This is a genomic window from Rhizobium sp. 01T437 (assembly GCF_056398505.1).
Map to the genome: position 1 here is coordinate 447501 of NZ_JBFTPM010000004.1, position 44316 is coordinate 491816.

A 44316-nucleotide genomic window follows, 5' to 3' on the forward strand; every position below is an offset into this window, starting at 1 on the left:
CTTTCGAAAGGCGACGTCCTGCGCATCGGTATCATTCAGAAGGGCGAGCAGGCGAAGATCATCCGCGCCAGCATCTATCGCGGTGCACGGCATCTGATTACCGTCGCCCTCGACGACAAGGGCCGTTTCGTGGCCGGCAGCGAACCGCCGATGCTGGATGCGGTCGCCACCGCCTTTGAGGACAATTCCTTCGCTCCGCCCGCCGGCCAGAATCTGCCGCGCGTTTACGATGGAATTTACCGCGCATCTCTTTCCTATGGCATGACCAAGGACATGACGGCGCTGATCATCAAGCTGCTCGCGGCCAATGTCGACTTCCAGGCGCAGTTGAAGCCGACGGATTATCTTGAAGCCTTCTTCTCCGTCACCGACAGCAACGGCCAGGCGACCGAGGATTCCGATCTTCTCTACGTCAACGCCCGCTTTGGCGATACGTTGACGCGCTTCTATCGCTTCCAAGACCCGGAAGATGGCACGATCGATTACTTCGATCAGGACGGTAAGAGCATCCGCCAGTTCCTGCTGCGCAATCCTGTCCCGAACGGCATCTTCAAGTCCGGCTTCGGCATGCGCCGCCACCCGATCCTCGGCTTCGCGCGCATGCATACTGGCGTCGACTGGGCGGCCCCTCGCGGCACGGCGATCATTGCTGCCGGCAACGGTACGGTTGAAAAGGCCGGCTGGGATTCCGGCGGCTACGGCAACCAGACCATCGTCCGCCACGCCAATGGCTATGAATCCTCCTATAACCACCAGAGCGCTATCGCCAAGGGCATCGTGCCTGGCGCCAAGGTGCGACAGGGCCAGGTCATCGGCTGGGTGGGTACCACGGGTGAATCCACCGGCCCGCACCTGCACTACGAATTGATCGTCAACGGCACCAAGGTCGACCCGCTGCGCATCCGCCTGCCGGGCGGCAAATCGCTCCAGGGCGATGCGCTGGCCAAGTTCGAGGACGAGCGCAAGCGCATCGACACGCTGCTGAACAACCAGCCCGCCACGGATCAGGTCGCAAGCAAATAACTCTCCCCTTCTGCAGAAACAAAAATGGCGGCCCGAGGGCCGCCAATTTCTATTCTCGTCTGCGCAGCCTTACGCCGCTTCGCTGACCGACTGTTTCGACCGGAATAGCAACCGGTCCGAGCCGCTGGTGATCGTCACCGTCGATCCGTCCGGTACCTGACCCGAGAGGATCTGCTCGGCGAGCGGATCCTGGACGAACTTCTGGATCACCCTTTTCAGCGGACGGGCACCGTAGACTGGATCGTATCCCTTGTTCGCCAGCCAATTGCGGGCATCCTCGTCGAGATCGAGTGTGATCTTGCGCTCGGACAGCAGCGAGATCAGCCGCTTCAGCTGGATATCGACGATCGCGCCCATCTCCTCACGCTTCAGGCGGTGGAAGAGGATGATCTCATCGATACGGTTCAGGAACTCCGGCCGGAAATGACCGCGAACGACATCCATCACCTGCTCGCGAACTGTCTCGCTGTCCTCACCCTCACGCAACTGCGTGAGGTATTCGGCACCGAGGTTCGAGGTCATGATGATCATCGTGTTGCGGAAGTCGACCGTCCGGCCCTGACCATCGGTCAGGCGACCATCGTCCAGCACCTGCAGCAGGATGTTGAAGACATCAGGATGCGCCTTCTCGATCTCGTCGAACAAAACGACCTGATAGGGCCGGCGACGGACAGCTTCCGTCAACGCACCACCTTCATCATAGCCGACATAGCCGGGAGGGGCACCGATCAGCCGGGCCACGGAGTGCTTCTCCATGTACTCGGACATATCCATGCGCACCATCGCCGTCTCGTCGTCGAAGAGGAAACGGGCGAGCGCCTTGGTGAGCTCCGTCTTGCCGACGCCGGTCGGGCCGAGGAAGATGAACGAGCCGATCGGCCGGTTCGGATCCTGAAGGCCTGCGCGGGCACGGCGCACGGCGCGGGATACGGCCTGAACCGCATCACCCTGGCCGATCACCGACTTCGCCAGCTCGTCTTCCATCCGGAGCAGCTTGTCGCGTTCGCCCTCCAACATCTTGTCAACAGGAATGCCGGTCCAGCGGGAAACGACATGGGCGATATTGTCAGGGATCACGACCTCCTGCACCATCGCGTTGCGACTGTTGTCTTCCTTGCTTTCAGCCTCGGTCAGCTGCTTTTCGAGATCGGGGATCACGCCATAGGCGAGCTCGCCGGCGCGCTGGAATTCACCCTTGCGCTGGGCGATTGCCAGTTCATTGCGGGCATCATCGAGCTGCTTCTTAAGGTCAGCGGCAAGGCCGAGTTTCTGCTTTTCCGCTTGCCAGCGGGCCGTCAGCGCGTYGGCTTCTTCCTCGAGAGAAACGAGCTCGCCTTCCAGCCGCTTCAGCCGGTCGGCGGAAGCCACGTCGGTTTCCTTCTTGAGCGCCTCGCGCTCGATCTTCAGCTGGATGATGCGACGGTCGAGTTCATCGAGTTCCTCCGGCTTGGAATCCACCTGCATGCGCAGGCGGGCAGCCGCCTCGTCCATCAAATCGATCGCCTTGTCCGGCAGGAACCGGTCGGTGATATAACGGTTCGAAAGCGTTGCAGCAGCAACCAGCGCAGCATCGGCGATGCGCACCTTGTGATGCTGCTCATACTTTTCCTTCAGGCCGCGCAGGATCGAAATCGTATCCTCGACCGTCGGCTCTTCGACCATGACCGGCTGGAAACGGCGGGCAAGGGCCGGATCCTTCTCGACATGCTTGCGGTATTCATCGAGCGTGGTTGCGCCAACGCAGTGCAGATCGCCGCGGGCAAGAGCAGGCTTCAGCAGGTTGGAGGCATCCATTGCCCCATCCGCCTTGCCGGCACCAACAAGCGTGTGCATTTCATCGATGAAGAGGATGATCTCGCCGTTCTCCGACTGAACCTCGTTCAGCACGGCCTTCAGGCGCTCTTCGAATTCGCCGCGAAATTTCGCACCGGCAATCAGGGCACCCATGTCGAGCGCCATCAGCTTCTTGTCCTTCAGGCTTTCCGGCACGTCACCATTGACGATGCGCAGCGCAAGGCCTTCAACGATCGCCGTCTTACCGACGCCCGGCTCACCGATCAGGACAGGATTGTTCTTGGTGCGACGCGAGAGAACCTGAATCGTACGGCGAATTTCGTCGTCGCGGCCGATAACCGGGTCGAGCTTGCCTTCGCGGGCATCGCTCGTCAGATCGCGCGCATATTTCTTCAGGCTGTCGAAACCCTGCTCAGCACTCGCCGTATCGGCGGTGCGGCCCTTGCGGATTTCGTTGATGACCTGGTTGAGCGCCTGTGCGGTCACCCCGGCATTCTTCAGCGACTGATAGGTCGAGGCAGAAGTTTCGATCGCCAGTGCCTGCAGCAAACGCTCGACCGTTACGAAGCTGTCGCCGGCTTTCTTCGCGGCCTCTTCCGCAGTGGAGAAGACCTTGGCGAGCGGCTGGGCAAGATAGATGTTGCCGTTGCCGCCGGAAACTTTCGGCAGTTTGGCAAGTGCGGCATCATTGGCGAGCCGCGCAGCCTTTGCATCGCCGCCGGCGCGCTCGATCAGCGAAGCGGCCATGCCCTGATCGTCATCGAGCAGGACTTTGAGCACATGTTCTGCGGTGAATTGCTGGTGCCCTTGCGCCAGCGCATAGGTCTGGGCGGACTGAACGAAACCGCGCACCCGCTCGGAGTATTTTTCGATATTCATATGTTACCTCCATGAATCGCCCTGCCCTTCATAAGGCACAGACCGATGATTGAGATTGAGCTCCCTCAAAAGGCAAGCCCCTGTTTGTCGCCATTGGGATTTGCGGCAAACAACCTGGGCAGGATATGGTGGAGAATCCCAATAGTTTAAAGGGGTAGGGCAAGGGAAAACCAGCAATTCAAAGCGGCCCCCCTGCAGCCATGTCTTCCTTGCTCCCCGTCGGTTTCTCCCGAAGGATCAGCCGATGACGTCTTTAAGTGTTCCGTGCCGTCATCCAATTTGACGTTCCATCGAATGGCCCGGCGGCAGCTCTCGAAACGCCATGAGAATGCCAATGAAATAGAGGAGGATGAAAAGAGCCTGTCCGATCAGCCAGATATTTTTCCCTTTAGAGATTGGCGAATAGTAGAAGCTCGGCCAGATGGCATCGAAGACGAAATAGCCGGCATAACCGACGCCGAAAACGCCGAGCAGACCCACCACACATAGAAGAAGCGGCAAGCCGGATGCTGGAAGCTGTAGGGATGCACGCTCCATCACCGCCATGGTCAGCCCGACCGCGGCCATGCCAAGGCCACCGGCCTGGACCGCCGCGACCGACAATGTCCACGGGCATGCCCACCAAAGCGTAATATTCTGCATGAACAATTCGCCGGTCGGCCATCGCGCCCCCACGCAGTAATGAGCGATGACGCCGAAGCTCAGAAAGACCCCGAACAGGAAGAGCCCAATCCCCCATCTCGCGAAACGTAGTCCGTTATTCATCGGCCTATCTCCAGGTAGCTTTGATTGCCCGGCTTGCGAGAGCAGATTGCCTCTCAGCCTTACTTGCTCATCAGCGTGACATCCGGCAGCACCCACTTCTTGTCAAAGAAGTCCTTGGTTGGACCATAAGCGCGGAACATCAGCTCAAACTTCCGCTTCGGGTCCGTCGGCACCCAATTGGCCTCCTTGCCTCTCGGCGCACTTGGTCCGAAATAGAGGTCGATGGAACCGTCCTCGTTCTTGACGAGCTCAGAAATCTGCGATGAGCGGCTCGCGCGCGAAACATTCTTGATCAGCGCATGCGTCTGCCGGTCATAAGCCGTTACCGACCAGTACTGCTCGACGGGCACATTTGGGGGAACGTTGAGGCGATAGGTCTTGCCACCGTCAAAATCATTCCCGTCCTTGTCGCGGATCGAGATCGAATAGAATTGGCCTGCGCCCAGCCGCTTGATGCCGATATAGGCATAGCTGTAGGCAACACCACGATAATCGACGGGATAGGCATCGGGCTCATCGAAGTTGAACTGCGAAGCCTTGATGAGATCGGGGTAGGCTGGGAAGGTCCAGCGGCTTTTCTCGGTGAAAAATGGGGGAAGCCCGGCATCGTATTTTGCCTCCAGAAGCGCCCGTGCTTCCTTGATGCCTTTGCTCAGAAAGGACTGCACATGCCGGTCCGGCTTGAAGGGTCTGCCCTTTTCGATACCGATCGATTTCAACTGATCGATCATCACGCGGTCACGAACAATCCACGGCTCCTCCTGAATGACGCGGTTCAGATTGTCGAAGAAGCTCTCATCCCATTTGATGGTGGAATCAAAGAGGATGTTTTTGACGTCGGCGAAAATGGTCTCCGGCGGATTGCCGGCAGCGGAGAGAGGGTAGATCTTCAGCTTCTTGCCATAGTCGATCGAAGCCTGCACGTCTGCGTCGCTGTGGCTCTTCAGGTTTGAACGGAAGAGCATGTAGCCGCCGTAGACCTCCGACTGCAGCGGAATGAAACCATCCGGCAGCTTGTCTTTATAGTCCGGCGGCAGGATTACGAATTTTCCACCCTTGCCTTTATCGATTCCGAGCAAGCCGGCGTCCTCGAGCGGCAGTTGCCAGGCATTGACGATGTTGCCGTTGAAAGAGGCGCCGCTCTCTGCGGCCGGCAGATCGAGAACAACGGGACCATCCCTCGTGGTGAAGAAAACCATGAAATAGAGAGCATCGGGATTGGGCGTCAGCGTCTGGTTCTTCCAGTCCAGTGGCCGGCCCCAATAGATGACCTGCCCAACCTTGCCCGGCGTCTTGGTCAGCATCTCCTGGCGCATCAGGTCATAATTGACGACAGGAATTCCCCATACGACAGCCTGGACGGCCTTCCGCTCGATCTCATTGTCGAAGACTTGCTGTGCTGCCTTCTCCGCGCCATGGGCGGAGGCTGCGACCAGCAGCATGCACAAGAACACAAGATACTTCATGATGGCGTTCCTCCGGTCCCGACAGGTGTCCTGGAGTGAATGCCTCGAAGGCTGAATGCGGAAGTACGTTACTGTAAATTCGCGTGTAAACGCACCCTCGCAATAGTCGCAGCAACCGAAAGCAGCAGGCGCCCGCAAAAGAAAAGGCCGCCCGGAAAGGCGGCCTTTCAAATTCTACGATTGAAGCAAGCTTATTCGGAAGCAGCTTCAGCTAGAACAGGGGCTTCTGCGGAAGCGCCTTCCTCACCGGCGGCCTCACCTTCAGCACCGCGACGCGGACGGCGCGGGCGGCTGCCGGTATTGCGACGGCGGGGCTGGCGCTCGCGCTGCGGCGCAGCAGAGCCTTCGTCTTCCATTACCACTTCGGCGGGAATACCGTCGATTTCCGGCTGAGGGCCGGTTCCGTCAATCGCTTCCGCCTGCTGCACCGGCGCCGCTACCGGAGCAGCCTGCTGCTGTTCGCGCTGCTGGTGAGGCGGCTGAACGATGACGACGTCGTCATTGTCACCCGCATCCATATCGTCGCCATCACGGTCCGCACCGTCCCGATCATTGTAATCCTGGCGGTCGTCGCGCTGGAAGCGTTCCTGCATCTGCGCCTGGGCGGCGGCAATGATGCGGTTATAGTGTTCGGCGTGCTGCAGATAGTTTTCAGCGATGACGCGGTCGCCGGAGCTCTGGGCGTCACGGGCGAGCTGCGCATATTTTTCAGCTATGTGCTGGGCAGTGCCGCGGATTTTCACATCGGGGCCGGAGCTGTCGTAGGTCCGGGTCAGCGGGTTCCCACCCTTACGGTTGAAATTATTATTGTTGTTATTTCCACCGCCGCCATTGTTATTGTTGTTGTTATTGCCACGCCCTCGACCGCGCTTGTTCTGCTGTCCTGGCCTCATCGATCGCTCACCTGAATTCTCTGTTTGTGATTGGATACATGGCACAAACTGCCAAGACCGGTCCATCCGGATCAGGGCCTTCGTGCCGCAAGCATAGTGCGCCTTCGCGCCGACCTGCCGCTTGTCTTCAAGTCAGTTTGACTGATTCACGCATTGGGTCGTGTTCAACCTTTGAAACTCTCGTTTAAAAGAGCAGACCCCCGAGGCTGAGCAAGTACCGAACGAATCTCGTTCATTCCTATGCGCCCAACGCGTGAGGGCAACCTATATTGCTTCCTCAGGAAATCCAAGCCTTTTCTTCGCAATAGCAATAATGTCCAGTTAGATGCTGCAATTTGTCGCCGGTCATGCCAGCGAGAACACGAGCACTCTGTCATTCTGGCCATAATCTTTCACGGATTTGAGCCACTTGAAGCCTTCCGCTTCGAAGATCGCCGTCACATCGCTTCGTTGATCATAGCCTATTTCCAGTCCGACGATTCCATTTGGCCGTACGAACCTTCCCGCATCCTTTGCTATGGCTTTGTAGGCGTCAAGCCCATCCAAGCCGCCGTCCAGAGCTGCAGCCGGATCAAATTTCGTCACTTCGGGAGCGAGATCGTGAATGACACTGGAAGCAATATAGGGCGGATTTGAGACAATCGCATGAAACGTCCCGTGGATGTTCTCGAACCAGTTCGATCGAATCGTCGTGAATCGGTCCCGTAATCCGTTTCTTTCTGCGTTTGATCTTGCCGTCTCAAGTGCATCGGTCGAAATGTCGCTGCCGATGCCTGATGCTTCCGGACATTCATTGAGGAGCGCAAGGCAAATCGCTCCAGTCCCGGTTCCTATGTCGAGGATATGGATATTGCTTTCCGTCTTTGCAAGATCGTGCAGATAAGGAATGATCGTATCGACGAGGATTTCCGTATCGGGCCGCGGCTCCAGTGTGCCTGCGGACAGCGAAAGCGGCAGGCCGTAGAATTCCCGCTCTCCGAGAATGCGATGCACCGGCTCGTGCTTCAGCCGCCTTTCGATAGCGCGGACGATACTGCCCGCCTGCTCCTCCGAAACCGGCTCGCGACCCGCCGTCAGCATCTCGGTCGGCGAAAGCTTCAGCAGTCCCGAAATCAGCAACCGCGCATCGGTCTGTGGATCGGCAATGCCGGCTTCCGTGAAGCGGCGCCGGGCCTCGGCAAGCATCTCGGAAACCGTCGGCCCCGATGTGGTCATTGCTGTTCGCCAAGCTGCGCGAGCTGACTCGCCTGGTAATCGGCAAGCAATGCATCCACCACTTCGTCGATCTCGCCGATCATCATCCGGTCGAGTTTGTAGAGCGTCAGGTTGATGCGATGGTCGGTCACGCGCCCCTGCGGAAAATTGTAGGTGCGGATGCGCTCCGAGCGGTCGCCCGAACCGACCTGGCTTTTGCGGTCGGCCGAACGTTCGCTATCGGCCCTCTGCCGCTCGGCATCGTAAAGACGCGAGCGAAGCACCTGCATGGCCTTGGCGCGGTTTTGGTGCTGCGATTTTTCCGAGCTGGTCACAACGATACCCGTCGGCAGGTGGGTGATACGCACCGCCGAGTCCGTTGTATTGACGTGCTGGCCGCCCGCACCCGAGGAGCGCATCGTATCGATGCGGATATCTTCCGGCCGGATTTCGATATCGATCTCCTCCGCTTCGGGAAGAACGGCAACCGTCGCAGCCGAGGTGTGAATGCGCCCTCCTGCTTCCGTCTCCGGTACGCGCTGCACGCGATGCACGCCGGATTCGAATTTCAGCTTGGCAAAGACCCCCTTGCCGGTGATCGTCGCGATGATTTCCTTGTAGCCACCGGCTTCACCTTCGCTCGACGACAACACTTCCACCTTCCATCCGTGCGTTGACGCATAGCGCTCATACATGCGGAAGAGATCGCCAGCGAAAAGGGCCGCCTCATTGCCGCCGGTGCCGGCGCGGATTTCCAGGATCGCGCTCTTTTCGTCGGCCGCATCCTTCGGCAGCAACAGGACCTGGATTTCGTTCTCCAGCACCTCGATCCGCTCTTTCACGTCAGGCAGCTCGAGTTCAGCAAGCTCACGCATGTCGCGGTCGACGGACTTGTCCTCAAGCAGCACCTCCAGATCGGCAAGCTCGCCGACGGCCTTCTGATAGGCACGGATCTTGGTGACGACGGGCTGCAGTTCTGAATATTCAGACGCGAGTTTTACATAGACGTCGGCCGAAGGGCCGGCCGACATGCGCGCTTCGATCTCGCCGAAGCGGCGCTCAAGCTCGCGCATCTTTTCAATGGGAAGCTTCGCCACCCCTTACTCCAGTTCTTCTTATATATGTCTAAAGGGGAATATTGTGGCTCTCGGCGAAGCGGGCAAGCACCTCGCGCATAGGCACGGTCGCATTCCGGTCGTCCAGCGCCTCATTGACAGCCTTCGTCAGAGCCTCGGCATCGAGGCCGAGCAACATCGCCTTGACCGGTCCGATCGAAGCCGGCGACATGGAGATGGAGCGGAACCCGACACCGAGCAACGCCATGGCCGAAAGCGGCTTGCCCGCCAGTTCGCCGCAAAGTGTCAACGGCGTCTTGTTGCGATCCGCACCGCGCACGATATCGCGCAGGAGACGCAGGAACGGCCGTTCCAGCGGATCGAAGCGCTCGGAAACCCGTGCATTACCGCGATCAACAGCCATAGCGAACTGAAAGAGATCGTTGGAACCGACCGAGACGAAATCGACCGCATCCATCAGCTCATCGAGCTGCCAGAGCAGCGCCGGTACTTCCAGCATCGCGCCAAACTGCAGCTTGCGCGGCAAACCGTGGCCGAAACGCGAAAGATGCTGCACTTCCTTTTGCAGGAGTTCGCGCACCTGCCTGAGCTCAGAAACCTCAGTCACCATCGGCACCATCAGCTTCAGCTCGGCGCCCGCCGCAGCCTTCAGCATGGCGCGCAGCTGCGTGCGCAACAATCCCGGCCGATCGAGCGACAGACGGATTGCCCGCCAACCGAGCGCCGGATTCTCTTCCTCATGGCCGCGGAAATAGGGAACAACCTTGTCGCCGCCGATATCGAGCGTGCGGAAGGTCACGACACGGCCGCCTGCCTGCTTCAGTACATTGCGGTAGAACATTTCCTGCTCTTCCGCCTTCGGCATGGTCGATGCGATCATGAATTGCAGCTCGGTGCGGAAGAGGCCGATACCCTCTGCTCCAGATTCCGCCAGCTGCGGCAGGTCGACCAGCAGGCCGGCATTCATCAGAAGCTGGATGCGCTGCCCGTCCCGGGTGACCGGCTCGACGGAGCGCAGCGCCCGGAACTGCTCCTGCCGCCTGGCACGGAAGCGGACCTTTTCTTCATAGGAGCGCTGATGGTCCGGCATCGGCCGGATATGCACATGCCCTTCGTCGCCGTCGATAATGACGGCATCACCATTTTCGGCAAGCGCCACGACACCCGCCGCCTGGCCGATAACCGGAATGCCCATGGCACGCGCGACGATCACCACATGGCTCGTCACCGCGCCTTCTTCCAGCACCAGCCCGCGCACATTGGCGCGCGGATAATCGAGGAGCTCCGCCGCACCCATCGCCCGCGCCAGAATGATTGCGTCAGTCGGAAAACCCTCGGCCGTCGTGCGGCCGGTATAGCCCGTCAGCACACGCAGCAGCCGGTTCGCCAGATCCTCGAAATCATGCATGCGCTCGCGCAGATAGGGATCGGTCAGGCGCATCATACGCGCCTTGGTGTCGCTCTGGACCTTCTCGACCGCTGCTTCCGCCGTCAAGCCGTTTCGGATCGCCTCTTCCAGCTTGCGCACCCAGCCCTGGTCGTGGGCGAACATGCGATAGGTTTCGAGCACCTCGCGGTGCTCACCTTCCATCGACACATCGCGGCGCGACAGCATGTCGTCGATGGAGATCCGGAGCGAACCCATGGCATCAGCCAGCCGCCGGATTTCCTTCTCCGCATCTTCGTTGAGCAGATTGGTGACCACGATGCGCGGCTCGTGGAGCACGACGTAACCAAGGCCGATGCCGTCATTATAGGTATCGCCATCGACCGTGACCGAACGGGTAAGATCGAGTTCCAGGCCCGGCTTGGTGATCTTCTTGAGTTCGCCGGTCGCGATCATCTCGGCGAGAACCATCGCCGTCGTCTCGAGCGCTTCCAGCTCCTCATCGCGATAATTGCGGCTCGCCTTGTTCTGCACAACGAGAACGCCGAGCGAGCGTCCCGTACGCAGGATCGGCACGCCGAGGAAGGAATGGTAGATCTCTTCGCCCGTTTCCGGCAGGTAGCGAAAGGCCGGATGCGACTGCGCGTCGGAAAGATTGAGCGGCTGGGCCGATGCGGCGATCGTGCCGACGAGGCCCTGTCCCATCTTCAGCTGCGAGAGGTGGACGGCTTCCTTATTGAGACCTTCGGTAGCATAAAGCTCGAGAACGCCGTCGGCGCGCAGCACGTAAACGGAGCAAACCTCCGCCACCATGTTGCTGGCGATCTGGCGCACGATCCGGTCGAGTCGCTCCTGCGGCTCCAGCGGTTCCGCCATCAATTCGCGCAGCCGCTTGAGCAGCACGCGCGGACCGCCGGAAAGGTCTCTCATTGCGTCTCAAGCTCCCCGAAACAAACGCTTAATGCGGCTAGAAGAACCGGCCGCATCTTCAACCTGAAGGGGCAGGCCGCCCGCTGGGAATCAATTCTTATCCAGACCGTAGCAGGAATGCAAAGTTCTGACAGCGAGTTCTGCATAAGGACCATCGATCAGGATCGAAATCTTGATCTCTGAGGTTGTAATTGCCTTGATGTTGATGCCTTTTTCGGCAAGTGCCCGGAAGGCAGTCGCTGCAACGCCCGCATGACTGCGCATGCCGATGCCGATGACCGAGACCTTTACCAGACCCGATTCGCTCTGCGCGACGTCGTAGCCGATCTTGTCCTTGTTGTCGGAGAGAACCTTGATGGCCTTCTCCACATCACCCGAGGGCACGGTGAAGGTCATGTCGGTCTTCGAACCGTCTTCGGAAATGTTCTGGACAATCATGTCGACGTTGATGTGGCTTTCAGCAAGCGGCCCGAAGATCGCGGCGGAAACACCCGGCCGGTCGGCAAGACGGCGAAGCGAGATCTGAGCCTCATCCTTGGCATAGGCGATGCCGGTGACTACTTCCTGTTCCACGATTTCATCCTCGTCACAAATCAGCGTTCCGGGCGGGTTCAAGAGGTCGCCCATGCCCGGAGCATCGGGATCCTCGAAAGACGAACGCACGAAGGTGCGTACCTTGTGCACCATGGCAAGCTCGACCGAGCGCACCTGAAGAACCTTGGCGCCGAGCGACGCCATTTCCAGCATTTCTTCGAAAGCGATCTTCTTCAGGCGCCGTGCCTTGGGCTCGATGCGCGGGTCGGTCGTGTAAACGCCGTCGACATCGGTATAGATGTCGCAACGATCGGCCTTCACGGCGGCCGCAATCGCGACTGCCGACGTGTCCGATCCGCCGCGCCCGAGCGTTGAGATACGGTTATCAGGACCGAGTCCCTGGAAGCCGGCGACGACGGCGACTTGACCCTCGCCCATGCGCTTGATGATATCGGCCCCGTCGATTTCCATGATGCGCGCCGCGCCATGTGCGTTGTCGGTGCGGATCGGGATCTGCCAGCCCTGCCAGGAACGGGCGTTGATGCCCATGCTCTGCAGCGCAATTGCTAAAAGGCCTGACGTAACCTGCTCGCCGGAAGCGACAATGGTGTCGTATTCGCGCGCATCGTAGAAGGGCGAGTTGGCGCCGATCACCTTCGGCGTATTCTGAACCCAGCCGACCAGTTCGTTGGTCTTGCCGGACATGGCGGAAACGACGACCGCCACCTCATGGCCGGCATCGACTTCACGTTTCACATGGCGGGCAACGTTCTTGATGCGATCCAGATCAGCGACGGAGGTTCCGCCGAATTTCATAACGATGCGTGCCATAAGCCTCTACCACGACCCGCGCGCGATTGCCGGAAAACGGGATTTGCTTCCCCGGCACGCCACGCGCCATTCACAAACCGCCGGGAGACGCATTGCCCTCCCGGACATCAGAAAACCCCAGCTGTCAAATGGCCGAAGAGCCCGGAAATACTGGTTTCTGGAACGCTTCTAAAGCCCCGCCAACCAAGGACGAAAGTTGGCGCGTCTCTTAGCGAGTTTGACAGGGGGTGGCAAGGGCGGGCAAAGGGTGAAGTGGAAGTGGCAGGATTTCCTCAGAAATGGTCCCTGCGACTGCTGCAAAGCGCCCTATTTACCCTGTCGATAAAGCGAAGGCGTGGAGGCGGTTGAACTTAATGGCCCCAAATGCGTTTAAATCGCAATAGATGTGTCATGAAAGCTGGTGAGTAGAATGAGAAGATTAGCGATAATTGCATTGTCAATAGCGACCGCATTCTCCGGAATGCCTGCCTGGGCAGGGCCGGCGTATACGTCAAACCCGATCCAGTCGGCAGCGCAACCCCAAACCGCCGGCGACCAAGCCGAGCTTCTTCAGGTGGGCTGCAACAACTTCACGAAATGCCCTCGTTATAACCAAGGTTGGGGCCGCGATTACCGCTATTCGGACCGTTATCGCTATGATCGCGGATGGGACAGGGACCGCCGCTATTATGGCGACCGCTATTATGGAGACCGCTACTACCGCGACCGCTATTATCGCCGCCATGACAATACTGGCGCCATTATCGGTGGCTTGGCCGCCGGCGCGATCATCGGTGGTATCATAGCCTCGCAGCCGCGCGTGAGTGCGGGCAGTTCGCATGCCGAATACTGCTACAGCCGTTATCGCTCTTACCGCGCATACGATAACACGTACCAGCCCACGTACGGCCCGCGCCGTCAGTGCCGCTAAATCGGCATCACCTAGGATCCGAAACCCCGCGAAGAAGCGGGGTTTTTTACTGCCTTCAGACTTGCTCTATTTTTACGGTCCTTGCCAAGCCTCCGGTGCGACCTGAGCGCCCTTGACTTATCGCCTCGATCGTCCGACTTCACTGATAGGACATTAAGGAGTGGCAGATGAACGAAGCGGCAAAGACCACCATCGACCAGAGCGAAGTCGATCGCTTTTCCGCCATGGCAGCCGAGTGGTGGAGCCCGACAGGCAAGTTCAAGCCGCTGCACAAGTTCAATCCTGTTCGCCTGGCCTATATTCGCGACAAGGCAGCAGAGAATTTTTCGCGCAGTCCGAAGAGTGCCAAGCCGCTTGAAGGCCTGCGCGTGCTCGATATCGGCTGCGGCGGCGGCCTCTTGTCCGAGCCGGTCGCCCGTATGGGCGCTGAAGTCGTTGGCGCCGATCCGTCGGAAAAGAATATCGGCATCGCCTCCACCCACGCCAAGGCATCCGGTGTTGCGGTCGACTATCGCGCCGTCACCGCCGAGCAGCTTGCCGAGGCAGGCGAGACCTTCGATATCGTGCTCAACATGGAAGTGGTGGAGCATGTGGCCGATGTCGAGCTTTTCATGAATACCTGCGCCAGCATGGTCAGGCCAGGCGGCCTGATGTTCGTCGCCACGATCAACCGTACCATGAAGGCGGCCGCACTTGCCATTTTCGCGGCCGAAACCGTCCTGCGCTGGCTGCCGCGCGGCACGCATCAGTATGAGAAGCTGGTACGCCCGGAAGAACTGGAAAAGCCGCTTGCCGCAAGCGGTCTCGAGATTGTCGACCGCACGGGCGTCTTCTTCAATCCGCTGGCAAATCAGTGGAACCTGTCGAAGGACATGGATGTGAATTACGTGCTGCTGGCAAAACGGCCAGCCTGATCACGCCACAGGCCAAAATTATAAAAGACCGGCCGCCCGCATATCAGTTCACGTCTTCGGGCAAGACCGGCAGGGCAGCGATCTCGATGCCTTCTTCCACCAGCGCCTCAGCTTCGTCGGGCGTTGCCTGGCCGATGATACCGCGGGCATCCGCCTCACCGTAATGGATTTTGCGAGCTTCCTCGGGAAATCGGGTTCCGACATCCTCGGAATTCGCCTTGATCGCGGCGACAGCTTCCTTGAGCTTCAGGAAGGCTTCGCGGCGGGCCGTATCCATCGCGACCGTCTGCATCTCTTCCTTCTTGCGCGCGGTCGAGACGGAGGGAGCCATGAGTGACTTGGAGATGGAAGCGGAATTGCAGACGGGGCAGGTCAGAAAGCCGCTTGCGACCTGCCGGTCAAAATCGGCGCCTTCAGAAAACCAGCCTTCGAATTCGTGGGCATTCTCACAAATAAGGGAATAGCGGATCAAGCTGCTACGCCTCCTGTAATTTCCCCCGCAATCCTCTCGATGGAAAACTCCCGACCGTTCTTAAGGTTCGGAATCTTGTCATGGGCGGCTTTCACAGCCGCCGGATCGATCTCCGCCAGAATGACCGCCTCGCCGGTCGGACCGGCTGATGCCAGGACCTTGCCCCAGGGATCGATGATCATCGAATGACCGAATGTCTCGCGTCCGTCTTCATGCAGGCCGGCCTGCGCTGCGGCGATGACGAAGACACCATTTTCAATGGCGCGCGCCCGCAGCAGGATTTCCCAATGCGCCTCGCCTGTCTGCTTCGTGAAAGCGGCCGGAACGGTCATCACTTCGGCACCGGCAACCGCCTGCGCTCGGAAAAGCTGCGGGAAACGCACGTCGTAACAGATGGTGAACCCCATCTCGGCAAACGGTAACGACAGAACGCGCGCTTCCGAACCCGGCCTGTAAGCTGCACTTTCGCGCCAGCTCTCGCCATTGTCGAGATCGACATCGAACATGTGGATCTTGTCGTAACGGTTCAGGATCTTGCCGTCAGGTCCGAAGAGGAAACCGCGATTGGCCATCTTACCATCGTCGAGCGCAATCGCCGTCGAGCCAACATGCATGAAGATACCGAGTTCGGCAGCAAGCGCCGAGCCGGTTTTAACGATGATGTCATTGCTCTCGTCGCACAGCACTTCCTTTGCCGCAGCGCGGTTACGCTGGAGCATGCCAGTCATTTCAGGCGTCTGCACGTAAGTTGCGCCCTTTGCAGCAACCTCTCGGACGAGGCGCGCCATCGAAGCCGCATTTCGCTCTGGATCGACACCGGAACACATCTGGATGGCGGCGGCTGTGAAGCTCATCGCTCTTCCTCACGGTGCCAGCAGCGGATCGAGCTTGCCTGCCCGATCGAGCGCGTAGAGATCGTCGCAACCGCCGACATGCGTGCTGCCGATGAAAATCTGTGGAAAGGTGGTGCGGCCGTTCGACTTGCCAAGCATTTCCTGGCGAAGCTCGGGCGAGAAGGTTGCGTCATGTTCGACATAGTCGACGCCCTTCCCTTCAAGAAGAGATTTGGCGCGTGCACAATAGCCGCAGAATTGACGCGTGTAGATGGCAACCGGTACCATGAAGGTCTCCAGACAGTGCTGTTTTCTTTCTGTCATATAGTTTCTGCAATAGCCCTTGCAAAGGTCAAAACCGTTATATCGGCAGCCCCCGCCTTGCGCAGCGCACGCGTTGCCGCACCAACTGTCGCCCCTGTCGTAAAGACGTCGTCGACAAGCACGATGCGTTTGCCGAAGACATCGCTTTCCCTGCCCGCGGCGACCGCAAAAGCGCCACGGACATTGTCCTCGCGCGCCCGTATACCAAGACCAACCTGCTGGCTGGTACGCTTCACACGCAGAAGCGTTTCGGGCAACAGCGGTTTTCCTGCAAGCCCCGCCAAATGTCGGGCAAGCTCCGCGGCCTGGTTGAATTTGCGCGAGACCATGCGGGTGCGATGAAGCGGAACCGGAATGACGGCATCGCAGCGTTCGACCATGCCGTCCGACGCGCGCAGCATCCAGCCGGCCATCATCGGCGCGAGATCGGTTCGATCCCGGTATTTGAGGCCGTGTACAAGAGTGCGAACGGCATGATCAAGGGTGGCTGCTGAACGCAGCCGATCGAAGGGCGGCGGATTGGCGATCGCCTCGGCGCTCAGGATGCCGGCCCCGAGATCATGGGAAAAGGGAAGGCCGAGCACCTCGCAATAGGGCCGCTCGATGAAGCGGACCTCGGACCAGCATTTGGCACAGAGCCCGCGATGACCGCCTGTCGAAATACCGCAAGCCGCACAGGACGGCGGATAGACAAGATCGGCAAGCATGGAAACGGGCCGCAGAAGCTGCGCGAATATCCGCCCCGTCTCACTTTTCATCTCGATCGTCCCCATATGAGGCAGACTAAAGCATGTCGTGCAAAACTGTGTAGCGGTTTTGCGATAACGACATGCGTAAAAAATGAAGACCTGAAGCGTGGCAAGCGGATCTCAAAGATCGCGACGCGCTAGCGTCTCGCGCGCCAAAGGAAAATCGCCTTGCCGCCTGCCGGATGGCGGAATATGGAAATCGCCATGGATATCATCTTCGACAAGGCGCAGATTGCCGCGAACCGTCGGCGCGCGCTCGCAAATAACGACCCGAAAGCGGGCTTCCTGCTCGATATCGCCGCCGAGGAACTGGCAGAGCGCCTGGCCGTCGTGGAGCGCAGCTTCGAACATGCGGTGGAACTGCACGGCACCACGGGCGCGGCCGCCCGTGCAGCGATCGCGACCGGCAAGGTCGGCAGCCTCACCCGCGTGGAAAGCGACTTTCACTATGTCGCGCCGGGCGAACCTTTTCTCGAAGCACCTCTCGAAGACGTGCCGCTCGCCCCCCAATCGGCCAATCTGGTAATTGCACCGCTCAACCTGCACCTGACCAACGACACACCCGGCGTCTTCATCCAGATCCGCCGCGCGTTGAAGCCGGACGGCCTGTTCCTGGCCGCCATTCCGGGCGCCGGTACGCTGCAGGAACTGCGCGAGGTGCTGCTCGCGACCGAGATCGAGATGACCGGCGGTGCAAGCCCGCGCGTCATCCCCTTCGCCGATGTCCGCGATGTGGGCGGTCTGCTGCAGCGCGCAGGCTTTGCGCTGCCCGTCATCGACGCGGAGAATTATACGGTACGCTATGATTCAATTTTTCCGCTGATGCGCGACCTGAGAGCGATGGGCATGGCCAATCCGCTGGTGGCCCGCAGCCGCAAGCCACTGTCGCGCGCCTTCTTCCTGCGCGCCGCTGAAATCTATACCGAGCGCTATTCGGACCCCGACGGCCGCATCCGTGCGACATTTTCAGTGATCTACGTGTCGGGATGGGCACCGCATGAAAGCCAGCAGCAGCCGCTGAAGCCAGGAACGGCCAAGGCGCGGCTTGCTGACGCACTGAAGGTGGAAGAGCAGAAGCTCAAGCAGTGAGGCCTAACGCATAGCTCAGTTGATCGTCAGGTTATTCTCGACGGTGTTGAACACGCCGCGCAGGCCATTGGTAAACACACCCAGGCCCCCAATGAGGGCAACCGCCATCAGCGCTGCAATCAATCCATATTCGATCGCCGTCGCACCGCTTCTGTCTGCCAGAAATTTCTTCAGCAAATTCATCAACCCAACCCTTCTGCGCGCAAAACAGCAATGAAATTCATGGCCCCCTGGGACGGGAGCTTCATTTCCTCAGCAGCCGGCGCCGACGCCGTAGCCCTGGACGACACAGACCGAACCAGGCGTATCCTGGAGCACGCTGCGGCGGATTGTATAGCGCTTGCCGTTCTCGCTCTTCGGGCCATTCTCGGTCTTCGGGATGGAGCCGGTGGTGATCGTGTCGAAATCCGCCGGCGCGCTGGCGAGCACGCTCTTCTTGGAAGAATCCGCCAGCATTGGCGTCAGGATAAGGGTCAGCGCCACTACGGCCGTACCGAAGAGAAGGGCAATATTGAGCGCCCCCGTCCTGCGTGAAGCAGACGAAGAAGCACGTTCCTTTTCGCGCACAGCTTTCCAGAAATCGTCGTCCATGACGTCAAGCCCTTAAATACACACACGCCAGTTGCTTGAGTGAGGCCGATCATTGCCAGAAGGTGCTAAATGATCGATTAATATCCACAGGCGAAATCAACGTTTCGCCTCAATAATCAGCAAAGGCTAAAGTAGATCCTGCAGTACAGGGATGAGCGGCTCGTCGGCCGGCGGCATCGGATAATCGCGCAGCGCCTGCGGGCGCACCCATTTGATTGCCTGGCCTTCACGGCCATGCGGAATGCCTTCATAGCGGCGGCAGACATAAAGCGGCATCAGCAGGTGGAACGTATCATAGCTGTGGCTGGCGAAGGTCAGCGGCGCAAGACACGCCACCTTCGTCGAAATACCGAGCTCTTCGTTCAGCTCACGCACCAGCGTTTCCTCCGGCGTCTCGCCGGGTTCGACCTTACCGCCGGGGAATTCCCACAGGCCGGCAAGAGACTTGCCTTCCGGCCTCTGTGCCAGAAGGATACGCCCGTCCGCATCGATCAGCGCACAGGCTGCGACCAGGAGCAGCTTCCTTCCGGCTTCGCTCATTCGCAGCGCTCCTGCCAATAGCAATAGTGATAGGCATCACGGAAGCCGAGACGCTCATAAAGAGCAATCGCCGGTGCGTTGGAGAGCTTCACCTGCAGCCAGGCGGTACGGGCGCTGCGCATCCGCGCCCAGCGCAGTGCCGAAGTCAGGATCTCGATGCCGAGCCCCTTGCGGCGATGGCTGTCAGCGACCGAAAGCGACATGATGCCCGCAAGATCGTTGTCCTGCACGCAAAGGACCGTTGCCAGCGAGCCGTGGACGGTATCCTCGATCATGAAAAGGCCGGATGGCGGCTTGATTGCCGAGATGATCTCGGCAAGCGCCGGTTTCAGAGAAAGCTGCGCCTGATCGACGGTGAGATTGGCATCGACGAACCGGCCGACATCGTGGGTCGGAAGATGATCGAGCGTATCGGGCAGATCGGCCTGCGAGAGATCGCAGACCATGACGGCCGTCTCATCGAAACGCTTCCATCCCTGTTCCCTGATCAGGTCGATCAGAACAGGCGAGGCAAGCGGCGTCTCACGCACGACGGCAGGACGGCCATAGGCCTCGAATTTGCGGCTTGCCTTCTCCAGCCTGATCTCGACATCGCGATGGTCGGAGGGATCGAGCGGCACAATGGAGTTCAGGCGGTTGGAGGGATGGCCCGCCGTCAGGCGAACCTGCCAGCTTCCGTCATATTGTACGGACGCGGCCGGCCAGGCGCGAAAGCCCACGGCTTCCAGCCGCCGGACCAGCGGCAGGTTCTGCTTCGGAAGGGATGCCTGCATCAACGAACGATCAGCTCCGGTAGTCGCCATTGATCGCAACATATTCCTTGGTGAGGTCGCAGGTCCAGACCGTAGCCTTGCCGGAGCCGAGGCCAATATCAACTTTGACAGGAATATCCTGCTTCTTCATCACGGCGGAGGCCGCATCCTCGGAATAGGAAGGATCGCGCTCGCCATTGACGGCAACGCGCACATCGCCGAACCAGATGGCGAGCCGGTCGCGATCGGCCATTTCACCGGCCTTGCCGACGGCCATGACAATACGGCCCCAATTGGCATCCTCGCCTGCGGCCGCCGTCTTGACCAGCGGCGAATTGGCGATGGAAAGGGCGATCGTCTTGGCAGCGGCATCGCTCTCGGCACCGGTCACGGTGATTTCGAGCATCTTCGTGGCGCCCTCGCCGTCGCGGGCGACCTGGATCGCCAGATCCTTGAGGAGTTCGTTGAGGGCTGCGCGGAATGCGCCGAGCTGCGGATCGTCCGCACTCGTGATGCGAGCCTGTCTGTCGGTTGCTGCGGCACCTGTCGCAAACAGCATCAGCGTATCCGAGGTCGAGGTGTCGCTGTCGACGGTCATGGAGTTGAAGCTCGGCTCGACACCGGCAGACAGCAGAGACTGCAGGGCGGAAGACGCGATATCGGCATCCGTGACGACGAAGGAAAGCATGGTCGCCATATCGGGCGCGATCATGCCGGCCCCCTTGGCGATTCCGTTGATCGTCACCTTCACGCCACCGATTTCGGCATTGCGGGTAGCAACCTTCGGATAGGTGTCGGTGGTCATGATGGCCTTGGCAGCTTCGAACCAGAAATCGCCTGTCGCATCGGCATGCATCTTGTCGAGCACACCGGCAAATTTGGTGGCGTCGAGCGGTTCGCCGATGACGCCGGTCGACGCAAGGAAGATTTCATTTTCGCCGCAGCCGACGGCAGCGGCGGCCGACTTTGCGGTGAGCTCGGTCGCAGCGCGGCCCTTCAGGCCGGTGAAGGCATTGGCATTGCCGGAATTGACGACGACGGCGCGTGCCGTGCCGTGCGGCAGGTTGGTCCGGCAAAAATCGACGGGTGCCGAGGGGCACTTCGACTTGGTGAAGACGCCGGCAACGGCAGCCGGGGCGTCGAATACCATCATCAGCACGTCCGTCCGGTTCTTGTACTTGATGCCCGCGGAAGCGGTCGCCATGCGCACGCCGCGAAGTGCGGGCAGCGAAGCAAAGGTTTTCGGGGCAAGCGGAGAAACGGTAGCGGACATGGAATTTGACCTGCCAATGAGCACTTCCAGCGAAATGGTAAACGGCTCGCCCTGTGGAAATGCGACAACAAACGATGATAGTGAAGGGCCCGGAAAAACCGGGCCCCAATGCTGATGATTACTGCTGCGGCGCAGGCGCCGGCGCGGCGCCCGGGTCAGGCTGCTTGTTGGCGTCTTCGTAACCCTTGCGGAGCGTTTCGTCCGTGATCTCGACCTTGGACGAAGCCTTCGCCTGGTTCAGCAGCGCAAGATATTTGTCGCGCATGACGAGCTGACGAACCTGATCCTTGACCTGGTCGAACGGCGGCGGCGGCGCGTCGCGCTTATCTTCGACCAAAATAACGTGATAACCGAAATCGGTCTTTACCGGGGTCTTGGAATAGGTACCCTTGTCGAGCGCGAAGGCTGCATCCTCGAATTCCTTGACCATGCGGCCACGGCTGAAATAGCCGAGGTCGCCGCCGTCATCCTTGTTCGGATCGGTGGACTTTTCCTTGGCGAGCGCAGCAAAGTCCTTGCCGGCGTCGAGCTGCTTGATGACGTCCTTGGCTTCGTCCTCGGTCTTGACGAGGATGTGGCGGGCGTGAACCTCTTCCTGCTTCGGCAGGGCAGAGACTTCCTTGTCGTAGCGAGCCTTTACATCGGCATCCGTAACAGTATCGACCACATGCTTCTTGAAGTAGGCGTTATGAAGCTCGCGGTCGGTGAGGTACTGCATGCGCTTCTTGAAGTCGTCCGACTGGTCGAGCTTCTCGGCGGTGGCATCGGCAGCAAGCAGCTTCACATCGATGGCGGCAGAGAGGGCGGCTACCTTCTTCTGGTCGTCAGGGAGCTGCGCAAGCTGCGGGTCGAGATTGGCCACAGCCAGATCGAGTTCCGACTGGTGGATTTCCAGATTGCCGACCTTGGCGACGACGGCATCATCGGCATAGGCCGGAGCCTGGAAGGCGACGAAGGCCGTAAACGCCAGCGCAGCAAGTTTGTTGGTGCTCAACATCAAATAACCCTTCACAATTATACCCGCCGGCTTCAGCTTTCGTGAATCCAGCCCGAAAACAGCCTTCAACACCGGAATGTGGCCTTTCTATATCAGCCAAATCCGTTGACATCATTTGCCCCCCCTCTTATCTGTCACGCAACCTCGCGTCCAGAACAGTTTCCTGGCGTTTTCAAGCGTGCGCCTGTTTTTCGGCTGGGCAGCGAATAAGAAACGTCGGGGAAGAATATTCAGAAAGGACCAGTCATATGGTCAGCTTTGGCGGTATTGCCCGCAAGTTATTTGGCTCAGCCAACGATCGCCGCGTGCGGTCCTTCCAGCCGAACGTCGCCGCAATCAACTCTATTGAAGAGAAGACCAAGGCGCTGACGGACGAGCAGCTTGCCGCGAAGACGGTGGAGTTCCGCGCGCTCCTCGCAGAAGGCAAAACGCTGGACGATATCCTGATCCCGGCCTTCGCGGTCGTGCGCGAAGCCTCCCGCCGCGTCCTCGGCATGCGACCTTTTGACGTACAGCTCGTCGGCGGCATGATCCTGCATTCCAACGCCATCGCCGAAATGAAGACCGGCGAAGGCAAGACGCTGGTCGCGACCCTGCCGGTCTATCTGAACGCGCTTGCCGGCAAGGGCGTGCATGTCGTCACCGTCAACGACTACCTCGCTCAGCGTGACGCGGCGACCATGGGCCGTCTTTACGGCTTCCTCGGCCTGACCACGGGCGTCATCGTCCACGGCCTTTCCGACGAGGAGCGCCGCGACGCCTATGCCTGCGACATCACCTACGCGACCAACAACGAACTCGGCTTCGATTATCTGCGCGATAATATGAAGTACGAGACGAACCAGATGGTCCAGCGCGGCCACAATTTCGCGATTGTCGACGAAGTGGACTCGATCCTCGTCGATGAAGCCCGCACGCCGCTCATCATCTCCGGCCCGCTCGACGACCGCTCCGACCTTTACAACACCATCGACACCTACATTCCGCTGCTGACGCCGGAAGATTACGAGATCGATGAAAAGCAACGTTCGGCGAACTTCTCCGAAATCGGCACCGAGAAGCTGGAAAACCTGCTGAAGCAGGCTGACCTCTTGAAGGGCGCATCGCTCTATGACATCGAGAATGTCGCAATCGTTCACCACATCAATAACGCGCTGAAGGCCCACAAGCTGTTCCAGCGCGACAAGGACTACATCGTCCGCAACGGCGAAATCGTCATCATCGACGAATTCACCGGCCGCATGATGCCAGGCCGCCGCTACTCGGAAGGTCAGCACCAGGCGCTGGAAGCCAAGGAAAAGGTGCAGATCCAGCCGGAAAACCAGACGCTGGCCTCGATCACCTTCCAGAACTACTTCCGTATGTACAACAAGCTTGCCGGCATGACCGGCACGGCCCAGACGGAAGCGGAAGAATTCGGCAACATCTACAATCTCGACGTTCTCGAGGTGCCGACCAACCTGCCGATCCTGCGTATCGACGAAGACGACGAGGTCTACCGGACCGTCGAGGAGAAGTACAAGGCGATCATCACCGAGATCCTGGACGCCCACAAGCGCGGCCAGCCGGTGCTCGTCGGCACGACCTCGATCGAGAAGTCGGAGTCTCTGGCCGAGCTGATGCGCAAGCAGGGCTTCTCCAACTTCCAGGTTCTGAACGCCCGCTATCACGAGCAGGAAGCCTATATCGTTTCCCAGGCTGGTGTGCCGGGCGCCGTGACGATCGCCACCAACATGGCCGGCCGCGGTACCGACATCCAGCTCGGCGGCAACCTCGACATGCGCATCGACCATGAGCTTGCCGAAGTCGAGCCAGGCCCGGAGCGCGACGCAAAGGTCGCGGCGATCCGCGAAGAAATCAGGGCGCTCAAGGAAARGGCGCTTGCGGCAGGCGGTCTCTACGTTGTCGCCACTGAGCGCCATGAAAGCCGCCGCATCGACAACCAGCTGCGCGGCCGTTCCGGCCGTCAGGGTGACCCCGGCCGCTCCAAGTTCTACCTGTCGCTTCAGGACGACCTGATGCGCATCTTCGGCTCCGACCGCATGGACAGCATGCTGCAGAAGCTGGGCCTCAAGGAGGGCGAGGCGATCGTCCATCCCTGGATCAACAAGGCTCTGGAACGCGCGCAGAAGAAGGTCGAAGCTCGCAACTTCGACATCCGCAAGAACCTTCTGAAGTACGACGACGTTCTGAACGACCAGCGCAAAGTCATCTTCGAACAGCGCGTCGAGATGATGGAAGCGCCGAACATTTCCGAGACCGTATCGGACATGCGTCGCGAAGTGGTCGACGATCTGGTCACGACCCACATTCCGGAACGCGCTTACGCCGAGCAGTGGGATGCCGTCGGCCTGAAGACACAGGCCGCCAACATCCTCAACCTTGATCTACCGATCGAGGACTGGGTGAAGGAGGAAGGCATTGGCGAAGACGATATCCGCGAACGCCTGACGGAAGCCACCAACGCCGCCTTCAACGAGAAGGTCGAGCGCTTCGGCCCCGATATCATGCACTATGTCGAGCGCCAGGTCGTCATGCAGACGCTCGATCATCTGTGGCGCGAGCACATCGTCAACCTCGACCATCTGCGTTCCGTCATCGGCTTCCGCGGTTACGCCCAGCGTGATCCGCTGCAGGAATACAAGTCGGAAGCCTTCGAACTCTTCCAGGCATTGCTCAACAATCTGCGCCAGGCCGTCACCGCACAGCTGATGCGCGTTGAACTCGTCCAGCAGGCTCCGCCGCAGCCGGAGCCGCCGATCATGCAGGCCCATCACCTCGACCCGACGACCGGCGAGGATGAATTTACGAACACGACCTATCAGGCGCTTGAAGTCACCGTCCCGCCGGAAAACCGCAACCCCGACGATCCTGCGACCTGGGGCAAGGTCGGCCGCAACGAGGCCTGCCCCTGCGGCTCGGGCAAGAAATACAAGCACTGCCACGGTGCTTTCGAACAGGTCTGAGAATGGCGCCTTCGGGCGCCATTTTTCTTGGTATTTCCGCCCAATTATGGATCACCGTGGCAGGCAATGCCGCCTCGTTGGGCATACCGTTTCTTAACTCTGATCTGGCAAGACTTGCCGGTGCGAATGCCCTGCCCCTAGAGTTTTGCGTGTTAAAATGGCGGTCATAGAAACAGCGGAAAAAATGCTGCCCGCGGGGCTGCGGCCGATCGCCGGCCGCGTGCTGCGCATGCTCGCCGCCGTGCTGACCGAACGGGGCGACAAGGCAGCCGCACAGCGCATGGCGTTGATCGCTTTTTCGATCCGCATCCTGAGCGCCGCTCTCGCCTTCCTGTCGCAGATCGTGCTCGCCCGGCTGATGGGCGAATATGAATACGGCATCTTCGTTTTCGTCTGGGTGCTGGTCGTCCTCTGCGGCGATCTTTCCTGCCTCGGTTTCCACACCGCGATCGTCCGCTTCCTGCCGCAGTATCGCGCTGCCGGCGCCTTCGCCGAAATCCGCGGCCTGACCGGCACCGCGCGCGTTTTCGCGCTGCTCTCGGGCACGACCGTTCTCATCGCCGGCATGTTCGGCCTGCATTTCCTCGGCGACAGGATCGAGAGCTATTATCTGGTGCCGATCTTCCTCGGCCTCATGGCCATGCCGATGATCGCGCTCGGCGACATCCTTGAAGGCACGTCGCGGGCCAATCATTGGCCCGTCATGGCGCTCAGCCCGGTCTATATTGTCAGGCCGATCCTCATCATCCTTTTCATGCTGACTGCGATCTTCTTCGGCGCACCGCACACGGCGGTCACCGCCATGCAGGCGGCGCTCGCGGCAACCTTCGTCACAGCACTCGGCCAATATGCCGCCACCCTCTATCGGATGCGCAAGCACTACGATGTCGGCCCCCGCAAGGTGGATTTCGTGGAGTGGCTGAGCGTTGCCTTCCCGATCTTCCTGATCGAGGGCGTGAGCTTCCTGCTGACCAATTCCGATGTCGTGATCGTCGGCATCTTCCTGGAGCCGCATGACGTCGCGATCTACTTTGCAGCGGCCAAGACCATGGCTCTGGTGCATTTCATCAATTTCTCGGTGAAAGCCGCCTCCGGCCCGCGCTTCTCCTCGATTATTGCCGAAGGCAACCGCGCTGATCTCGCGGCTGCGGCTATCGATGCTGCCCGCTGGACCTTCTGGCCTGCCCTCGCCGTCGGTCTCGCGGTCCTGGCGGCCGGGCATCTACTGCTGTCGCTTTTCGGCGACGCATTCACGGCCGGTTATATGCTGATGGCGATCCTGCTGGCCGGTATCCTCACCAAGGCGCTGGTCGGTCCCGCCGAGACGCTGCTGATGATGGCAGGCAAGCAGAACCTCTGCGTCGCCCTTTATGCTGGAGCGCTCGCCGCCAATGTCGGCCTCAATATCCTGCTGATCCCGCACTACGGCATCGTCGGCACGGCGATCGCCACGGCCTCCGCCATGGCCGTGGAAGCGATCCTGCTGCATGTCTTCGTGCGCCGAGCACTCGGCTTTACGCTTTTCGCCTTCGCAACCCCTTCCGCTGCAACGCCAGAAATGAGAGCCCGATAGATGGTGCGCATACCACCCATCACCGAGAGCACCGACAGCAACGCGAACCGCATGGTTCACGATCTTGCCGCGCTCAAGTTCGAAGCCCCGCAGGCTGAAGCACGGATCGAAATCGGCCGGCTGGGGCGCGAGCTCTGCCTTTACCCCGGTAAGCTGGGTTACGATCTGCAGGAAGAATTGGACTTCCTCTCCAACCGCGCGATGGAGCCGAATGTCTTCTTCAGCGGCCGTTTCCTGGCGCCTGCTATGCCGCGGCTGGAAGACCGGCAGGTCAATTTCGCGATCATCCGCGACGAGAATGAACATCGCAGCCGCATGCGCCTGCTCATGCCCTTCTCTGTCGACAAACCGGGTTTCGCCGTCGGCCCGTCGATCATCCGCGGCTGGGCAAACAGCTTCGGTCCGCTCGGCACCCCCTTGGTCGACGCCGAGGATGCGGCGGAGACGCTGGACAACCTCTTCGAAGGCCTGATCACGCCGGACCTCGGCTTGCCGGGTACGCTGGTGCTGCCGGACGTTCGGCTGAACGGCATCTTCGTGCGCATGGCAAAGGCCGTGGCGCTCAGCCGCAATCTGCCGCTGACCGTCGCCAATCCCTATGAGCGGCCGATGCTGCAGAGCGATGACGACGCCATGGTCTATCTCGGCCGGACCGTATCCTCCTCTCACCAGCGCGAGATGCGCCGCCAGTGGCGGCTGCTCGATGAGCTTGGCACGGTCGTTCACACCGTTGCCCGCCAACCGCGGGAGATTCACATGCGCTTCGAGGAATTCCTGGCGTTGGAGGCCGGCGGCTGGAAAGGCAAGCGCCGCAGCGCGCTGGTGACCGACCGCTATCACACCGCCTTCGCCCGCGAGGCCGTCTCCAATCTGGCGGAAGTCGATGCCGTGCGCATCCACACGATCGACATTAACGGCAAGGCGATCGCCGCCGTGGTCGTGCTGATGATGGGCGGCGAGGCCTACACCTGGAAGACCGCTTATGACGAAAACTACTCCCGCTATTCGCCGGGCAAGCTGTTGATGAGCGAATTGACCGAATGGCATCTCGACGATGCCAATGTCCTGCGCTCGGATTCCTGCGCCGTCTCCGATCATCCGATCATGAGCCGCTTCTGGCAGGAACGCGAGGAGATGGGCACGTTGGTGATCGGCCTCACCCAGAACGGCGACCGCGACATGCGACAGGTCGCGGCCCAGCTTCACATGTACCGCAGTACCCGCAACATGGCGAAGATGCTCCGTGAGAAGATCATGTCGCTTGCCGGCCGGGGTTAGTTTTCAGCTTCCGCCGCAGCCTTCTCCCGCAACAGCCGGCGGATGACCTTGCCTGTGGTTGTCAGCGGCAGCGCATCGACGAATTCCACCTCGCGCGGATATTCGTGCATCGAAAGCCGGGTTTTCACCCAGTCCCGGATTTCCGCTGCCAGCTCCGCACTCGGGCTGTAGCCCGGCGAAAGCACGATATAGGCCTTGACGATCTCCGTACGCAGCGCATCGGGCTTGCCGACGGCAGCGGCAAGCTGGACGGCCGGATGGCCTATGAGACAGTCCTCGATCTCCGCCGGCCCTATGCGGTAGCCGGACGAGGTGATCACGTCGTCGTCACGACCGGCAAAGGTAACGTAGCCCTCCGCATCCTGCCGGCCGATATCACCAGTCAGCATCCATCCCTTGGCGTACTTCCTGCTGGTCGCCTCGGGGTCGTTCCAGTAGCCGAGGAACATTACCGGATCGGGGCTGGCGATAGCGATCTGCCCCTGCTCGCCGACCGGCAGCTCGTCGCCCTCATCGCTGATGATCGCCACCCTGTGGCCGGGCGAAGCGCGCCCGATTGCACCGGCCTTCGTCACCCCGAAGGCAGCGCTCGAAGACAGCACGAAATTGCACTCCGTCTGCCCGTAAAATTCATTGACGGTAATGCCGAGCGTACGGCGCACCCACTCGTAGGTTTCGCGCCCTAGGGATTCACCTGCCGAACCGATGGTGCGCAGCACGAGATCGTATTTCGAGCGCGGCTCCTCGACGGATTTCAGGAGCCGGAGCGCCGTCGGCGGAATGAAGGCATTACGCACCCTCATCTCGGCCATGATGCGATAGGCCATGTCCGCATCGAATTTCTGTGCTGGCGAGGAAACAACAGGCACGCCGAGCAGCAGGCTCGGCAGCAGCGCATTGAGCAGCCCGCCGGCCCATGCCCAGTCGGACGGCGTCCAGACCTTGTCTCCCGCCTGCGGGAAACCCTCATGGGCAAACTGCATGCCGGGAATATGACCGGCGAGAACCCGGTGGCCATGCAGCGCGCCCTTCGGCGGCCCCGTCGTGCCCGACGTGAAGATCATCAGCGCTGGCTCGTCCGGGCCTGACTGCGCAATTTCGAAAGTGGAAGAATGTGCGGAAACCAGATCGGCAAAGCCGAGCGTGCTTGCGGAGGCCCCATCGACGCTGATGACATGTTTGACGTCAGGCAGTCGGTCGCGGATCTGGTTGATGCGCGCAAGCCCGAAACCATTGGTGACGACAGCCGTCGCACCCGCAGTCTTCAGCCGGTACTCCAGCGCCTCGACCCCGAAAAGCAACGCGAGCGGCAGCGCGACCGCGCCCATCTTGTAGATCGCCACATGCGAAATGACCGTCTCGAAGGATTGCGGCAGGAGCAGCGCCACACGATCGCCCTTACCGATACCAAGTGCTGAAAGCGCATTGGCGAAGGATGAGGAGCGGGCGGCAAGCTCGCCATAGGTCAACGACAGATGGTGGCTGTCGGGACTGAAATGTTCGAGACAGACGCGATCAGGATCACGCGCGGCCCAATCGTCGCAGACGGCGCGGCCGATATTGAAATCCTCTGATATCTGCCAGGAGAAATCGCGGTAGAGCGTGTCATATCGATCGCCGGGCGGCAGTTTCATGGGCATGATCCGGTAAAATGCTGCACCAGCTAACACCTTGCTCCGCGGATGCGCAAGCGGTGTAAGCCCCAATGATGAGGCGACAGTCCCGGCACGCATCACGCATTATTGCGCTGACTGCAGAACACATTCTCCGTTAGGCTTGCGGAGACTTCGGTGATTTCCGCGCTACATCATATGTATGCGCCCGGGGAGTCGCTGAAATTCATCACGGAGCACTTTCATGGAATATGTAAAACTCGGGAAGACCGGTCTCGAAGTCTCGAAGATTTGCCTTGGCTGCATGACATATGGCGATCCCAACCGCGGAAATCACGCCTGGAGCCTGCCGGAAGAGGAAAGCCGCGCGCTCCTCAAACAGGCGATCGATCTCGGCATCAATTTCCTCGATACGGCCAACACCTATTCCAATGGTTCCTCCGAGGAGATCGTCGGCCGCGCCATCAAGGATTTCACCAAGCGCGAGGATATCGTACTCGCGACCAAGGTCTTCAACCGCATGCGGCCCGGGCCGAATGGCGCCGGCCTGTCGCGCAAGGCGATCTTCGACGAAATAGACAACAGCCTGCGCCGCCTCGGCACTGATTACGTCGACCTCTACCAGATCCACCGCTGGGACTATACGACACCGATCGAGGAAACGCTGGAAGCTCTCCATGATGTCGTGAAATCAGGCAAGGCGCGTTATATCGGCGCTTCCTCCATGTATTCCTGGCAATTCGCCAAGGCGCTCTACACCTCGCGCCTCAATGGCTGGACGGAATTCGTCAGCATGCAGGACCACGTAAACCTGCTCTACCGCGAGGAAGAGCGCGAAATGCTGCCTTTCTGCGAGGACCAGAAGATCGCCGTCATTCCCTGGAGCCCGCTTGCCCGCGGCCGCCTGACCCGTGACTGGGATGAGAAGACCAACCGCAGTGAGACCGATGAATTCGGTAAGACGCTTTATAAGCAGGCCGAAGATGCCGATCGCAAGATCGTCGAGAAGGTTGCCGAAATCGCCAAGGCCCATGGCGTTTCCCGTGCGCAGGTCGCCACCGCCTGGATCCTGCAGAAGAGCGCCGTTACTGCCCCGATCATCGGCGCTTCCAAGGCGCAACACCTGACGGACGCCGTCGGCGCGCTGACGGTGAAACTCAGCGCCGATGATATCGCCGCACTCGAAGCACCCTACATCCCGCACAACGTCGCCGGCTTCAAATAAGCCGCTGAGTGACAGCCTCCCTCCGCCAATGTGGAGGGGCGCCCATTCCTTTCCCGATATCAGGACTTCCAGGCGGGTGCCCGCTGTGTGAGTTCGGCCGCGACCTATTGAAGCAGATCATGCCGCTCTGGCGCTGGGTGGCCGAAAACGTCGCCTCTTTCGAGGCCGCGCATGCGCGATCCAAGAAACCATCACAAGCCGGTCACAGTCGAGCCTTAGCGGTTTGCGGCAAACAGAGGACCGTTCGCATGACTATCGTTCCTTTCGAAGCTCGCCGCTTTCGTACCACTGCCGTCTACTACAACCGCTTCCGTGTCCCCTATCCGGACAGGCTGATCGAACGCGTCGCCGAACGCACCGGCCTGAAAGCCGGCGATCGTGTGCTCGATCTCGGCTGCGGACCAGGACCGCTCGGCGTCGCCTTCGCACGCCTCGCCGGCGCCGATGTGATCGGGGTCGATCCCGAGCCGGAAATGCTGGATGCCGCGCGCGAAAATGCAGCCGAAGCCGCCGTGAACATAAGGCTCATCCAGGGCTCCTCTTACGATCTCAACCCGGATCTGGCGCCGCTGAAACTTGCTGTCCTAGGCCGCTCCTTCCATTGGATGGACCGCCCGGCGACGCTTGCGGCACTCGACAAGCTCGTCGATCCCGGCGGAGCTGTCGTTCTCTTCTCCGACAGGCATATCGCAGCGACACCGGATTGGCGTGACGTGCTGCATCAGCTGTCGGAGACCTATTCGCCGGAAAAAAGCGCCGAGCGTAAACTACGCCGCGCGCAGGAATTCGGACCGCATGAGGCGGTTCTGCTGCGCTCCCCCTTCCGCAGCCTCGAACGCATCGGCATCGTCAACGAACGGGTAATCGGGACGGAGGATATCATCGGCCGCGCCTTTTCCATGTCCGTCACCTCTCCACAGGCGCTAGGCGACAAGACAGAGGAATTCGAGGCAGCCTTCCGCAGCGAGCTCACCGCTCTGTCGCCGGACGGCACCTTCACCGAAATCGTCGAAGGCCATGCGATGATCGCCTTCCGAGACTAAAGCAGTTCCAGTAAAAGCCCGTAGCGGTTTTGCATGCGTGAATGCTTTGGGATTACTGCGCCGGGTCGAGCTTGCGGCGCATCGTGACCAGAAACTGCTCGGCAAGCGCCCGATCCTCGACCGCACGGGCAAGAATGACGGCCCCCATCATCGATGAAAGCGTCGTCGTCGCATTGGCGCGGCGCTCTTCCTCCGTCGCACCCGACACCACCTCCTTCAGTACATCGACCAGCGTGGACAACCCCTCGCTGAAGGTTGCACGAACCGCACCTTCGCTGCGACTGACTTCCTGGATCAACGAGGCGAACACGCAGCTTCCACCGGGATCGTCGACGGTGCGCCAATGGATGTAATGATCGAGCAGCGCCTGAAGCGGCTTGTCTGGTTCAGCGGCGATCAGCTCACGCCAACGTTCTTCCACACGCTCGATCAGCTTGCGGCTGACCTCCAGAGCAAGGTCGTCCTTCGATTCGAAATGGCCGTAAAAACCGCCATGCGTAAGGCCTGCAGCCTTCATGATGTCGGCGACGCCGACGCCGTCGAACCCATTCTCGCGGAAGAGCACGCTGGCCGCCGTCAGAATCTTCTCGCGGTTTTCTGCAAATTTCTCGCGGCTGACCCGCATTTTTTGTCTCCGGAAATGGTCGCTTGACAATTTATATGATGTCCATCATCAATACGCAACAAATATGATGGCCGTCATGTAAAGCGGTCTTGTATATGGTCCTCACGTCACAAACGGAATTTGCCCATGGTCTCTGCAGTCCTTGCATCATCCCTTGCCCGGCGAAACATTCACTATGGATGGGTGGTCGTCGCCGCCACCTTCCTGACGATGCTGGTGACCGCCGGCGCAATGGGCGCGCCGGGCGTGCTCATCAAGCCGCTGCAGGATGAGTTCGGGTGGGAAACCTCGCAGATCTCCTCCGCCCTTGCCATCCGCCTGATCCTCTTTGGCCTGATGGGTCCCTTCGCAGCCGCCTTCATGAACTATTTCGGCGTCCGCAAGGTCATCGTCTTTGCACTGGCCCTGATCGGCGCGGGCTTCATCGGCTCGCTATTCATGACCAAGCTTTGGCATCTGCTGGCGCTCTGGGGCATCGTCGTCGGCTTCGGCACCGGGCTCACGGCCATGGTGCTGGCAGCCACGGTTTCCACACGCTGGTTCGTCAAGCATCGCGGCCTTGTCGTCGGCATGCTTTCGGCAAGCTCGGCAACCGGCCAGCTCGTTTTCCTGCCGCTGATGGCGGAATTGACCGAACGCTACGGCTGGCGCGCCACCGTCTTCTTCGTCTGCGCCATGATCATGGTCGCCGCTCTTCTCGTGCTGCTCTTCATGCGTGACCGCCCCTCGGACGTAAACCTGCCCTCGGTCGGCGAAACCCAGGTTGCGCCGGCCCCGGCCCGAGGCACGCTCGCCGCAGCACTTGCAACGCCGATCACGGTTCTCAGGGACATTTCGACGACCTCGACCTTCTGGATCCTGTTTGCCACCTTCTTCATCTGCGGGCTCAGCACCAACGGCCTTATCCAGACGCATTTCGTCACACTCTGCGGCGATTTCGGCATCATGCCTGTCGCAGCCGCCAGCGTTCTCGCCGTCATGGGCATCTTCGATTTCTTCGGCACGATCGGCTCCGGCTGGCTTTCCGACCGCTTCGACAATCGCTGGCTGCTCTTCTGGTATTATGGCCTGCGCGGCCTCTCGCTGCTCTTCCTGCCTTTCAGCGATTTCAGCTTCTACGGCCTGTCCATCTTCGCCGTCTTCTACGGCTTGGACTGGATCGCCACCGTACCACCGACCGTCAAGATCGCCGCCGACCGCTTCGGCCGTGAAAAAGCCGGCCTCGTCTTCGGCTGGGTCTTCGCCGGGCACCAGCTTGGTGCTGCTACCGCGGCTTACGGCGCAGGCCTGTCGCGCACGGCGCTGGAAAGCTACCTGCCGGCCTTCTTCATTGCCGGCGCCTTCTGCCTGCTGGCCTCGGTCCTGGCGATTACGCTGAAGAAATCCAGCCTCACCGCCCCGAGTGAGGCAGTTGCCCACTAAACCTCGATTTCTAAACGCCAAAACTTCGCCCGCCGTCTTGCACGCGCGGGCGAACGCATGTTAGACAGCCGCCTCGTATTTCGCTGCCCCATTGGCGGAATTGGTAGACGCGCTCGACTCAAAATCGAGTTTCGAAAGAAGTGCTGGTTCGACCCCGGCATGGGGCACCAAATATCTCTGAATAAATGGATTTTAGACTTCGCCCACGCCCCTAAGGGCGAGGGCATGAGCCTCGGCGGCTGAAGTCCCGGCGGAGTGGAGTACCGGCCTCTCAGCCTGCTGTTCAATCACACCGTCTGACCGTTTTTGTGACAGTGCCTTCATCGGTCTGACGGGTCACGCTGCGGGTGACGCAGCGGTCACGGTCCCGATCGCGCCAGCGATCCCGTTCGCGCACCGCGCCGAACGAAATGCCACGATCACTGATGGTAACGCCGGGCCGGTCACGGTCATAGCGGTCATAAGCGTCATGGGCACGCTCGCGTGTGACCGTCACGCTGCCTGCCAATGCAGGCGCTGCAGCCGAGCCCTGGGCAAGGGGCAAGGGGCAAGGGGCAAGGGGCAAGGGCAGCGACTGCACAGTTGATGATGATCTTCCGCATATCTCTTCTCCTTGTCGTCATGTATAGACAACGACACGGGAGCTTGGTGGTCCCGCTCAAAAAGCCGGCCATTTAGGTCTAATCCATCCAAATCGACTCTTTAACTTTGCCGGCGCTTCATCCTAAAGTGCCGGCCGCAGGCATTTTGAGAGGGCTGATGCATCAGGAAGCGGGACTCATTGCGACAGTAGCCATAAGCTTCGTCTTTGCGGCGGTTCTTGGCTATTGCGCCGACAGGCTGCGACTGCCGCCACTGGTCGGCTATCTCTTCGCCGGCATTCTCATGGGACCGTTCACACCGGGCTTTGTGGCCGACACGGAGCTTGCAAGCCAGCTTGCCGAAATGGGCGTGATCCTCCTGATGTTCGGCGTCGGGCTACACTTCTCCGCATCCGATCTCTTGGCCGTGCGCGGCATCGCCGTGCCGGGCGCGATCGGCCAGATCCTGTTTGCCACCCTGCTCGGCGTCGGCCTCGGCGAACTCTGGGGCTGGAGCCTCGGCGCCGGCATCGTCTTCGGCCTCAGCCTTTCGGTTGCCAGCACGGTCGTGCTCCTGAAAGCGCTGGAAGAGCGCAACCTCGTCAATACTGCCGGCGGGCGCGTGGCCGTCGGCTGGTTGATTGTCGAGGATCTCGCGATGGTTCTGGCGCTCGTGCTGCTGCCGGCCCTCGCCGAACTTCTGGGCGGCCATGCGAGCGACGTCGGCTCGCATGGTCTCGACCTGCCGCTTTCGGTCACCATCGCACTCACCTTGCTGAAAGTCGCAGCCTTTGCCGCCATGGCGATCTTCCTTGGGCCGCGCATCGTGCCCTGGCTTTTGACGCTGATTGCCCGCACCGGCTCGCGTGAACTCTTCACGCTCACCGTGCTCGCCATCGCGCTCGGCATCGCCTTCGGCTCGGCGGCAATCTTTGGCGTTTCCTTTGCGCTCGGCGCCTTCTTCGCTGGCGTGGTCATGAGCGAATCTCATCTCAGCCATCGCGCCGCCGCCGATTCCCTGCCGCTGCAGAATGCCTTCTCGGTGCTGTTTTTCGTTTCCGTCGGCATGCTCTTCGATCCGTCGATCATTGTGCAGCATCCTCTGGCTGTGATCAGTGCTTTGGCACTGATCATTGTCGGTAAGGCAATCATCTCTTTTGGCATTGTCGTCCTGTTGCGCTATCCGATCGGCATGGGCCTGACGGCCGCCGGCGGCCTTGCCCAGATCGGCGAATTCTCCTTCATCCTTGCCGGCCTTGGCGTTTCGCTCGGGCTCCTGCCGCATGAAGGACAGGATCTGATTCTTGCCGCCGCAATCCTTTCCATCACGCTGAACCCGCTCGTCATCTTCGTGGCGGAGAAGCTGAACCGCAAGATCAGGGTGAAATGGCCGCGCCTACATGAAAGCTACGGCCGGAAAAACCAGGACGCCCTGGCACGGGAATTGGAAAAGATCAGGGCGCTCGGCGAGGAGCGCGCACGCCAGCATCATCTGCGGATCCAGCAACTGGTCGAGACCTTCCCGCTTTTCTCCGAAGTTGGCGAGGATGCGCTTGAGGAACTGCTCTTGCTGTTCAACCCCAAACTCGCCTCGCCCGGCGAACGCGTCATCCGCCGCGGCGACCGCGGCGACAGCATGTATTTCATCTCCTCCGGCGCAGTGGAGGTGCGCTTGGCAAGCGGCGCGGTGCGGCTTGAGCCCGGTGCCTTCTTCGGCGAAATGGCGCTGCTCAGCGGCGGACGCCGTACGGCCGATGTCACCGCCGTCGATTTCTGCCAGTTCGAAGTGCTGGAACGGCGTGACTTCAACATGTTCATGTCTCGCCACCCGAACCTTCGCGCCATCGTCAGCGAAATGGCGCAGAAGCGCACCGAAATGAACGTCATGCGCCAGCAGTGGGAAAAATCCATGGACCTGTCGTAAGCGGTCGGAGCGCAAACCCGATCACGCCGTCGCAGTTTCATCCAGCTTCGGCCAGTAAAGATCAGAACGAAAATCGGCCGGGATGGGATCGAGCCGGCAGATGGCATCTGCAGCGAACCCGATCTGCATGGCGAAATATTGGAACGCCGGCGGCATCGGCACGCCGGCTGCTTCCATAATGCGGGAACGGTGATAGCCGCTGGCGCTCAAACGACGAGCCGCCTCGCGCCTGATATCCTCGCGCTCCGGCCCACGACCGCTCGCTTGCCTATCCCGCTCTCCTGCGGAACTCAGCCCGCCCTCTATGACCCTGAATTTCATGACATGCCCGGATTCGTCGAACGACAACCCAGCCTGACGTAGTTTGGCGCTTTTGCCATCCCGCAAGATCTTGGGAGGGAATGCCTGCATCAGATCACGAAAATTTTCAGCGCGAATGCCGGGAAGCCACAGCCCGAGCATTTACAGCGTCATGATCGCCCCCTAATGCTTTGTGCGTCGCAACAGAGAAAGGGAACGGATGCTCCGCAGACTTTACGACTGGACCATGTCTCTGGCCTCGAAGAAATCAGCCGAAGTCTGGCTCGCCGTCATCGCCTTCGTCGAAAGCTCCGTCTTTCTGGTTCCTGCTGACGTGCTCTTCCTGCCGATGGCGCTTGCCAAGCCCGAACGCTCCTATCGCTATGCGCTCGTCGCCACTGTCGCATCGGTGCTGGGCGGCATCGCCGGCTGGGCGCTTGGCTATTTTGCCTACGAAACCGTGGCACGCCCGGTTCTGGAATTCTATGGAAAGCTCGATCAATTCGAGCAGATGAAATCCTACGTCACTTACGAGACGATCCTGCTGCTGCTCGTCACCTCGGGTCTCGCGCATCTGCCACCGATCAAGATCGTCACGATTCTATCAGGCGTCATCCATGTTAGCCTGCCGCTCTTCATCGTTTCGGCGATCATCGCCCGCGGTGCCCGCTTCCTGTTCCTTGCCTGGCTGCTGCGTCGTTACGGCGAGCCGATCCGCCACTTCATCGAGAAGCGCCTCGGCCAGATCGTCGGTATCGGCGCGGCGGTCGTGATCGTGCTATATATCGCCTACCGATACTTTGCCCACTGAGCCAACTTCGCGGAGTTCCGCCATGAATGCCACCACCTCGCCGCTTGCCCGCCCGGGCTTCACCCTCTCGTTGCTGCTTGCCGTTGCCATGGCAGTGGTCGTCGGAACGGCTCTCGGCTTCCAGTATATCGGCGGCTATATTCCCTGTGCGCTCTGCCTGCTGCAGCGCCAGCCCTATTATTATGGGATTCCGATCGCGATCGTCGGCGCGGTGGCCGCCCTCATCGGCCTGCCGAACTGGATGACGCGCGCCATCATTCTTGCCGTTGGCATCCTCATGCTCGTCGGCGCCGGCATGGGCGTCTATCACGCAGGTGTGGAATGGCACTTCTGGGCAGGTCCGGCCACCTGCTCGACCACCGCAAGCAGCATGACTACCAATGCCGGCGATCTCCTGGGCGAGCTGAACACGATCAAGGGGCCGTCCTGCACGGACGCAGCACTGCGCGTTCTCGGCCTATCCTTTGCGGGCTGGAATGTGATCGCAAGCCTGATCCTCGCAGCCTTCGCCTTCTGGAGCGTGAAGAAGACTGCTTAAGCGCTTAAAGCATGTCGCCAGAACTGCGCAGCTAACGACTGCGTAAACCAAGGACTTCGAACCAACGCATCACGGCTGTAGCTCGGTATCCCAGTAGAGGTAGTCGAGCCAGCTGTCATGCAGATAGTTCGGCGGGAAGAGCCGGCCGTTATTGTGCAGATCCTGCACGGTCGGCTGGTACGGCTTCTGCGCCGGGAACATGCTTGCCTGCTTCGGAAGCTTGCTGCCCTTGCGCAGATTGCAGGGCGAACAGGCCGCCACGACATTCTCCCAGGTCGTCTCGCCGCCATGAGCGCGCGGGATGACGTGGTCGAAAGTCAGATCGTCGTGAGCGCCGCAATACTGGCACTCGAACCTGTCGCGCAGGAAGACGTTGAAGCGGGTGAAGGCGGGGTTGCGGGACGGTTGAACGTAAGTTTTTAGGCACACGACACTCGGCAGCCGCATCGAGAAGCTCGGTGAGGAAACCTCATGCTCATATTCCGCGATAATGTTCACACGGTCGAGAAATACCGCCTTGATCGCGTCCTGCCAGGACCAGAGCGACAAGGGGTAATAACTCAGTGGCCGGTAGTCAGCGTTCAGGACGAGCGCTGGCAGGGCCTGTGGTGAGACTGCAATCGTCAAGGAGCCCTCCTGGATCGATTCGGCATCTGCACCTGTATATTAGGCCGGTTGTTACAGGATTGTGAAGTCCAATAAATTCAGGGGATAAAGGCAAATTGAGGGAAGGTGTCCATTAGCCGATCGGCAGCACGTCGCGACGCATTTTTGCGGCGTAATAAGCCCAGAAAAGCCGGGCTGCGACGGAGCGCCAGGGTGACCAGATTTCCGCAAGCCCTGTAAGTACTTTGGCTTGCGGGCGTTCAGCGAGACCGAATGCCGCAGCGACCGCTGCCTGAAGCGCCACGTCACCCGCCGGAAATACGTCCACATGGCCGCCGCAGAACATCAGATAGACCTCTGCCGTCCATGGCCCGATTCCCTTCTGAGCCGTCAGTTCTGCGAGCGCTTCGCCAGCCGGTTTCTGGACCAGGGTCTGCAAATTGATTCGTCCGGATGCGACCGCCTGCGCAATCCGCGTCAACGTATCGGCCTTGGCGCGCGATAGCCCAAACTCGCGCCAGGCATCGGGATGAAGCAATATGTAAGATTCCGCGCTTAGCAGTCCGCTCGCCGGCTGCATCCGCCGCCAGATCGCCTCGGCGCTGGCGCGCGACACCATCTGCGAAACGATGATATGAGCAAGGCCGGCAAAGCCCGGCTCGCGCAGCCTCAGCGGGACAGGGCCGGCCTCACTGGCAATCGGCACGAGCCGTGGATCGAGAACAAGAAGAGCGGCCAGCCCCTCGTCAATATCCTTTTCATTGCTGATGATCCGCACCTTGCCTCGCGATCGCTTCAAATCCGTGCCAGAAGAAAGCATGATCACGACCCCGCGTCAAAAACCCGTCTTCCGTTTCGCCCCGAGCCCCAATGGGCCTCTGCATCTCGGTCACGCGCTGTCGGCTTTCCTGAACGACGACATGGCCAGGGCCGCAGACGGACGGCTGCTGCTGCGTATCGAAGACATCGATCTGACGCGCTGCACACCCGAATTCGAGGCCGGCATCTACGCCGATCTCGCCTGGCTGGGCATTGAATGGGAACAGCCGGTCCGTCGCCAGCAGGAACATTTCTCCGAATACCAGGCAGCTCTTCATTCACTGATCGAACGCGGACTGGTCTATCCCTCCTTCCTGACGCGCAGCGAGGTCAAAACACGCGCCGCCGCCTATGAGAGAATGGGTGAGTCCTGGCCGCGCGATCCGGATGGCACGCCGCACTATCCAGCCGACGACCGCGACCACAGCGACGAAGAACGCGATACGATGCTGGTCTCCGGTCTCAAACATGCATGGCGGCTCAACATGAACAGGGCACTGGATCTGATCGGCGAACCGCTGTTTTGGACGGAGACCGGAGATGAACGAAAGGGCGAAATCCTGGCCGAGCCCGCCGCTTGGGGCGACGTCGTTCTCTCACGCTCGGATGCGCCCTCGAGCTATCATCTCTCCGTCGTCATCGATGATGCGCTGCAGGGCGTAACCCATGTCGTGCGCGGTCTCGACCTCTTCCACGCCACCTCGGTGCACAGGCTGCTGCAGAACCTGCTCAACCTGCCGCAGCCCGTCTACTATCATCATCGCCTCGTCGTGGATGCAGATGGCCGCAAGCTTTCCAAGAGCGAGGGTGATACCGGCCTTGCGGAGCTGCGTGCCAAAGGGCTGTCAGCTGCCAATATTCGCCGTCTTGTCGGACTTTGAATCAGCGGCGTGGTCACGTCCGACCACCGAGAAAGTTCGCGAGAAATTGCGCAGCACCCGGAACTTCATGAGCGCCGCATTGATCTCTGCGCCCACGATGAAGATGACACCCACCATGTAGAGAAAGATCAGCACGATCATGACAGATGCCAGACCGGCATAGGTGGCCGTGTAATTGGCAAAGGTCGCAAGATAATAGGCAAAGATCAGCGCGCCGACGAGCCAGAGCACCAAGGTCAGAAACACGCCTGGAACGACGTCGAAAACGCGACGCTTGCCGGCGGGTAACCAGAGATGGACGACAAGCAGGGCAATCGTCAGCATGACGAGCGTGCCATAAATGCGCCAGCTGAAAACAATTTCGAGTGTGTCGACGATAATGGGCAACCATTGACGGATCGTGACGGGAAGCCATTCGAGCGTGTCGTTATGCAGCAGCCAGTCGCGCGCATAGTCAAGACCAACAGGAACTGCCACGAGCAGAATGCTGATGGCCGCAAAGATGATCACAGCGATGAAGACATAGCCAAGGCTGGCAAGGCGCGTGAGGTACCAGGGCCGTGTCTCTTGCACGCGATAGGCACGATTCAACGAGATTCTGAGCGCCTCGACACCGTTCGAGGCGAAATAGGCAGCTGCAAGCACAGAGATAGTCAGCAGCCCGCCGCGAGGGATCGTCAACACCTGCACCACCTGGTCGGCCAGCGGCTTGGCGATGGCTTCCGGCCAGGTATCGAAGATCAGATGGATGGCCGTGGTGGAAAACTGGTCGGCGCCAAGAAAATTGGCAAGCGCAGTGCCGAAGATCAGGAAGGGAAAGACCGCAAGCAGAGTGGAAAGCGCCACATGGCTTGCCATGGCAAAGCCATCGTCCTCGATGAGGTGGCAGATGGCATCGTAGACCACATCATAGAGCGTGCGCAGGAATTTCGGCATTCGGCTTCCCAATTGTATCCTTCCCGCGAATATGGGAAACGAGTCCCACTTTGTACAGGAATCATTGAATGGCCGATCAGCGCACCATCGTCGTGACCGGATGCTCTTCCGGCATCGGCGCCTATTGCGCGCGCGCCCTGAAAGCGGACGGCTGGCGTGTCTTCGCCACAGTACGCAAGGTCGAGGATCTGTCGTCGCTTGAAGCAGACGGCATCGAAGCTTTCCTGATGGACTACACACAGCCCGAGACGATCTCGGCACTGGTGAGTGCAGTAGCCGAGCGCAGCGGAGGCAGGATCGATGCACTGTTCAACAACGGTGCCTATGGGCAGCCGGGCGCAGTAGAAGATCTGTCGACGCAGGCGCTGCGCGACCAGTTCGAGACCAATGTTTTTGGCTGGCACGAGCTGACCAGGCTGGTCATTCCCTTCATGCGCCGGCGCGGCCAAGGCCGCATCGTGCAATGTTCCTCGATTCTCGGCCTCCTGCCCTACCGCTATCGCGGCGCCTACACGGCGTCGAAATTCGCGCTCGAAGGCTTGAGTATCACCCTGCGCATGGAACTGCAGGGAAGCGGCATTCATGTGAGCCTGATTGAGCCGGGACCGATCACCAGCCGCTTTACGGCAAACGCGCTGGCAAAGATCAAAGAACATGTCGACCTGGAAAACTCGCCCCATGCGGTCGAATACCGCAGACAGCTTGCCCGCCTTGAAGGCTCAGGCCCGGTCAACCGCCACAAACTTGGCCCTGAGGCGGTCTATGCAGTATTGACGCGTGCATTGAACTCGAAAAATCCGAAGCCACATTATCCCGTAACGATTCCGGCTAAACAGGGCATATTGTTGAAGAGGCTGCTTCCGGCCAATCTCTTCTACCGCCTGATGCGCTGGACGGACTGAAGAAGAAAAGAGACTGCCATGTCCACAGTCACCTATGTCATCGCGATCATCGTCATGGGCCTCGTCGCGCTCGTGCTGATCCGCGGCCTGTTCAACATGATGAAGGGTGGCGATGCGAACCTTTCCAACAAGCTGATGCAGCTGCGCGTGCTGCTGCAGGCGATCGCCGTCATCCTGATCATGCTGACGCTCTGGCTGACCGGTGGCGGACGCCCGAGCTGATCTGCGAGCCGACGATGGTAAAGCTCAACAAGATCTACACCAGAACCGGCGATGACGGCACGACCGCGCTGGTCTCCGGTCCACGCCGCACCAAGCACGACCTACGCGTCGAGGCCTACGGAACCATCGACGAAACCAATTCGGCCATCGGCGTCGCAAGGCTGCATACGGCAGACCTGGCCGAACTCGACGCCATGCTGGCGCTGATCCAGAATGACCTCTTCGATCTCGGCGCCGATCTGGCCACGCCTGAAACCGCTGAGCCGCCGGCTTACGAGCCGCTACGCATCGTCGAAAGCCAGGTTACACGGCTGGAGCAGGATATCGACAGCCTGAATGCCAAACTGCAGCCGCTGAAATCCTTCGTTTTGCCCGGCGGCAGCGCTGCGGCCGCCCATCTGCACCTCGCCCGTACGATCGCGCGCCGCGCCGAACGCCTGATGGTGGCGCTTGCCCGCAGCGGCGGAGAAATCGTCAGCGTCGCAGCACTCCAATACGTCAACCGCCTCTCCGATTTCCTGTTCGTAGCTTCCCGTCATGCAAATAATGGTGGCAAGGCGGATGTGCTTTGGGTTCCTGGAAAAAACAGGTAGGTTCCCAGCCGTCACGATCGCCCGGGGGCAGGCCTTCATGTTCATACCGCTGCACGATGCCAATACGCTGAAACACATCAGGGTTCAGTGGGTCACACTCGGCCTGATGGCGGCAAACATTGCCGCCTGGATCTTCACGGCTGTCGAAAGCGATCAAGTCGCGCAGGCGGCAACCGTCGGCCTCGGCTATATCCCGGCTATCATCTTCGGTCATGCGATGCTGGCGCCGGGACTGGAGATCGTGCCGGAAGCCGCTACCTACATCACCTATTCCTTCATCCATGCGAGCTTCTGGCATCTTGCCGGCAACATGATCTTCCTCTGGGTTTTCGGCGACAATGTCGAGGATGCAATGGGACATTTGCGTTTCCTCGTCTTTTATCTCGCCTGCGCTGCGGCCGGTGCCCTTTGCCATGGCCTGCTGTCGACGACATCGGAAGCGCCCCTCGTCGGTGCATCAGGCGCTATTTCCGGCGTGGTGGCGGCCTATCTGATCCTGCATCCGCGCGTGCGAGTCTGGGTGCTGGTCTTTTTCCGCGTGCCATTGCCGCTGCCGGCCTTCATTCCGCTCCTGCTCTGGGTTGGTCAGCAGTTTTCCATGCTGTTGGTCGATCCTGACGGTAACGTCTCGTGGGGCGCGCATGTCGGCGGCATTATCGCTGGCGCCCTGCTCATTCTCATCCTGCGCCGGCCAGGCGTGCCGCTCTTCGACCGGCAGATCGTCACACCGCGTGCCGTTCGTGGCCGGCCGGTCCCCATCCGCGTCACCGCCTCCGGCATGCCCGTGCCGCCGCGCCTGCCCTGGGGGCGGGACAAGCTTTAATATTGACGTGAACGTAAACGTTAATATATTGCCGTCCAAATCGACTGGCTGCGTTACGGAAGCGTTGTATTTGGAGGAAAAACGCGTATCCATGTCGCCATTCGACAATCGGAGCAGCGTCCAAGCGCGCATTTTCCCAGAAGTCTCTGTTGAAGGCCCATCTCTGTTCGAAGGAAGGACCCCATGAAAATTCTCGTCCCAGTCAAGCGCGTTGTCGATTACAACGTGAAGATCCGCGTCAAGCCGGATGGATCGGGCGTCGACCTTGCCAACGTCAAGATGTCGATGAACCCGTTCGACGAGATTTCGGTTGAGGAGGCCCTTCGCCTGAAGGAAGCCGGCAAGGCCGAGGAAGTGGTCGTCGTCTCGATCGGCCCGGCCAAGGCCGAGGAAACTTTGCGCACCGCGCTCGCCATGGG

The 44316-nt window shown here is 60.1% G+C and carries 43 protein-coding genes, 1 tRNA gene and 1 pseudogene (1 of these 45 cut by a window edge); 20 read left to right on the plus strand and 25 right to left on the minus strand.

The window, feature by feature from the left end:
- Positions 1-1023 carry the 3' portion of a M23 family metallopeptidase gene (locus tag AC1DM5_RS10695; RefSeq protein ID WP_477818078.1) on the plus strand. 921 nt of this gene lie to the left of the window's left edge, so the window shows 1023 of its 1944 coding nt (coding positions 922-1944); its start codon lies off the left edge, out of view; it ends in the stop codon at positions 1021-1023.
- Between the two features lie 69 nt (positions 1024-1092).
- Here the strand turns inward: AC1DM5_RS10695 and clpB are convergent, their stop codons facing one another.
- From clpB to AC1DM5_RS10735, 8 genes are all read right to left on the minus strand, one after another.
- Positions 1093-3696, minus strand: coding sequence for an ATP-dependent chaperone ClpB (gene clpB, locus AC1DM5_RS10700; RefSeq protein ID WP_477974964.1), 2604 nt, complete (start codon positions 3694-3696; stop codon positions 1093-1095).
- Between the two features lie 270 nt (positions 3697-3966).
- A complete protein-coding gene (locus AC1DM5_RS10705) occupies positions 3967-4338 on the minus strand; it encodes a hypothetical protein (RefSeq protein ID WP_477974966.1) in 372 nt (123 codons plus the stop codon).
- A 182-nt stretch (positions 4339-4520) separates the two neighbouring features.
- Positions 4521-5927, minus strand: coding sequence for a DUF1254 domain-containing protein (locus AC1DM5_RS10710; RefSeq protein ID WP_477818075.1), 1407 nt, complete (start codon positions 5925-5927; stop codon positions 4521-4523).
- A gap of 191 nt (positions 5928-6118) precedes the next feature.
- Entirely contained in the window at positions 6119-6820 is a 702-nt protein-coding gene (locus tag AC1DM5_RS10715) for a DUF4167 domain-containing protein (RefSeq protein ID WP_477818074.1), read from the minus strand.
- Between the two features lie 345 nt (positions 6821-7165).
- Entirely contained in the window at positions 7166-8035 is an 870-nt protein-coding gene (gene prmC, locus AC1DM5_RS10720; protein ID WP_477818073.1) for a peptide chain release factor N(5)-glutamine methyltransferase, read from the minus strand.
- Positions 8032-9111 (minus strand): peptide chain release factor 1, encoded by a 1080-nt coding sequence (prfA, locus tag AC1DM5_RS10725; RefSeq protein ID WP_477818072.1) that lies wholly within the window; start codon positions 9109-9111, stop codon positions 8032-8034. The genes prmC and prfA overlap by 4 nt, the downstream gene beginning before the upstream one ends.
- Positions 9112-9139: 28 nt before the next feature.
- On the minus strand, positions 9140-11407 hold the full coding sequence (gene ptsP / locus AC1DM5_RS10730; RefSeq protein ID WP_477818071.1) for a phosphoenolpyruvate--protein phosphotransferase: 2268 nt from the start codon (positions 11405-11407) through the stop codon (positions 9140-9142).
- Positions 11408-11497: 90 nt separating this feature from the next.
- Positions 11498-12772 carry an aspartate kinase gene (locus AC1DM5_RS10735; RefSeq protein ID WP_007825494.1) on the minus strand — a complete coding sequence of 425 codons (1275 nt, stop codon included), beginning with the start codon at positions 12770-12772 and terminating at the stop codon, positions 11498-11500.
- A gap of 409 nt (positions 12773-13181) precedes the next feature.
- On the opposite strand from AC1DM5_RS10735, the gene AC1DM5_RS10740 reads away from it, so the two are divergent.
- Both AC1DM5_RS10740 and ubiG read left to right on the plus strand, forming a co-directional pair.
- Positions 13182-13682, plus strand: a complete 501-nt coding sequence (locus AC1DM5_RS10740; RefSeq protein ID WP_477818070.1) for a BA14K family protein — start codon at positions 13182-13184, stop codon at positions 13680-13682.
- A gap of 167 nt (positions 13683-13849) precedes the next feature.
- Positions 13850-14596, plus strand: a complete 747-nt coding sequence (ubiG, locus tag AC1DM5_RS10745; protein WP_477818069.1) for a bifunctional 2-polyprenyl-6-hydroxyphenol methylase/3-demethylubiquinol 3-O-methyltransferase UbiG — start codon at positions 13850-13852, stop codon at positions 14594-14596.
- Between the two features lie 43 nt (positions 14597-14639).
- Here ubiG and AC1DM5_RS10750 read toward each other — a convergent pair whose 3' ends face one another.
- From AC1DM5_RS10750 to AC1DM5_RS10765, 4 genes are read right to left on the minus strand one after another with little or no spacing between them, the layout of a single operon-like run.
- Positions 14640-15068, minus strand: coding sequence for a DUF1178 family protein (locus AC1DM5_RS10750; protein WP_037101528.1), 429 nt, complete (start codon positions 15066-15068; stop codon positions 14640-14642).
- A complete protein-coding gene (locus AC1DM5_RS10755; RefSeq protein ID WP_477818068.1) occupies positions 15065-15922 on the minus strand; it encodes a carbon-nitrogen hydrolase family protein in 858 nt (285 codons plus the stop codon). The genes AC1DM5_RS10750 and AC1DM5_RS10755 overlap by 4 nt, the downstream gene beginning before the upstream one ends.
- 9 nt (positions 15923-15931) lie before the next feature.
- On the minus strand, positions 15932-16189 hold the full coding sequence (gene grxC / locus AC1DM5_RS10760) for a glutaredoxin 3 (protein WP_477818389.1): 258 nt from the start codon (positions 16187-16189) through the stop codon (positions 15932-15934).
- Between the two features lie 32 nt (positions 16190-16221).
- Positions 16222-16983: a ComF family protein gene (locus AC1DM5_RS10765; protein ID WP_477818067.1), complete on the minus strand. Its 762-nt coding sequence runs from the start codon at positions 16981-16983 to the stop codon at positions 16222-16224.
- 195 nt (positions 16984-17178) lie between these two features.
- On the opposite strand from AC1DM5_RS10765, the gene AC1DM5_RS10770 reads away from it, so the two are divergent.
- The gene (locus AC1DM5_RS10770; protein ID WP_477818066.1) at positions 17179-18063 is read left to right on the plus strand and encodes a methyltransferase domain-containing protein; all 885 of its coding nucleotides are present in this window, start codon (positions 17179-17181) and stop codon (positions 18061-18063) included.
- Between the two features lie 15 nt (positions 18064-18078).
- On the opposite strand, the gene AC1DM5_RS10775 is transcribed toward AC1DM5_RS10770, so the two are convergent.
- The 6 genes from AC1DM5_RS10775 to AC1DM5_RS10800 all read right to left on the minus strand — a co-directional run bounded on the left by AC1DM5_RS10775 (position 18079) and on the right by AC1DM5_RS10800 (position 22216).
- Positions 18079-18246 (minus strand): Flp family type IVb pilin, encoded by a 168-nt coding sequence (locus AC1DM5_RS10775; protein WP_007825504.1) that lies wholly within the window; start codon positions 18244-18246, stop codon positions 18079-18081.
- 69 nt (positions 18247-18315) lie between these two features.
- A complete protein-coding gene (locus AC1DM5_RS10780; RefSeq protein WP_007825505.1) occupies positions 18316-18654 on the minus strand; it encodes a hypothetical protein in 339 nt (112 codons plus the stop codon).
- A gap of 126 nt (positions 18655-18780) precedes the next feature.
- Complete coding sequence (gene mutT, locus AC1DM5_RS10785) at positions 18781-19194, minus strand: 8-oxo-dGTP diphosphatase MutT (RefSeq protein ID WP_037101534.1); 414 nt, start codon at positions 19192-19194, stop codon at positions 18781-18783.
- Positions 19191-19997 (minus strand): GNAT family N-acetyltransferase, encoded by an 807-nt coding sequence (locus AC1DM5_RS10790; protein WP_477818065.1) that lies wholly within the window; start codon positions 19995-19997, stop codon positions 19191-19193. Before AC1DM5_RS10790 ends, mutT begins: the two co-directional genes overlap by 4 nt.
- Positions 19978-21219, minus strand: coding sequence for a bifunctional glutamate N-acetyltransferase/amino-acid acetyltransferase ArgJ (gene argJ, locus AC1DM5_RS10795; protein WP_477818064.1), 1242 nt, complete (start codon positions 21217-21219; stop codon positions 19978-19980). The genes AC1DM5_RS10790 and argJ overlap by 20 nt, the downstream gene beginning before the upstream one ends.
- A gap of 118 nt (positions 21220-21337) precedes the next feature.
- Positions 21338-22216, minus strand: coding sequence for a peptidylprolyl isomerase (locus tag AC1DM5_RS10800; protein WP_477818063.1), 879 nt, complete (start codon positions 22214-22216; stop codon positions 21338-21340).
- 248 nt (positions 22217-22464) lie between these two features.
- On the opposite strand from AC1DM5_RS10800, the gene secA reads away from it, so the two are divergent.
- The 3 genes from secA to AC1DM5_RS10815 all read left to right on the plus strand — a co-directional run bounded on the left by secA (position 22465) and on the right by AC1DM5_RS10815 (position 28033).
- Positions 22465-25182, plus strand: coding sequence for a preprotein translocase subunit SecA (secA, locus tag AC1DM5_RS10805; protein WP_477974969.1), 2718 nt, complete (start codon positions 22465-22467; stop codon positions 25180-25182).
- Positions 25183-25339: 157 nt separating this feature from the next.
- Positions 25340-26755, plus strand: coding sequence for an oligosaccharide flippase family protein (locus AC1DM5_RS10810; RefSeq protein WP_477818061.1), 1416 nt, complete (start codon positions 25340-25342; stop codon positions 26753-26755).
- Positions 26756-28033, plus strand: a complete 1278-nt coding sequence (locus tag AC1DM5_RS10815) for a GNAT family N-acetyltransferase (protein ID WP_477818060.1) — start codon at positions 26756-26758, stop codon at positions 28031-28033. It abuts the gene before it with no gap.
- Here AC1DM5_RS10815 and AC1DM5_RS10820 read toward each other — a convergent pair.
- Positions 28030-29667: an AMP-binding protein gene (locus AC1DM5_RS10820; protein WP_477818059.1), complete on the minus strand. Its 1638-nt coding sequence runs from the start codon at positions 29665-29667 to the stop codon at positions 28030-28032. The genes AC1DM5_RS10815 and AC1DM5_RS10820 overlap by 4 nt on opposite strands.
- Before the next feature lie 223 nt (positions 29668-29890).
- Between AC1DM5_RS10820 and AC1DM5_RS10825 the strand changes: the two genes are divergently transcribed.
- Both AC1DM5_RS10825 and AC1DM5_RS10830 read left to right on the plus strand, forming a co-directional pair.
- Complete coding sequence (locus tag AC1DM5_RS10825) at positions 29891-30871, plus strand: aldo/keto reductase (RefSeq protein ID WP_477818058.1); 981 nt, start codon at positions 29891-29893, stop codon at positions 30869-30871.
- A 248-nt stretch (positions 30872-31119) separates the two neighbouring features.
- A complete protein-coding gene (locus AC1DM5_RS10830; protein ID WP_477818057.1) occupies positions 31120-31914 on the plus strand; it encodes a class I SAM-dependent methyltransferase in 795 nt (264 codons plus the stop codon).
- Between the two features lie 52 nt (positions 31915-31966).
- Here AC1DM5_RS10830 and AC1DM5_RS10835 read toward each other — a convergent pair whose 3' ends face one another.
- The gene (locus AC1DM5_RS10835) at positions 31967-32539 is read right to left on the minus strand and encodes a TetR/AcrR family transcriptional regulator (RefSeq protein WP_477818056.1); all 573 of its coding nucleotides are present in this window, start codon (positions 32537-32539) and stop codon (positions 31967-31969) included.
- Between the two features lie 126 nt (positions 32540-32665).
- On the opposite strand from AC1DM5_RS10835, the gene AC1DM5_RS10840 reads away from it, so the two are divergent.
- Both AC1DM5_RS10840 and AC1DM5_RS10845 read left to right on the plus strand, forming a co-directional pair.
- Complete coding sequence (locus AC1DM5_RS10840; RefSeq protein ID WP_477818055.1) at positions 32666-33961, plus strand: MFS transporter; 1296 nt, start codon at positions 32666-32668, stop codon at positions 33959-33961.
- 85 nt (positions 33962-34046) lie between these two features.
- A tRNA-Leu gene (locus AC1DM5_RS10845) sits at positions 34047-34131 on the plus strand.
- Positions 34132-34244: 113 nt separating this feature from the next.
- Here the strand turns inward: AC1DM5_RS10845 and AC1DM5_RS10850 are convergent.
- A pseudogene (locus AC1DM5_RS10850) lies at positions 34245-34563 on the minus strand (hypothetical protein).
- Positions 34564-34720: 157 nt separating this feature from the next.
- On the opposite strand from AC1DM5_RS10850, the gene AC1DM5_RS10855 reads away from it, so the two are divergent.
- The gene (locus AC1DM5_RS10855; RefSeq protein ID WP_113183917.1) at positions 34721-36466 is read left to right on the plus strand and encodes a cation:proton antiporter domain-containing protein; all 1746 of its coding nucleotides are present in this window, start codon (positions 34721-34723) and stop codon (positions 36464-36466) included.
- A 21-nt stretch (positions 36467-36487) separates the two neighbouring features.
- Here AC1DM5_RS10855 and AC1DM5_RS10860 read toward each other — a convergent pair whose 3' ends face one another.
- Positions 36488-36787, minus strand: a complete 300-nt coding sequence (locus AC1DM5_RS10860) for a hypothetical protein (protein WP_113183992.1) — start codon at positions 36785-36787, stop codon at positions 36488-36490.
- Between the two features lie 199 nt (positions 36788-36986).
- Here AC1DM5_RS10860 and AC1DM5_RS10865 point away from each other — a divergent pair, with 199 nt between their 5' ends.
- Both AC1DM5_RS10865 and AC1DM5_RS10870 read left to right on the plus strand, forming a co-directional pair.
- Entirely contained in the window at positions 36987-37577 is a 591-nt protein-coding gene (locus tag AC1DM5_RS10865; RefSeq protein WP_113183918.1) for a YqaA family protein, read from the plus strand.
- A 22-nt stretch (positions 37578-37599) separates the two neighbouring features.
- Entirely contained in the window at positions 37600-38115 is a 516-nt protein-coding gene (locus AC1DM5_RS10870) for a disulfide bond formation protein B (protein WP_113183919.1), read from the plus strand.
- Positions 38116-38184: 69 nt separating this feature from the next.
- Here the strand turns inward: AC1DM5_RS10870 and AC1DM5_RS10875 are convergent, their stop codons facing one another.
- Together AC1DM5_RS10875 and AC1DM5_RS10880 are read right to left on the minus strand one after the other, a co-directional pair.
- A complete protein-coding gene (locus tag AC1DM5_RS10875) occupies positions 38185-38742 on the minus strand; it encodes an HNH endonuclease (protein ID WP_007825539.1) in 558 nt (185 codons plus the stop codon).
- A gap of 112 nt (positions 38743-38854) precedes the next feature.
- The gene (locus AC1DM5_RS10880; RefSeq protein WP_477818054.1) at positions 38855-39541 is read right to left on the minus strand and encodes a DNA-3-methyladenine glycosylase family protein; all 687 of its coding nucleotides are present in this window, start codon (positions 39539-39541) and stop codon (positions 38855-38857) included.
- Between AC1DM5_RS10880 and gluQRS the strand changes: the two genes are divergently transcribed.
- The gene (gluQRS, locus tag AC1DM5_RS10885; protein WP_477818053.1) at positions 39540-40421 is read left to right on the plus strand and encodes a tRNA glutamyl-Q(34) synthetase GluQRS; all 882 of its coding nucleotides are present in this window, start codon (positions 39540-39542) and stop codon (positions 40419-40421) included. The genes AC1DM5_RS10880 and gluQRS overlap by 2 nt on opposite strands.
- On the opposite strand, the gene AC1DM5_RS10890 is transcribed toward gluQRS, so the two are convergent.
- A complete protein-coding gene (locus tag AC1DM5_RS10890; protein ID WP_477974971.1) occupies positions 40386-41357 on the minus strand; it encodes a YihY/virulence factor BrkB family protein in 972 nt (323 codons plus the stop codon). The two genes, gluQRS and AC1DM5_RS10890, sit on opposite strands and share 36 nt — an antisense overlap.
- Before the next feature lie 68 nt (positions 41358-41425).
- Here AC1DM5_RS10890 and AC1DM5_RS10895 point away from each other — a divergent pair, with 68 nt between their 5' ends.
- From AC1DM5_RS10895 to AC1DM5_RS10915, 5 genes are all read left to right on the plus strand, one after another.
- The gene (locus tag AC1DM5_RS10895; protein ID WP_477818051.1) at positions 41426-42259 is read left to right on the plus strand and encodes an SDR family oxidoreductase; all 834 of its coding nucleotides are present in this window, start codon (positions 41426-41428) and stop codon (positions 42257-42259) included.
- An 18-nt stretch (positions 42260-42277) separates the two neighbouring features.
- Complete coding sequence (locus tag AC1DM5_RS10900; RefSeq protein WP_007825545.1) at positions 42278-42481, plus strand: twin transmembrane helix small protein; 204 nt, start codon at positions 42278-42280, stop codon at positions 42479-42481.
- Positions 42482-42495: 14 nt separating this feature from the next.
- Entirely contained in the window at positions 42496-43074 is a 579-nt protein-coding gene (locus tag AC1DM5_RS10905; RefSeq protein ID WP_477818050.1) for a cob(I)yrinic acid a,c-diamide adenosyltransferase, read from the plus strand.
- 37 nt (positions 43075-43111) lie between these two features.
- A complete protein-coding gene (locus AC1DM5_RS10910; protein WP_477818049.1) occupies positions 43112-43897 on the plus strand; it encodes a rhomboid family intramembrane serine protease in 786 nt (261 codons plus the stop codon).
- Between the two features lie 183 nt (positions 43898-44080).
- Positions 44081-44316 (plus strand): electron transfer flavoprotein subunit beta/FixA family protein (locus AC1DM5_RS10915; protein ID WP_477974973.1); only part of this gene is annotated, 236 nt, incomplete at its 3' end.

Excerpts from the sequence above, each read along its gene's own strand:
- gluQRS (WP_477818053.1), top strand. The coding sequence starts at position 39,540 with ATGATCACGACCCCGCGTCAAAAACCCGTCTTCCGTTTCGCCCCGAGC.
- AC1DM5_RS10765 (WP_477818067.1), bottom strand. The coding sequence starts at position 16,983 with ATGAAAAGTGAGACGGGGCGGATATTCGCGCAGCTTCTGCGGCCCGTT.
- AC1DM5_RS10855 (WP_113183917.1), top strand. The coding sequence starts at position 34,721 with ATGCATCAGGAAGCGGGACTCATTGCGACAGTAGCCATAAGCTTCGTC.
- AC1DM5_RS10710 (WP_477818075.1), bottom strand. The coding sequence starts at position 5,927 with ATGAAGTATCTTGTGTTCTTGTGCATGCTGCTGGTCGCAGCCTCCGCC.
- AC1DM5_RS10900 (WP_007825545.1), top strand. The coding sequence starts at position 42,278 with ATGTCCACAGTCACCTATGTCATCGCGATCATCGTCATGGGCCTCGTC.
- AC1DM5_RS10830 (WP_477818057.1), top strand. The coding sequence starts at position 31,120 with ATGACTATCGTTCCTTTCGAAGCTCGCCGCTTTCGTACCACTGCCGTC.
- AC1DM5_RS10895 (WP_477818051.1), top strand. The coding sequence starts at position 41,426 with ATGGCCGATCAGCGCACCATCGTCGTGACCGGATGCTCTTCCGGCATC.
- AC1DM5_RS10865 (WP_113183918.1), top strand. The coding sequence starts at position 36,987 with ATGCTCCGCAGACTTTACGACTGGACCATGTCTCTGGCCTCGAAGAAA.
- AC1DM5_RS10740 (WP_477818070.1), top strand. The coding sequence starts at position 13,182 with ATGAGAAGATTAGCGATAATTGCATTGTCAATAGCGACCGCATTCTCC.
- AC1DM5_RS10890 (WP_477974971.1), bottom strand. The coding sequence starts at position 41,357 with ATGCCGAAATTCCTGCGCACGCTCTATGATGTGGTCTACGATGCCATC.
- AC1DM5_RS10770 (WP_477818066.1), top strand. The coding sequence starts at position 17,179 with ATGGATATCATCTTCGACAAGGCGCAGATTGCCGCGAACCGTCGGCGC.
- AC1DM5_RS10705 (WP_477974966.1), bottom strand. The coding sequence starts at position 4,338 with ATGCAGAATATTACGCTTTGGTGGGCATGCCCGTGGACATTGTCGGTC.
- AC1DM5_RS10755 (WP_477818068.1), bottom strand. The coding sequence starts at position 15,922 with ATGAGCTTCACAGCCGCCGCCATCCAGATGTGTTCCGGTGTCGATCCA.
- ubiG (WP_477818069.1), top strand. The coding sequence starts at position 13,850 with ATGAACGAAGCGGCAAAGACCACCATCGACCAGAGCGAAGTCGATCGC.
- AC1DM5_RS10860 (WP_113183992.1), bottom strand. The coding sequence starts at position 36,787 with ATGAAATTCAGGGTCATAGAGGGCGGGCTGAGTTCCGCAGGAGAGCGG.
- AC1DM5_RS10815 (WP_477818060.1), top strand. The coding sequence starts at position 26,756 with ATGGTGCGCATACCACCCATCACCGAGAGCACCGACAGCAACGCGAAC.
- AC1DM5_RS10820 (WP_477818059.1), bottom strand. The coding sequence starts at position 29,667 with ATGAAACTGCCGCCCGGCGATCGATATGACACGCTCTACCGCGATTTC.
- AC1DM5_RS10810 (WP_477818061.1), top strand. The coding sequence starts at position 25,340 with ATGGCGGTCATAGAAACAGCGGAAAAAATGCTGCCCGCGGGGCTGCGG.
- AC1DM5_RS10790 (WP_477818065.1), bottom strand. The coding sequence starts at position 19,997 with ATGGCGACTACCGGAGCTGATCGTTCGTTGATGCAGGCATCCCTTCCG.
- grxC (WP_477818389.1), bottom strand. The coding sequence starts at position 16,189 with ATGGTACCGGTTGCCATCTACACGCGTCAATTCTGCGGCTATTGTGCA.
- AC1DM5_RS10910 (WP_477818049.1), top strand. The coding sequence starts at position 43,112 with ATGTTCATACCGCTGCACGATGCCAATACGCTGAAACACATCAGGGTT.
- AC1DM5_RS10870 (WP_113183919.1), top strand. The coding sequence starts at position 37,600 with ATGAATGCCACCACCTCGCCGCTTGCCCGCCCGGGCTTCACCCTCTCG.
- AC1DM5_RS10880 (WP_477818054.1), bottom strand. The coding sequence starts at position 39,541 with ATGCTTTCTTCTGGCACGGATTTGAAGCGATCGCGAGGCAAGGTGCGG.
- AC1DM5_RS10800 (WP_477818063.1), bottom strand. The coding sequence starts at position 22,216 with ATGTTGAGCACCAACAAACTTGCTGCGCTGGCGTTTACGGCCTTCGTC.
- AC1DM5_RS10715 (WP_477818074.1), bottom strand. The coding sequence starts at position 6,820 with ATGAGGCCAGGACAGCAGAACAAGCGCGGTCGAGGGCGTGGCAATAAC.
- prmC (WP_477818073.1), bottom strand. The coding sequence starts at position 8,035 with ATGACCACATCGGGGCCGACGGTTTCCGAGATGCTTGCCGAGGCCCGG.
- AC1DM5_RS10825 (WP_477818058.1), top strand. The coding sequence starts at position 29,891 with ATGGAATATGTAAAACTCGGGAAGACCGGTCTCGAAGTCTCGAAGATT.
- mutT (WP_037101534.1), bottom strand. The coding sequence starts at position 19,194 with ATGAGCGAAGCCGGAAGGAAGCTGCTCCTGGTCGCAGCCTGTGCGCTG.
- AC1DM5_RS10840 (WP_477818055.1), top strand. The coding sequence starts at position 32,666 with ATGGTCTCTGCAGTCCTTGCATCATCCCTTGCCCGGCGAAACATTCAC.
- argJ (WP_477818064.1), bottom strand. The coding sequence starts at position 21,219 with ATGTCCGCTACCGTTTCTCCGCTTGCCCCGAAAACCTTTGCTTCGCTG.
- AC1DM5_RS10735 (WP_007825494.1), bottom strand. The coding sequence starts at position 12,772 with ATGGCACGCATCGTTATGAAATTCGGCGGAACCTCCGTCGCTGATCTG.
- AC1DM5_RS10780 (WP_007825505.1), bottom strand. The coding sequence starts at position 18,654 with ATGGACGACGATTTCTGGAAAGCTGTGCGCGAAAAGGAACGTGCTTCT.
- AC1DM5_RS10775 (WP_007825504.1), bottom strand. The coding sequence starts at position 18,246 with ATGAATTTGCTGAAGAAATTTCTGGCAGACAGAAGCGGTGCGACGGCG.
- AC1DM5_RS10835 (WP_477818056.1), bottom strand. The coding sequence starts at position 32,539 with ATGCGGGTCAGCCGCGAGAAATTTGCAGAAAACCGCGAGAAGATTCTG.
- ptsP (WP_477818071.1), bottom strand. The coding sequence starts at position 11,407 with ATGAGAGACCTTTCCGGCGGTCCGCGCGTGCTGCTCAAGCGGCTGCGC.
- AC1DM5_RS10905 (WP_477818050.1), top strand. The coding sequence starts at position 42,496 with ATGGTAAAGCTCAACAAGATCTACACCAGAACCGGCGATGACGGCACG.